The following is a 57,671-nucleotide window of genomic DNA, read 5'->3' as shown; positions in this document are numbered from 1 at the left end:
ATTAATCTCGGCAAAATGGGTGGCGTTGAGCGTCTTTTCCTACAGTACATCAACGATTTTTCTGACGGGCGTGACGATGTTATTTGCATCAGTAACGAGATCGATGATGACATTCGCCGTCACATCCCTCAACAAAAAATCATCTTCGCCAATCGATGGTTAAATAACCTGAAAATAAAAGTCCCACAATTTCTTCGGAAATATTTGCTACAAAAGCGCGTAGAGTCGAGCGATGCCGATGTAATCGTCGTCTGGGATTTGATTCCGGGATTAAGCGCAAAACCTGAGCGGGCAAGTCTGGTTTATTACGATCATGGCTGCTCATGGCGATATCCCAAAAATAAAAAAACGCTGGGCTTTATGGCCATGCTGGATGGTGTCATTTCTGCTTCTTATGCCTCTAATCGCGTGATGCAGCTTCGTTTTAATCTGCCCTGTCCCCATCACGTAGTGATTAACCGCATCATGGTGCCTCAGGGAATCCATTCTGGCATCCGGACGCTAAATAACCCGATCCGTCTCGGCACTGCTGCTCGTCAGGTTAGCCTGAAGGGTATTAGCGTCGCGCTGTTAGCTTTAAAGGAATTACGCCAGCGCGGCCGGAATGTCGTACTGGAAATTGCGGGAAAAGGGCCCGATCATGATGCTTTTGTTGCACTCGCTAAACGTTTAGATATCAGCGAATTCGTTACTTTCAGCGGTTTTCAGCATGACATTGGTGCATTTTTCAATCGTATTGATATTTATCTCAGCACACCTGTCACTGAACCCTTTGGTCTTTCCTGTATGGAAGCACTCTATTTCGGCGTCCCCGTGATATTCCCGATGATCGATGGACAACCTGAAGTGGTCAGGCATCAACAATGTGGCCTGGGGTTGATTCCTTCAGTAACGATTGATGAACATGAAAAATTAACAGGAATTCATGTGGATTTCCCTTATAAGATTTACGATCCTGTGCGGGATGTAATGCAAGACGCCAAACTGGTTTCTCATATTGATTGCGCCGATGCCGTTGACGTTTTATCTCAGCATGAAACCTATCAGCAATACAGTGACACAGCAAAAAACTGGACAGCAGAACATTTTGATTATGCGCTGTTTAAGACAGAATTTAACGATGCTTTAATGGACGTTATAAGAAAAAAATGAAAACTGACCATTTAATTATTAAAAAAGAGGCCTTATCTCGCACTATAAAAATACTTATTTTTATAGGGTGTATCTTTTCCTTTATTACTTCGCCGTTCGGTGGTTCTCTTGGCAGAAATGCGTTTTATCTGACGAGTTATCTCTCTTTTTTATTGGTCGTTTTCAATCTAAAAACTTATCTCGTTAACAAACGCAACCTAATATTACCTGGGGCATTTTTTGCTGTTGGGATTATCAGCATAATCTGGACAGTAATTTATAAACAGCCCGGTGATTTTATTAGTCTTTATAGACAGTACCAGTCGACAGGGCGACTACAGATTGCTGCCGCATTTATTTTACTTGTGACGCTCAATGAAAAAGCAGCCCTGCAAAAAAATACAATCATTGCTGCCATTCTTTGTGGGCTGGTTGTGAACGGCTATGCGATTTACCAGGGCATTGACATGCATATTCATCGTGTAGAGCTGAATTTCGACAGGGCGACGGTTGCCGCCTATATTATTACGGCGGTTAACCTGGTTTTCATTAAAGCGGTCTTACTCTTAAAATCAAAACACAGAGTCCTGCTTTTCCTTGCTGCCTTTACCTTTAGCTATGCTTCGATCGTGCTGACCGGAACGCGGGCCGCGATGCTTGCTTATCCAGTCCTGACCTTGATCATTGTGCTGATGAGTACTCACATCATCAGCCGCCGACATAAAATCATTCTGTTCACGCTGGTCCCTGTGATGATTGCGCTAAGTGCAGCCATCTTCCATAACGTTATTGCTTTGCGCATTCAACAATTTAATGAAGATATTGCGCATAAGCATGAGCAAAAAGGTGAAAACTCGATTATTTCGCGCTTAAGTATGCAAACTGTGGCATTTCGGACAGGCTCAGAAGCCATTTGGGGAGAGTCCGCTGAGCAAAGAGCGGAGGAAGCAAAAGCCATTGTGGCAAAAGAACCCGCACTTTATGGCGCGCTTACTTATCTCACGGTTCACATGCATAACGAAGTAATGGAAACCTTTTCGATTAAAGGCATTCTGGGCGTGCTGGCGCTGATTGGCCTGTATTTCTGTTTATTATATAATGCTCTGCTGCCTTATCGTAATCCAGCGTTGTTGGCCGTGACCATTTCGCTCATAACCTATGGTCTGAGCGACGTCATCTTTTTCAGTACTGAAGGCACATTGATCTATTGCCTGGCTGTCATCATGAGTATCTTACTCATAAAAACATCCGACGGATTACAGGAAACGGAATGAGTCAACACCGGGACTGGCTATTAAGCATCATCATCCCTCTATATAATAGTCAACAATATATTCATTCTTGCCTGACGTCGCTGTTCATTCAGGCAGGTGAGGATATCCAGGTCATCATTATCGATGATGGTTCGACAGATGACTCTGCGCTGCGTGTTAAAGAATTGCTGAGCACAAATCCACCCTGTTCAGTTGAATTTATCCAGCAAACTAATCAGGGCGTTTCTGCTGCCCGCAATGCAGGCCTTCAGGAAGCCAAAGGTAAATTCATTACCTTTCTGGATGCTGATGATTTGCTCAGCAGGAACTATCTCTCAATTATCCGGCCGCTATTGTTAGCCGATGTGGATGACCTGATTGATTTTAATTATGCCCGATTTGAGCACAGTATTCCGGAAGCCACAGATGACGAACTGCCCCAACGCATCGCGTACGATTTTTCAGGTCAGGGGTTGAATTGCCTGAATTCACTCTTTACCCGATCCATGTGGCACCTGTGGAATCGCATTTACAGACGCACTTTGCTGGAAGGTGAGCGCTTTGAAGTAGGGAGACGTTACGAGGACGTGATGTTCACTCCCTTTCAATACCTGAAAACACAAAAAATCGCTCATCTTGAGAACACCCTCTATTACTACCGTGATAACAACCACAGTATTACGCGGAATGTACGTAAGAGTGATATTCAGGATATGCTGTTCGCGATGAACAAAATGTGTACGATGGCGCAGTCAAATAATGAACTGCGCGATCTTGCGGCGGGCATGATCGTTAATTGCTTTAATGAAGTCAAAAGCATGTCGAAAAAAGTTTATGGCTTTTATCATTATGACAATCAGACTAAACACGCAATCAAGTCTGCGGCACGTCTTTGCAAGGGCAGTTGCAAAACAAAAAAATACATGCAAATGCGCTACCCGGAAGTCGACACGTTTTTTTCATGGCTTCGCTACAAAAGCCAATAGCGGGCCTTTAACGTTCCCCCGGTCATGACACCGGGGAATGTTTTTTCTTTAGGGCGTATTCAGTCAGCGTCATGCCCTGAGTGCGTACCTGAAGCCAGCTAAACAGCTGTTCCAAATCATCATACAGACGGTCTATATCAGCGTGGTTTTTGAAGGTCGGGCTCCCGTCTGGCATAAATTCAGACGAATGCAGCATGAACTCAACATAATCATTGCCCTGCGCCAGGGTTTGTTCAACCACCTGTTTCATTTGTGCCAGATTTCCACCCACGGGCCTCAACCAGTTTACCCTTGCTCCTCTTGATTTACCCCGAACATTATCCCAGGCTTTTTTTAGCGTATTTTTCAATGCGCCATGCCGGTACTGAATGCTCATCGGTAATTCTAATAAGGTCGAGTCGCCAGGTTTCGAAATATCGTTGATATCGACATAATAAGCCTGGTCAGGGAAACCACTGTAATCGGTACCGCCCGTTCCCTGAGGTGCCCCCAACGAATTGCGCCAGTCAACACGTGGTGTGACGGAGCAGTCCACCAGATAACCATGCTCAATTAGTGCGCGTGCGTATATTTCATTAAAGGCCCAGCGACCGGCCCGATGACTGCGCATTTTTGTCTCAAAGGCGGTCTCAAGCAAATCCGTCATACGGGCGACTTTATCCCGCAGGATGTTTTCAGGATATTCAATCAGGTAAGGTTTATAACGCCAGTCATCTTCAGTCAGCGCATAATCAGGAGGACTATACCAGGCGTGCAGATGCATACCGATTTCACCCTGCCCCCGTGAAAGAAGGTCACGCCCGAATTCAACATAAGCCGGATCGCTAACCATTTCATAGTTGGTAAGCCAGGTAGGTTTGAACGCGTATTTTTCGCACAGAGACTGAAAACGTGGCAAAAACCGAACATTGTGCGTAGTGACATTGCCACTGCGATTGCGCCAGATATTATCGCCTTCAGTATCCAGGGTGATTAAAAACGCGGGTTTGTCCATAACTTATCCAACAAGCGGTAGAGATCATCCTGCTATGTTACGCAGGGCAACCGACGCAAGCAAAACTATAATTGTCCACAGCGCGATCTTTATCCGTGGTCATCCGCTAAGTGATATCCTAGAATAATGCGTTTAATCAGGATGTCTTCATCGTAAAAATACGGTAGAAGTATGGCGATGTTTTCTTGATATTCAGTGAGATACCTCAGAACAGTCCGGTCCGTTTTTTGGTATCCCTTTTATGACGGGAAATGTCAGCGTTGAGATCATGCATAAATTGTCGGCGTTGATGAGGTGGTAAGTTGTCCAAGCGTATTTTGATGATAATTGATGGGTTACCCGGCGGCGGCGCTGAAAAAGTGGTGCTGACGCTGGCTCAGGGTATGATCAATGAAGGACATCGCGTATCGCTTTTTTCACTGCGGGACGTTTGCGATTATGCCCTTCCGGCAGGGCTTGATTATCAGGTCATTCGCGACACATGTCGTCGCCCCTGGCGGAAGCTCACAGAAACAGCTCGCCGTGCCACTCTGCTGGACAATGCCGTCCGACTCAGCGAGGCCCGGGAGGGCAAATTTGATTTAGTGCTCTCACATCTTCATAAAACTGACCGCATTGTAAGCGCTTCGCGTGCACTTAACGCCCTTAAGACCTGGTACTGCATCCACGGCGTCTTTTCAGCCTCTTATCTGGCGCGCAAATCCGGCTTTTCGTTGTGGCTTAAACGTCAGAAAATCCGTCACGTCTATCGTAATCGCCAGGTGATAGCCGTTTCTCAGTATGCGCTTGATGATCTAATTACACGCGTTGGCGTGAAACCTTCCCGGACCGGTGTGATTTTCAATCCTTTTGATTTTGATGAAATCAGACAACGCGCATCAGAACCGTGCCCACTCGCAGGCACTGAATTTCTTCTACATATCGGGCGCTTTCATGAAACTAAACGCCACGACCGTTTGCTGGATGCTTATGCGCAAAGTGGGATTCACTCACCTTTAGTTCTACTGGGTCAAGGCAACGAAGGGGCAAAAGAAAAGTTATATCGTCTGGCTCAACAATTGAGTATTTCAGACCGCGTACAATTTGCAGGCTTTCAGTCGAATCCTTATCCCTGGCTACGGCATGCGCGAATGCTGATTTTGAGTTCGGACAGTGAAGGATTTGGCAATGTGCTGATTGAAGCCATGAGCTGTGGAACGCCGGTGGTCAGCACGCGATGCCCCGGTGGACCTGCAAGTATTTTAACCGGCGATTTAGCACGCGGTCTTTCTGAAATGAATGCCGCCTCGCTGGCTGAAAAAATGCGTGACATCTACGCTAATCCGCCCGATTTGAACCAGGTGGACTTAAGCATCTATAGTCTTTCCACGATTTGTCACCAATATCTGCAGTTAGCGGAGACCTGAACCCTCGCGCTCGCCGTTACTTAATTTTTTTGCTCGTTAGCCGTTCTGTCATCGCCTTAACAGATGACAGGAACGGCATGTTCGAGAGGGGCTATGTCTTATTCAGGACGTCTGAAAAAAAACAGGCGACTCACAGAAGGTTGACTGCCTGTATTCTCCTTTTTGCGAGCTCCCCTCGAGTTCTCGCCAGGCGTGGATAACGTATTCCGGGGTGAAATCATTGCTTTCACCAGAAGGTGACTGCAAAATTTTGTATTCACCTGACCACGGATGCCAGCCAAGGGCATCCGTATCACCAAAAAACACGACCTGTTTTTTGTGCAAACCCGCTGCGATATGCATTTGACCGCCGTCACTACACAAAATCTGATCACAGCAATGAAAACCCGCCATCAGATCACGCACTGACCCTGTAGGATAGGCTGCTATTCGTGAAGAATTAACTAACTGCAGGAGCTTTTCAGCACGCGCGTTATCTCCCATATCCTCAGGCCCCAGCGCACCCTGAGGTGACCAAAACAGTAATACGCGAGCCTTTTCATCCTTTAAGAGGTGATGGATAAACGCAGCATAATTATCTATTGCCCAGCGGCGCTTTGCACAGCGACTGCTGATATGCACGCCATAAGTCTGGCCCTCAACGGGAAACAACGCATGTACACGCGATTCTGCCTCCTCCCGCTCTGACTTTGTCAGATAAACTCTTACGGGGGGAACGTCGGGTAAATGAGCGGTTAACGATGAGAGGTAAGAGTAGGTGTGTTCAACCTGATGATTTCCAGAAAAATCTGCGCTACTGAAACTTCGGGTAATCCCTTGATTAGGCTGGCCCGCGCCAATGATATTTGTTGCTCCCGCTAAACGTGCGAGACGCAGGCTGTACCTGCAGGGCACCGGATTGGCCAGCACTACCGCATCAAAACGAGTCTGACGCAACATCCAGAAAATTTTCAAACGATGCCAGTAGACACCCATTGCGCTCTCGTTTTTACTACGGTGTTTGGCTTTTTTATAGACATGTAGCGAATCAATGTGGGGATTATTCAGCACCACATCCTGCGCGACTTTGTTAACCAATAATGTCAGTTTTGCATCGGGAAAAACCTTTTTAATACCTTCCAGCAGCGGGGTGGTACACACCATATCCCCGATGTTATCGCGCCTGATGACGAGAATATTTTTCATACTGTGCCCAGGTTAAAACAGTCATAGCCGGGCTTTTGATCACCCGCACGCAAAAGTTGCATAAAAAATAATTTCTGCTACTCGTTTATTTGACCCTAAATGCACAAAAAGTTCTGAATGCTTTCGTAATAATGCGGGCAAAGTTCCGCCTAGATTTCACTAAAATGCATAATGCCGTGATACAGAATTCGCCTTTATTGTCCATTATCACGCCGATGTTTAATGCTGGTGCCGGTTTTGAAAGGTTTATCCAGTCTTTACTGGCGCAAACGCTCACATCACTTGAAATCATCATCGTTGATGATGGTTCCACCGATAACTCCGGTAAACAGGCTGACAACTACGCGCAACGCTATCCTCACATTCGGGTCATTCACCAACCAAACGGTGGCGTATCCCGTGCGCGCAATGCTGGCCTGGCAGTGGCCCGCGGCAAGTACGTCACCTTTCCGGACGCCGATGACACGATGAAACCCGACATGTACCAGACGCTGACAGACATGGCAGAAGCGGATAATCTGGATGTAGCGCAATGTAACGCTGAATGGTTTTTTCCGGCCGACAATGCGATTCAACCGCTAATACCGCTGGAGCGCCTTTCTGGCACGACAGTTCTCAGCGGCCCAGAGTGGCTTAACAAGGCGCTGAAAACACATCGCTATAAGCATGTTGTCTGGCTGGGCATTTATCGCCGTGAACTGATTGAAAAAACAAAGCTGGCGTTCGAACCCGGACTACACCACCAGGACATTCCGTGGACGACAGAACTCATGCTCAATGTGCAGCGCGTGCGCTACACCGACAGACAACTGTACCGTTATCATACGCATGACGCTTCAATCAGTAATCGCAAGCGCACCGGACAGGCCAATGTCGAATATCAGCGCCATTACCTGAAAATTGCCAGAATGCTGGAAGAGATTAATGCGCGCTACCGCGATAAAGTTAAAATATACCCGACGTTCCATTATCAGGTAACGCACGAAGCCCTGAGCGTTTGTCACAGTATTCGACGTGAGCCCGATGAGGCTGCGCGTCAGGCGATGATTGCAGATGTGTTCGCGACCGGGACGCACAAACGTATGTTGCGCAATGCACGTGGTATTAAGCAGTGGTATCACCTGCTGCTGTGGCTGGGACGGATTTATTACTGGCGCAGGAAATAAGCGCCGTCACTTGCTTTAACCCCTAAAGGGTTTGCCCTACAATCAGCTCACTGAATTTTGAGAGCATTTGAGTATGACAAGCCCGATTCCAGTCCAGTTTGCACCGAAAAAAATACTGATAATCAAACTGCGTCATCATGGCGACATGCTGCTGACCACGCCTGTCATCAATGCTTTGCATCGGCATTACCCACAGGCCGTGATTGATGTTCTGCTCTATAAAGAAACCCGTCCTATGCTGGAAGCACATCCTGCCATCCGCCATCTGCATGTCATTGACCGCGGCTGGAAAAAGGAAGGTGGCTGGCAAAAATTCCGCCATGAAATGGCGCTGGTCGCTGCCGTCCGCAACTGTCAGTATGACCTGGTCATTAACCTTGCCGATCAGTGGCGCAGCGCCATTATCACCGGTTTATCTGGTGCACCAGTACGTATTGGCTTTGCCTTCACAAAACGTGACAAGGCCATCTGGCGCTGGTGCCACACGCATTTAGTTACCACTGAAAATCATGAGCAATTACATACAGTGGAACAAAATCTGTCCGCACTTTCTCCATTGACTATTCCAGCGGAAGGCATCGGTGCCTCAATGCATTTCAGCCCCGACGATGCGCAAAAAGTGCAGGACAAGCTCCGTCAGCAGCAGGTTGCCGGGGGCTATATTGTTTTACAGCCCACTTCACGCTGGCAGTTTAAATGTTGGGAAGAGGACAAGGTCGCGGCCACCATCGATCAGTTAGCCCAAGCCGATCGCAAAGTGATACTGACGGCAGGCCCCGATGCAAATGAACGGGAGATGGTCGAACGTATTCTGGCACAATGCCATTCCCCTCACGTTATCTCGTTTGCGGGTCAACTCTCTTTACCTCAGTTGGCGGCGCTTATCGCGGGCGCGCAACTCTTTATCGGTGTCGACTCCGCGCCCATGCATATGGCGGCGGCGCTGGATACACCCTGCATCGCCCTTTTCGGACCGACCAAGCTGCAGCACTGGCGTCCGTGGGGAGATAACAATCGGGTGATCTGGGCGGGCGACTATGGATCTCTGCCCCATCCGGATTCTATTGATACCCGGACCGATCAGCGTTATTTATCGGCCATCCCGGTTGAGGATGTCGTGAATGCCGCAAGGAGCTATCTGAATGCGTAAGTTACGTCTGGCCATTGTCCGGCAAAAATATCGTCCTGATGGCGGCGCAGAACGGTTTATCTCACGCGCGCTGGAAGCGCTGGGAAGTGAGCAGTTGGATCTCAATATCATTACCCGCAGCTGGCAGGGCAAACCCAACCCAGACTGGCATCTGCACATCTGTAATCCAGGCAAACTGGGGCGGGTTTCACGCGAGCGAGGATTTGCACAGGCTGCGCGGGCCTGCTGGGAGCGGGAGAAGTTTGATATCGTACAAAGCCATGAGCGCATCGCAGGCTGTGATATTTTTCGGGCTGGCGATGGCGTTCACCGTGTCTGGCTTGAGCAACGTGCCCGCATTGTGTCACCACTACAGCGCCTGAGTGCCAGCCTGAGTCCTTACCATCGTTACGTTTTGCGGGCGGAAGCGGACATGTTCCAGTCTTCCTCGCTGAAAGCGGTGATCTGCAATTCTGAGATGGTAAAACAAGACATTTTGCGCTGTTTTACGCTGCAGGCAGACAAAATACACGTTATCTACAATGCGATTGATGCCACGCGCTTTCAGCCTGCGACCGAGGCCACGCGCCATGCCATGCGGACCCAACTGAATCTGCCCACCAACGCAACAGTGCTGATTTACGTGGGATCGGGTTTTGAACGCAAAGGCCTGAAAGCGGCCATTGAAGCGCTGGCCAACAGTCATCGTTATCTGATTGTGGTAGGCCAGGACAAACAGGTAAAACGTTATCAGCAGTTGGCTAATCAACTGAACTGCCTTGACCGCTTGCGTTTTGTCGGCGTGCAGCAGGACGTACAGCCTTTCTATCATGCTGCCGATGGTTTGCTGCTGCCGACCTTATATGATCCCTTCCCCAACGTCGTACTGGAGGCGATGGCCTGTGGTTTACCGGTCATTACCAGCACCGGCTGTGGCGGCGCTGAGTTTATTCGCGAAGGCCAGGAAGGATTTGTTCGCGATGCGCTGGATATTAAAGGCCTGAACCAGGCGATAAACGCCCTGTCGAGTCTGACCGTCGACGCGCGAATGGGAGAAGCGGCGCGGCGCAGGGTTGAGCCATACAGCCCACAGCACCTGGCGCATTCCCTTACCTCCCTCTATGAGCAGGTGCTGCGTACCCAATCATGATGTGAGATGAGTGATTATGCTGTTTCTGATAATATGCAGTAATCTGACTTTAAACTGCTTTTTTGACGCCAACGTGTCATAACGGTAACTATGACGACCATTTACACCGCATTGCTCTATTTCATTCAGCCACTCATCTGGCTGCGCCTGTGGCTGCGCGGTCGTAAAGCCCCGGCCTATCGCAAACGCTGGGCAGAGCGTTATGGCTACTGCGCCGGAAAAGTGAAGCCGGACGGCATTGTCCTGCATTCGGTTTCTGTGGGGGAAACGCTGGCGGCGGTGCCGTTGGTACGCGCGCTGCGTCATCGCTATCCTACCCTGCCCATTACCGTGACCACCATGACGCCAACCGGTTCGGAGCGCGCGCAGTCCGCTTTTGGCAAAGATGTACACCATGTCTATTTGCCTTACGACTTACCCGGCGCCATTAATCGTTTTCTTGATATGGTGAATCCACGTTTGGTCATCATTATGGAAACGGAGCTGTGGCCTAATATCATCCGTATTCTGCATCAGCGCCATATTCCGCTGGTGATCGCCAATGCTCGCCTGTCAGAACGCTCAGCCAAAGGCTATCGCAAGCTGGGCAAGTTTATGCGCAATCTCCTGCAGAGCATCACGCTGATCGCTGCGCAAAATGCCGAGGATGGTGAGCGTTTTATCCAGCTTGGGCTGAAACGCTCTCACCTGTCGATCACCGGCAGCCTGAAATTCGATATTTCTGTTACTCCCGAGCTGGCGGCACGCGCCGTCACGCTGCGTCGCCAATGGGCTCCGCGCCGTCCGGTCTGGATCGCGACCAGTACACATGAAGGTGAAGAAGCGATTCTGTTGGATACGCATCGCCGTTTACTGGAGACCTTTCCCGATCTGCTGCTGATTTTGGTACCACGCCATCCTGAGCGCTTCAACGATGCGCGCGAACTTACTCAAAAACGTCACTTCAGCTTTACCTTACGCAGTAGCGGAGAGATCCCCTCCAGTTCAACACAGGTTGTCATTGGTGACTCAATGGGCGAACTGATGCTGCTCTACGGTATAGCCGACCTGGCTTTCGTAGGAGGCAGCCTGGTTGAGCGTGGCGGTCATAATCCGCTGGAACCGGCAGCCCATGCTATCCCGGTACTGATGGGCCCGCATACCTGGAACTTCAAAGATATTTGCAGCAAACTGCAGGAGGCACAGGGATTGATCACTGTGACTGACGCGGCGTCGCTGGAAAAAGAAGTGACGAATTTGCTACAGGATGACGACTATCGTCGTTATTACGGTCGCCACGCCGTCGAGGTGCTGCACCAAAATCAGGGTGCGCTGCAGCGCCTGCTACAGTTACTTGAACCTCATTTACCGCCACGGGCTCATTGATGACCGCTACGCGCCAACGCCTTTCAGTGGTGATGATTGCCAAAAATGAAGCCGCCTTGCTGCCTGACTGTCTTGCCTCAGTCAGCTGGGCCGATGAAATTATCGTGCTGGATTCCGGAAGTACCGATGACACCCTCTCGCTGGCTCAACAGGCCGGCGCACAGGTTTTTCAGGCAACGGAATGGCAGGGTTATGGAAAACAACGCCAGCGGGCGCAAAGTTTTGCCAGTGGCGATATGATTTTGATGATCGATGCCGACGAGCGCGTGACGCCAGAATTGCGTCAGGCGATTGAACAGGTTCTGGAAGCGCCGCCGGGGCCAACCGTTTACAGCCTCAGTCGTAGCAACCTGTTCCTGGGCCGTTTTATGCGTCACAGCGGCTGGTATCCTGACAGAGTGATGCGTCTGTATCCGCGTACACTGGGTTATAACGATAATCAGGTCCATGAGTCACTCAAAACCGAAGGTGCGCCCGTTAAGGTACTGAAAGGGGATTTACAGCATCTGACCTGCCGTGACCTGATGGTTTTCCAGCGAAAACAACTGGCTTATGCTGAAGCCTGGGCGCAGGAAAGATTCAAGCGTGGAAAAACGTGCAGCCTGTTTTCTGTCTTCAGTCATACAGCGGGTGCCTTTGTAAAAACGCTGCTGCTGCGTGCCGGATTCCTTGATGGCAAACAGGGCTGGCTACTGGCAGTCGTTAATGCCCAGTACACATTCAATAAATATGCAGCGCTTTGGGCGCTAAATAAGACTTCGGCGGAAGGGCGCACATGACGACAAAAGCGATTTATCCTGGCACCTTCGATCCCATTACCCTGGGCCATATTGATATCGTCACTCGTGCAGCACAGATGTTTGATCGGCTTGTTGTGGCGATTGCCGCCAGCCCGAGTAAAAAACCGCTGTTTACGCTGGACGAAAGAGTGGCGCTGGCGCAACAGGCCACTGCACATCTTCCCAATGTCGACGTGGTCGGTTTTAGCGATCTGATGGCAAACTTCGCCCGGGCGCAGCAGGCAAATGTGCTGGTTCGTGGATTACGTGCCGTGTCCGATTTTGAATATGAAATGCAGCTCGCGCGTATGAACCGACACCTGTTGCCAACGCTGGAAAGCGTATTTTTAATGCCTTCAGAAGGCTTTTCTTTTATCTCATCGTCACTGGTCAAAGAAGTGGCGCGGCATGGTGGCGATGTCTCTGCCTTCCTGTCCGCACCTGTCCATCAGGCCTTACTCGCAAAGCTGCCTTAATGCTGGCAGTTGGGGCACCAGTAGGTGCTGCGCTGCCCGTGCTTCCCACTCACAATCGGCGTGCCGCATGCCCTGCAGGGTTCGCCAGCCCGGCCGTAAACCTGTAACTCCTGAGCAAAATAGCCTGGCTTGCCATCGCTTTGTAAAAAGTCACGCAATGTCGTTCCACCCTGCTCGATAGAGCGGAGCAGTAACGCTTTAATAGTGTTAGCCAAAAACGCCGCTTCATCGTGAGACAGGCTCATCGCTGCTCGATCAGGCAGGATCCCTGCTGTAAACAGTGACTCGCTCGCATAAATATTGCCCACGCCCACCACGACTTTATTGTCCATCAACCACTGCTTGATCACCGTTCGCTTACCGCGGGATTTTTCAAACAAATAGTCGCCACTGAATATTTCACTCAGTGGTTCTGGACCTAAATGGGCAAGTACGCTGCTTCCGTCCAGATCGCTGCTCCACAACCAGGCACCAAAACGTCGGGGATCGGTGTAGCGCAGGACCTTCCCGTTGCTCATCACCAGGTCAACATGATCGTGTTTGGCGGCAGGCAATTCTTCGGGCAGAACGCGCAGACTGCCAGACATACCAAGATGGATAATGATCCAGCCGTGTGGCAGCTCAAGCAAAAGGTATTTAGCGCGCCGCTGAACACTCAGTACTGGCTGATCGCTTAATGCGAGGATTTCATTGGATACCGGCCAACGCAAGCGTGCGTTGCGAACGACGGCGTGAAGAATTGTTTGACCAACCAGATGTGGCTCAATGCCGCGTCGGCTGGTTTCTACCTCTGGCAACTCTGGCATAACCTCTCCCCTGCGCATTACACAAACAAAAAACCCGGCCGGAGCCGGGTTTTTAGCAGAACACCAAAATTATTTAATTTTGGCTTCTTTGTAGATCACATGCTGACGTACAACCGGATCGAACTTTTTCAGTTCAAGTTTTTCTGGTTTAGTACGTTTGTTCTTCGTGGTGGTATAGAAGTGACCTGTACCAGCAGAGGAAACCAGCTTGATCTTCTCACGAATACCTTTAGCCATGATTCAGTTCCTTAGTACTCTTAGTACTTCTCACCACGGGCACGCATGTCGGCTAACACCGTATCAATGCCCTTTTTATCAATAATACGCATACCTTTTACAGATACACGCAGAGTAACGAAGCGCTTCTCGCTCTCAACCCAAAAACGGTGTGAGTGCAGGTTCGGAAGGAAACGGCGTTTCGTCGCGTTCATTGCGTGGGAACGGTTGTTACCGGTCACCGGACGCTTTCCAGTTACCTGGCAGACTCGTGACATGTCTATTCTCCAAAAATCAAATCAGCTCGAGCTTTAAAAATTAGGTTTTGGCCGCCTCGTCAGGCTTGCAGCCCGCCAGGCGAGTTCCATGGAACCCGCTAAGCTGGCCTAACCGCCAAACCCGAGATTCTCAAAGGTGGCGTAGTATACGCCGCTCGGCCCAAGTGCTCAAGTCCCGAACAGATAAAGATCCCGAATGATCGTGTAAAAAGCCGCCACCTGGACCAGATTTTCAGGCTCAGAGCCATCCGCGTTCGACAAATGAGACAGATTGACCGTGTCCAATCACCAGATGATCAAGCAACCGGATATTCAATAAGCGACAAGCTTCGCAGATTTTTAGTGTAATGTCGCGGTCAGCCTGGCTGGGTTCAGCAATTCCTGACGGATGGTTATGCGCTACGATGAGCGCAGCCGCGTTGATTTTCAGGGCTTCACGCACAATTTCACGAGGATGGACTTCGACGCTGTTGATGGATCCGGAAAACATTTCTCTGGCCATTAATACCCGATGTTGATTATCCAAAAACAGCACGACAAACACCTCACGCTCCTGCCTGGCCAATAATGTCTGCAGGTACTGACGCGTCGCTGCGGGACTGTCAATTGTGCTCTCACGCGCCAGCTGGCTGGCGAAAAACCGTTTGGCCAGTTCTGCCACTGCGCGCATCTGAATCAACTTGATTTCGCCAGCGCCTTTAATGCCCTTAAAGTCTGCAGCCGTCGCATTAACGATATTATAAAGCGACCCCAGCTCCTGCAGCATCTGCTGCGCCAGCATCATGACAGGAACGCCTTTTGAACCTGTTCGTAAGAAAATCGCTAACAGCTCTACGTCACTTAACGCATCCGCACCCCATTGCTGAAGTTTTTCTCGTGGTGGCAAATTTTTCATTGCTGCTCTCCCTATCGCCCCCTGTATCATCGCGTGCGAACCTATCCGCCACCAGCGCGTGATTGTGATTCTCCGGCATGTCTCGCAAACGCAGCCATTGAAAAGGTGCATGCCACGTTTTGTGATAAAATTCGGCCATTACACCGTCCCTGCGACGGCAATCGAAAATGAGGTCAACAGCATGATGGGATTAGCCGGTAAAAAAGTTCTTCTGGGCGTCAGTGGTGGAATTGCTGCCTATAAAACCCCCGAGCTGGTCCGTCGTCTGCGCGATCGCGGTGCCGATGTCCGCGTGATGATGACTGAGGGCGCAAAGGCTTTTATCACACCACTCAGCCTGCAGGCCGTCTCCGGTTATCCTGTTTTTGATGATCTGCTTGACCCGGCAGCCGAGGCCGCAATGGGACACATTGAGCTGGCCAAATGGGCTGACCTGATCGTGCTGGCCCCGGCCACGGCCGACCTGATTGCGCGCATTACGGCAGGGATGGCCAATGATTTAGTCACCACTGCCGTGCTGGCAACAGCAGCGCCTGTCGCGATTGTGCCGGCGATGAATCAGCAGATGTATCGCGCTGCCGTAACGCAGGAAAACATGGTCAGGCTTCAGGCGCGCGGCCTGTTAATTTGGGGGCCAGACAGCGGCAGCCAGGCCTGCGGGGATATTGGCCCCGGTCGCATGCTTGACCCTTTAGCTATCGTTGACCACGCCGTACAGTGGGCCGCGCCCGTCAACGACCTGCAACATCTCAATATTATGATTACCGCGGGCCCTACCCGGGAAGCGATCGACCCCGTGCGTTATATCAGCAACCACAGTTCGGGAAAAATGGGGTTTGCGATTGCGGCGGCGGCGGCAAAGCGCGGCGCCCGCGTTACGCTGGTAAGCGGTCCGGTTGCCCTGCCAACGCCCGCCGGCGTTAAACGTGTGGATGTGACATCGGCCCTGGAAATGCAGGCGGCGGTAATGGGGGAGATAAACGCACAACATATTTTCATTGCAAGCGCAGCCGTGGCAGACTACCGGGCAATTGAGATCGCGGATGAAAAAATAAAGAAACAGGATGACGATGAGAAAGTCAGCCTGCAGCTCATTAAAAATCCCGATATTGTCGCGGGGGTGGCGGCCTTAACGCAGAGCCGGCCATTTGTGGTTGGATTTGCGGCTGAAACCCAGAATGTGGAAGAATACGCCCGAAAAAAACGCGCGCGTAAAAACCTGGACCTGATTTGTGCTAACGATGTGTCAAAAGCAGGCCACGGGTTCAATAGCGACACCAATGCTCTTCACCTTTTTTGGCAGGAAGGAGAAAAAACCTTACCGCTCAGCGATAAGTCACTCCTTGGTCAACTTTTAATAGACGAGATTGTCAGCCGTTATGATGAAAAAAATAGACGTTAAAATTCTTGATGCGCGCGTCGGCAAAGCGTTTCCCTTGCCGACCTATGCGACACCGGGTTCCGCTGGGTTAGACCTTCGTGCCTGTATTGATGATGTGATGGAAATCGCACCCGGCACAACCACATTAATTCCTACCGGTCTGGCTATTCACATCGCCGATCCGAACCTTGCCGCCGTGATTCTTCCGCGCTCTGGCCTGGGCCACAAACATGGTATTGTCCTGGGTAATCTGGTTGGTCTGATTGATGCCGACTATCAGGGACAACTTATGGTATCGGTATGGAATCGCGGGCAGGAAAGCTTTACGCTTCAGCCGGGCGACCGCATGGCCCAGCTGGTTTTTGTCCCTGTCGTCCAGGCCGAATTCAATCTGGTAGACGAGTTTGACGCCAGCTTGCGCGGTGAAGGTGGCTTCGGTCACTCAGGCCGTCAGTAACCAGCACGACCGATTTTCACTTACGCCAATCTTATTATTTCTCATCGCCCCAAGGCTTTCTCTTGTGGCAGATGCGTAGGTGTTGCCTGTATATGGTGAAATTCAGGGGTTTTTAAGGGCATGGCAGAGAAAAAAGTCGTAAAGCGGAATCGCCGCGAGGAGATTTTGCAGGCGCTGGCGCAGATGCTTGAGTCAAGTGATGGCAGCCAACGCATTACTACTGCAAAACTGGCGGCTAACGTCGGTGTATCGGAGGCGGCGCTTTATCGTCACTTTCCCAGTAAAACGCGGATGTTTGACAGCCTGATCGAATTTATTGAAGACAGTCTGATTACCCGCATCAATCTGATCCTGAAAGATGAAAAAGAAACAATGGCGCGCCTGCGTCTTATTGTGCAACTGATTCTGGGATTTGGTGAGCGTAATCCGGGGCTGACGCGGATTTTGACAGGCCACGCGTTAATGTTTGAACAGGACCGTCTGCAGGGGCGCATTAATCAGCTGTTTGAGCGCATTGAAGTGCAGCTACGCCAGGTGATGCGCGAACGCAAAATGCGCGAAGGTGAAGGCTTTCAAACGGATGAAACCTTACTGGCCAGCCAGCTGCTGGCCCTGTGTGAAGGGCTGTTATCGCGGTACGTCCGTTCCGAGTTCCGGTTTAGCCCAACGGCCGACTTTGACACCCGCTGGCCGCTGATTGCGGCACAACTGGTGTAATACAAAGGCGGGCGCAATGCCCGCCAGTTATCAGACGCCGTACGCCTTTTGGTACGCCCGAACCTGCGCTAAATGATCGGCCATATGCGTTTTTTCAGCCAGGTAATCAATCAGGTCGTTAAGCGTAATTATCGCGGTAACTTTGCAGGAATAATCCCGTTCCACTTCCTGAATAGCGGAGAGTTCACCCCGGCCGCGTTCCTGACGGTCCAGTGAAATCAGCACGCCCGCCAGGCTGGCATCATGTGCATTGATAATATCCATGGATTCGCGAATCGCCGTGCCGGCCGTGATGACATCATCGACCAGCATCACTTTACCCTGCAGCGGGCTTCCCACCAGCAAACCGCCTTCTCCGTGATCTTTCGCTTCTTTACGATTGAAGCAGTAAGGTACGTCACGATCGTGATGATCGGCTAACGCAACGGCTGTGGTGGTGGCGATAGGGATGCCTTTGTAGGCCGGACCAAATAACAAATCAAAATCGATTCCGCTGTCGACTAACGCCTGCGCATAAAACCGCCCCAGCAGCGCTAAATCCCGGCCCGTGTTAAATAAACCGGCATTAAAAAAATAGGGGCTTTTACGACCCGACTTTAATGTGAACTCACCAAATTTGAGCACCTGCTTATTCAGTGCAAATTCAATAAACTGCCGCTGCCAGGCTTTCATGTCTTACTCCTCAGATAAAAAAAAGGCGACTCTGTGGTCGCCTGTTACCTTAACTTTCCAGCGCCGCTTTCTGGGCCTGAATCAATTCTTCAATACCGCCACGCGCTAACGCCAGTAATGCCAGCAGTTCTTCGTGGCTAAAGGGTTCACCTTCAGCGGTGCCCTGCACCTCAATCATGCGGCCATCTTCCATCATGACGACATTCATATCCGTTTCAGCGGCAGAGTCCTCAACATATTCAAGGTCACACAACGCTTCACCATTGACAATCCCCACTGACACGGCGGCAACCATGCCTTTCATCGGATTCGCTTTCAGCTTACCACTCGCGACCAGGGCATTAAGCGCATCTGCCAGGGCTACACAGGCGCCAGTAATGGAAGCCGTACGTGTACCGCCATCGGCCTGAATGACGTCACAATCGAGCGTAATCGTGTATTCACCGAGCATGGTGAGATCGACCGCAGCACGCAGTGAACGGGCGATCAGGCGCTGAATTTCAAGCGTGCGACCACCCTGTTTGCCTTTCGCGGCTTCACGCGCCATACGACTGTGAGTAGAACGCGGCAACATGCCATATTCGGCAGTGACCCAGCCCTGGCCCTGCCCTTTGAGAAAGCGCGGAACTCCTTCATCCACCGTTGCAGTGCAGAGCACTTTGGTTTCACCGAATTCCACCAGAACGGAGCCCTCTGCGTGTTTAGTGTAATTGCGGGTCAATGTGACTGGACGCACCTGATGTGCGCTACGGCCTGCTGGACGCATGGTTATCTCCGGCTTGCTAATGATTGGCTGCGTATTATACGGACTTCCTGGCCTGCTGTCTCTTGCAGTGGTCAGTGCAGCCTGGGATGAAATTCATGCCGGAGTATGGCTAAATGCCTTACCTTTTCCTGCATATCCGCTAACTGACTAAACTATGACCGCTCTTCTTCATTTCCTGCTGGCGCTGGTGGTAATTTTTGCCCTTGCGCTACTGGTCAGTCATGACCGAAAACGCATTCGCCTGCGCTTTATTATTCAACTGATTGTTGTAGAAGCCGCACTGGGCTGGTTCTTTCTTCACTCAGCCAGTGGACTGGCGCTGGTAGGCGCGGTGGGGCATTTCTTTGAAACGCTGCTGCGTTTTGCTGCACAGGGCACGGAATTTGTGTTTGGTGGCATGAGTCAGCAGGGGCTGGCCTTTATCTTCCTTGGCGTGCTCTGCCCTATTATTTTTATTTCCGCACTGATTGGTATTTTGCAACACTGGCGCATCCTGCCGTTACTGATTCGCGTTGTTGGCACGCTATTATCAAAAGTTAACGGCATGGGAAAACTGGAGTCCTTTAATGCGGTAAGCACGCTGGTGCTGGGCCAGTCAGAGAACTTCATTGCCTATAAAGGTATTTTGGCCGATATCCCACCACGCCGACTTTACACAATGGCGGCCACCGCGATGTCTACCGTTTCGCTGTCGATTGTTGGTGCGTATATGTCGATGATCGAGGCCAAATATGTCGTTGCGGCTCTCCTGCTTAACATGTTCAGCACGTTTATCATCCTGTCGATTATTAACCCCGGCAAAGGCAGCAATGAGCAGGCTATTCCGCTGGATAAATTACACGAAGATCAGAGTTTCTTTGAAATGCTGGGGGAATACATCCTCGCTGGTTTCAAAGTCGCGATGATTATTCTGGCCATGCTGATTGGTTTTATTGCCTTAATCGCGGCTATCAACGCCCTGTTTGCCACCCTGTTTGGGTACAGTTTCCAGCAGCTTCTTGGCTATGTTTTTTATCCTTTTGCCTGGCTGATTGGCATTCCCGCTACCGATGCATTACAGGCTGGCAGTATTATGGCCACGAAGCTGGTGGCGAATGAATTCGTCGCCATGATTGAACTGAAAAAGATAGCGGCAGGCATGACGCCACGCGGATTGGGCATCCTGTCTGTTTTCCTGGTTTCCTTCGCGAACTTTGCTTCTATTGGAATTGTTGCGGGCGCGATAAAAGGCCTGAACGAACAACAAGGCAATGTCGTCTCAAGGTTTGGCTGGAAACTGGTCTATGGTTCCACCCTGGTCAGCCTGCTTTCCGCTGCATTTGCCGGACTGTTTATCTGATGGACTCAACGGCGGCACAGGCCGCCGTTTGTCCCTAAAAACTAATGCAGGCTGGCGTATCCACGCGCATAACCGATTCCTGACCAAACTGTTTTTTATAGCGAGCACGCAGCGCTTCGACACGACTGTTGCTGTCACTGTCGAACTGATAGATAAGCACTAACGCCTTGCTTTTCTCACGTGCTAACTGACCGTTTTCTCCCAGCCATTGGCCCTGCGCATCATAAACAGACAAGCCAGACCTGAAGCGCGGTGTTACCTCTTTATCGACAAAATTCATCCAGTCCAGTGCGCTCACATTGCCGCCCTGCGGCTTACTGAGACCAAACCACAATGTGGTTTGCATCATGACCTCACCGCCGGCGCACACCGGAACGGGTCGGGTAGAAGGCGGATATGATGATGGAGACGGCGACTGACAGCCCACAAGCAGCAGGCTGAGTATGAGTGGAAGAGACGATACGCGCGACATAAAAAGAGGGCCTCAACGAGTAAACCAGTAATTAGCATAAGTGGCTGTTGAGAAAAGCGGAAACATTTTGTTATCGCACCCTGTACACGCTTACACCTGTTCTGGTCAGCCTTGCCTCGTTATACTGGCCTCAACCTTATTTAAAAAAAGAGTAACGCTTATGATCCGCAGTATGACCGCCTATGCCCGCCGTGAAATTAAGGGCGACTGGGGCAGCGCCGCCTGGGAGTTGCGTTCTGTCAATCAACGTTATCTTGAAACCTATATTCGTCTGCCTGAACAGTTTCGCGGACTGGAACCGATGATCAGGGAGCGCATTCGCCAGCGACTGACGCGTGGAAAAATCGAATGTAATCTGCGCTTCGAGGCCGATCCTGGCGCACAGGGCGAACTGATGCTCAATGAGTCGCTGGCCAAACAACTGGTTCAGGCGGCTAACTGGGTCAAACTGCAGACCGATGAGGGCGTTATCAATCCGCTGGATATTCTGCGCTGGCCGGGCGTCATGGCAGCACCTGAACAGGATTTGGATGCAATTAATACTCAGCTGATTCAGGCGCTGGATGGCGCGCTGGATGATTTCATCGCCGCACGTGAAAGCGAAGGCAGCGCTCTGAAAGCACTGATCGAGCAGCGGCTGGAAGCGGTAACGCATGAGGTCAGCAAAGTCCGCGCTCAACTGCCCGATGTGATTAAGTGGCAGCGGGAGCGCCTGATCGCCAAACTGGAAGATGCTGAGGTGCAGCTTGAAAATAATCGCCTTGAGCAGGAATTGGTGATGATGGCACAACGTGTCGATGTCGCAGAAGAGCTGGATCGTCTGGATGCGCACGTTAAAGAGACCTATAACATTCTGAAGAAAAAAGAGGCGGTAGGCCGTCGTCTTGACTTTATGATGCAGGAGTTCAACCGCGAGTCAAACACACTGGCTTCAAAATCCATTAATGCAGAAATTACGAATTCAGCGATTGAGCTAAAAGTGTTGATTGAACAGATGCGAGAGCAGATTCAGAATATTGAGTAATCAGGCTATCTGTCGTCATTTGGCAACCTTACCAGAAAAAGTCCGCGTAGATGCGGACTTCTTTTATTTTTTCAGTCATTAAACAGTTACATAACAATAATCGCTTGATTCGGTTAACGTTGTCAGTCTTTATTGAAATTAGCCCGTTTTATAAGGATGAAAAAATTTCCAGTCAGATGATGTCAGGCATTTTTTAACAAAACTACCGAGGCGTTGATTTTTCTATAGCTGGTTTAAATATTTCACTTTGAAAAAAATAGCAGGCTATATATCTACCCGTTTTCCCCCTCTCCGTCACAGCCTGCTCAGGCAAATAAAAGGCCCAGTCCGTTAAAAAAATAACCGTGCCACTATTTCAGGCGATGCGTGGACGTCTTTCTCAAATCGCGGCGCGATCACAATTGTGAATAAAATAACAACAGAAAGGAAACAAATACATCTGTTCGACTAAAGTTTTAATAAGGATTGCCGTTATTTAAGTAACCCCCACCTGAGATCGTCATTATGAAAAAATCAGCCGTTTTACTCGCATTACTCATGCTATCACCCCTTTCATTTGCCACAAGTGGACAAATTAACTTCAGGGGCGCTATTGTCGAAAGTCCTTGCGACACGCTGATTGCGCCCAACCAGATACAGCAAAGCTGCACACGAGGAGGAAAGACCGTTATTAATAAGGTCAGTCTGAACAATGCCCAGCAACCCATGCCTTATAAACTTGGCACGGTGCAGGTCAGGCAAACTGGTAACGTTAAAATGATGACGGTCAGCTACAATTAACGCTGCTTTATCGTTATTTTAATGGGTACGGCTTATCGGCTAAACCCGCCTCTGGATAAGGTCAAATAACATGATTAGGACAGGATGCCTCTCATAAGGTGAGATGACTGGCGCAGAAGCGATTGTCATCTCCGTTATTTTACCTTTTACCAATGACAGCCAAATTCCTGTTCAATTTTTCAACTTTCGCCATAATGGAATGTAAGTTTTTCGAAAAGAGTACATTTTTTTATTGCAGAACCGTCCTGATTTTTATTGCTCTCTTTGCATCGCCTGTTAAAAGCATAAAAATACAATCTGTTGTTTTATAGATAATTTAAATAAAAAAAGCGCTATCTTTCTTCTGATTATGACGCTGTCAATCCCTCATTTTATTCCTCGCTGTAACTGACGCTCCCTGTGCTTTAAGGCACTTTTTGATAAAGTGTGGGTCGTAGTCAGTACAGCTGTACCGCTTGAGAACTTAAGGAATGGGTCTTTTTGCGCTACATCCATTACTTCCTTAAGGTTCATAATGAAAAACACCAGGCAGTTTAGTCGTTCCCTTTTACATCCCCGCTATTGGTTTACGTGGTTTGGTCTTGGCATTCTTTGGCTGTTGGTTCAACTCCCCTATCCTGTGCTGATGCGACTTGGCGCAGGTGCCGGCCGGCTTTCCCGCCATTTTCTTCAGCGCAGAGAGCGCATTACGCGCCGTAATATTGAACTCTGCTTTCCGGATATCAGTGACGAAGATAAAGAAATCATGATTGCGGGAAATTTTGCCTCTCTCGGCATGGCACTGATGGAAACGGGTATCGCCTGGTTCTGGCCAGACCATGCCGTTAAACGTCTGTTCAACGTCTCGGGCCTGTCAAACCTCTACTCAGCCCAGAATGAGCGTCGTGGCGTAATGCTCATCGGCATCCATTTCATGTCGCTGGAGCTGGGTGGTCGCATCAGCGGGTTGTGTCAGCCGATGATGGCAATGTACCGTCCCCATAATAACCACGCGATGGAGTACGTACAGACCAGAGGCCGTATGCGTTCGAATAAAGCGATGATTGACCGTCGCGATCTGAGAGGGATGGTGCAGGCGCTGAAACAAGGTGAATCTGTCTGGTTTGCGCCAGACCAGGATTACGGTCCCAAAGGCAGTACGTTTGCCCCCTTGTTTGCTGTAGAAAAAGCCGCGACGACCAACGGTACCTATGTGTTGTCCCGGTTGGCTAAGCCCGCTATGGTTCCAATTATGCTGATTCGTAATCCTGGCAATGATGGCTATAAGCTGATTATTGAACCGATTCTGGAAAATTACCCGCATGCGGATGAAGCTGCAGCCGCGGCTTATATGAATAAAGTGATTGAGAACCAAATCATGCGAGCGCCTGAGCAATACCTTTGGCTACATCGCCGCTTCAAAACGCGTCCACCTGGCGAAGCCTCTCTTTACGTATAGACAGACATAAAGCAGGTTTCGGCCTGCTTTTTCGTGTGACAGACCTCTCTGTTAATTTGGAGGCTTCCTTCTGACGGCCTGTTTTCACTATTACCGCGATAATCCTGCCTCCCTGCCACGGGCTCTGTTCGCTTTCTTAGCCCGAACTCAGATCCAGACTGAGCCATAAATCGTACGCATTACAAATATTTTCGCAGTCAACATGCATTAGCATGTATATCGGGTCTGAATGCTTACCCTTCGGTTATTATTTGCCCTTGCTTAAGCATGCTGTATGGGAAAAATCCTGGAGAGTGACGGGCGAGCCCGTGTATGTACGGCTTATTTAACGTTTTTTTATTTTTTTCATGTATTGCTTCAGTTTCCAGACTTAACGAAAAAACAAAAAAAGAGAACGCTGTGATAAGACCTGTGCAAATAATGCTGTAAATGATGAATATTATTTCCTTAGTCAAATCACATATCAGATTTTCCTTATGATGTTAACTTTCATAAAACGCGCTATAAATCATCTGCACACAGTAAAGCTATTCAAAACATAACAGCATGACATTTCCGGCGAACATTATTTCCGCCAGAAATTTAAGCAATTAAAAATGAACGGATAATAATAATGACAACAGGGGAAATTCATCACCAGGGGAACGTTTATTATTAGCAGTATGCTTTAACACACAGCTCATTATAAAGATAAAAATTTACTTTATTAAATTATAGTAATGCCAGCGCGGTCCTGATGAATACTCATCGGCGCAGCGCCCTACTACTCTGCCCGGCGAGAAAAAAATGACAACACGAAAAATAAATCTGGAAAACGTCAAGTGGCCTTTTCTTTCATCGGTCAAAATGCTGAGTATGGGTGTGTTACAACTTTCAGTATTGGGAAAAGTCCTGCAGGCCGATACCTATAATCTGCTGGCGGTCGTCATTACAGGCTTGATGGTTATTGACACTCTGGCCGATCGTGGTTTTTCCAATACGTTGATTCGATATGCACCGCTGCCAGTAAAAACGCTGTCCGTGCTTTACTGGGGCAATATATTCATGGGCCTGGTCATTTTTTCTGCCCTTTTTACTTGCGGTCTTATGCTTGAACATATGTTTGGGCTACCCGAGGTGGCCAGGGTTGTTGAAATCGCATCGGTCATCTTTATTATTATTCCTCAGGGCCAGTCTTATCGCGCCCTGATGCAGCGTGAAAAGCAATTCTCTGATATCGCTTTTTGCGAGATCGCCTCTGTATTTGTCGGCCTGATCATTACACTATTGACCCTATGGCTGGCGCCTTCCGTTTTATGTGCTTTATGGGGCTATCTGGCAATGGCATCAGTGAGAATGCTGACGTATTGCTTTTATGGTCGTAAATGGTTTCGACCCGACTATGACTTCAACCTGAAAGCGTTCTTTCAGCTTCATATGAAGCACTGACAAACCGCTACTGGCTGGAAGCAGCCCGACGGTGAAAGCAGGAAAACGTGCTGTTAACCGGTACGTTTTCATTAATAAAACCTACCACTTTTCATTTCAGACACCTTCAGTGTGCGTTGTTGTCCTCTTTATCCTTATTCTCACCTTACTCCCCCCATTTAGCCCACGGACAGGTCCCCATGCTCTGCTTTGCGTGGTTTGCTTTCTCTGTCTGTCACCACATAATGTCGCCGACGGGCAAGGGTTCAACGTTGTAAACAGGCTGGCGTCATATCGGCGAAAAATTCGCATCACGACGTTTTTTAATTCGTCTCCGTGTAAAAACCGATACAGCCCTTTGATAATAAAGGCATTACTCTTGCCCGCATAATTTTTACTAATACTTTAACTCTTAATAACAGAAAAACTCAGTCGCGCCGTTTTTGTCAGTGGCGTAGCCTTGCCGCCGTCTTCCTGGAGCCTGCTATGTTACTTACTGTTCTTTATATTATTGGGATCACCGCCGAGGCGATGACAGGTGCGCTTGCCGCAGGTCGCCGTAAAATGGATCTGTTCGGCGTCATTATCATTGCTTCCGTTACCGCGATAGGCGGAGGCTCCGTGCGCGATATATTGCTGGGGCACTATCCGCTTGGCTGGGTCAAACATCCTGAGTACATCATGATCGTGGCCGCTGCTGCTGTAGTAACGACTTTTTTGGCACCGCTAATGACGCACCTGCGCAAGGTGTTTTTGGTATTGGATGCGCTGGGCCTGGTGGTATTTTCGATTATTGGCGCGCAGGTGGCACTGGACTCAGGCCACGCCATGATCATCGCCGCAATCAGCGCCGTGATCACAGGCGTCTTTGGCGGCGTTTTACGCGATATGTTTTGTAACCGCATCCCACTGGTATTCCAAAAAGAGCTGTATGCCGGCATCGCTTTTGCAGCAGGCTGGATGTATATCCTGCTCCTGAAAACGCCGCTGCCGCATGAAGCAGTGGTGATTATCACCTTACTCTTCGGCTTCTTTGCGCGTCTGCTGGCGCTGAGATTCCGTCTCGGGCTGCCCATCTTCAATTACCCTCATCCTGAGCACTGATGAAGAAGGAATGCCCTGCTGCTGCAAAAAGTGGATTAACGCTCTGAGCCCGGCATCCTGAAACTGCGACGTAATCTGCTCTGCCCGGCGTGCGCCAACGCCCGGCAGAGATTGCCAGGCCTGTTTATCACGGGCAAGAATGCTTTCCCAGTCGCCGTCGGCCAATGACAGTAGCGCCTTTTGTGGCAACGCCACACCTAACGCGCTAACCCAGCGGCGCAAAGGCTGTTGACGGGTCAAACTGAATTGATGCCAGATTTGCTGCGCTCTTTCGGGTGAAATACTCGCTGCTGTCGCGATCTGTTCGGGGGTTAAGGCCAGCCACGCAAACAGATGTGTAATCAAACCCGTTTCCAGTAACCGTTGCCAGGTGCTGCGTTGCACGCCCGCAATATTCAGCACCGATTTTTGACTCAACCAACTCAGGCGCGCCAGTAACTGACGATGGCACTGCGGTGCTAAAACATAACAACTCAGCGACGTGAAACGATCCGTCTGAGGCGGCTCAGGATAGTCACGTTGCGCAACGCGCCAGATAACGCGATCCAGACGTGGAATGCCTTGGCCGGCAAGGCTGACCGTCACCTGGTCGCCCGCAATAATGTCCCGCTCTCGCCAGCGTTTTAGTGAGCCGATGCTGACTCGCCTGACGATTTTGTCATCCAGTTGAACGGGTTGCAGGTTGAGTACGACCGCGATTTTTCCCGTTCGCCCGATTGAGAAATCAACGGAACGGACCTCAGTGCTGACCTCAGGAGGCGGGTATTTCCAGGCGACAGCCCACTCGCCTTCACCGGGCCGCCAGTGTTTGCCTGCAGGCCGGGCCGTCTGATGCACAACGATGCCATCGGTTACAAAAGGCAGTGGCGCGTGAAACCAGCGCTCGCGCCATTCAGCCGCGTCCTCTTCATCCTGAACAGGCTGACTCCATTGACGGGCAAGGCTAAACCCCCAATCCGATAAACGCGTCAGTCTTTCCCGCATGGCATCTGGTCCGTCAGGCCATCCCCAGATAAAAATGCCCAGTTGTGTCAAAAGCGGTGTGGCGTCATTACGCAACATTGCGCCTGCGACCAGAGCCCTGGCATTCTTCCCGCCGTCAACCGCCTGGTGATGACCGGTCATCTGCAAAAAGAGTTCGCCCTGTAAAACCACGCTCTCTTCATCGCTGTCAATCTCCAGCGGAATAGCAGGGATCAGCCTGGCTTTTTCGACCCACTCCTCACCGTGTAAACCGTCGCCACGACTGATGAATGACACCAGTTTCCCGTGCCGATAGACCAGCGAAACGGCCACGCCATCGACTTTGGGCTGCACCCAGAGATCCCGGCGTGGCTGCATCCAATAGCCTAAAGCACGCTTATCCCGAACCTTTTTAACACCAGTATGCGCAACGGGATGCCAGCGCGTGCCATCGTTGGGCAATACCGGTACATCCTCTTTCTCACCCGTCCTGAAGCAGCGTTGCCAGTGATTGAGCCGCGTCTGCAGGCTATCGTAGTCGGCATCGGCCACGGGTGAATGGCCTTGCTGATAATACGCCGCGTCCCACTGCCGGAGCTGTTGTTGTAAATGGTCAATCTCCTTTGCCGCTCGACCCGGCGTCCAGGTCGGGTACAGCGCCCCAAACGCGGAAAATGTGCTGGCTGTTATGAGCAGCCCGGCGGCTAAGCATCCTTTCATCCCTGACCTCCTGATGTTTAGGATATTCAACCGCCAAAACAGCCGGTTCAGCCAGCCCCGCTTCCCGGTTCTGGAACGCCTCCTGGAAAATGAATACCTATTTACAGCCTGCGAAACAGTGGTTGCGGCGCACCCCGCATAAACTTTTCGTGATGAGGGCGGTGCAAACGCTGCGTGGCGCGGGGAAGCCGTGTATACTGTGCAGGAAATCGACTCCGCAATTAATCAATTCAAGAACATCATGGCCCAAGGTACGCTCTATATTGTTTCTGCTCCTAGCGGCGCAGGAAAATCCAGCCTTATTCAGGCACTGTTAAAAACGCAGCCGCTGTACGATACGCAAGTGTCTGTTTCGCACACCACTCGCGGCATGCGCCCCGGTGAAGCGCACGGTGAGCATTACTTCTTTGTGCAAAAGCATGAGTTTGAAAAAATGATTGCGGAAGATGCTTTCCTTGAACACGCGAAAGTTTTCGATAACTACTACGGCACGTCGCGCAAGGCGATCGAACAGGTGCTGGCAACCGGCGTCGATGTTTTCCTTGATATAGACTGGCAGGGCGCACAGCAAATTCGCGCTAAAATGCCCGACGCGCGCAGTATATTTGTCCTGCCTCCTTCTAAAGAAGAGCTGGATCGTCGCCTGCGCGGCCGCGGTCAGGACAGCGAAGAGGTGATTGCCCGTCGTATGGCGCAAGCCGTGGCCGAAATGAGCCACTATGGCGAATACGATTATTTAATTGTGAATGATGATTTTGATCTGGCGTTATCCGATCTGAAGACCATTATTCGTGCAGAACGTCTGCGCATGGCCCGCCAGAAAGCGCGCCATGATGCTTTAATCAGCAAACTGTTGGCAGTCTGAACCCAGTTTCAGTATGATGCCGAGTCATTTCTTCATCTGTGGAGTAGCACACCTATGGCACGCGTAACCGTTCAGGACGCAGTAGAAAAAGTTGGTAATCGTTTTGACCTGGTGTTGGTCGCTGCACGTCGTGCACGTCAGATGCAGGTAGGCGGCAAAGATCCGCTGGTTCCGGAAGAGAACGATAAACCGACCGTTATCGCATTGCGCGAAATCGAAGAAGGTCTGGTCACCAATCAGATTTTAGATGTGCGTGATCGTCAGGAGCAGCAAGAGCAGGAAGCCGCTGAGTTACAGGCCGTTACCGCTATCGCTGAAGGTCGTCGTTAACCGCGAACTGCAGGTCAACCTTGTATCTGTTTGAAAGTCTCAATCAACTGATTGAACAATACTTGCCTGAGGACCAGATCAAGCGCCTCAAGCAAGCCTATCTCGTATCACGTGATGCCCACGAGGGACAGACACGCTCCAGCGGTGAGCCTTACATTACCCATCCTGTTGCGGTGGCGTGCATTCTGGCGGAAATGAAGCTCGACCATGAAACCCTCATGGCCGCGCTTTTGCACGACGTCATTGAAGATACGCCAGCGACCTATCAGGATATGGAACAACTGTTTGGCAAAAGCGTAGCTGAACTGGTTGAAGGCGTTTCGAAGCTGGATAAGCTGAAGTTCCGTGATAAAAAAGAGGCGCAGGCAGAAAACTTCCGCAAGATGATTATGGCGATGGTGCAGGACATCCGCGTTATTCTCATCAAGCTGGCTGACCGCACCCACAACATGCGTACGCTCGGGTCCTTACGCCCTGATAAACGTCGTCGCATCGCGCTGGAAACGCTGGAAATATACAGCCCACTGGCGCACCGCCTGGGTATTCATCACCTTAAAACGGAACTGGAAGAGCTGGGTTTTGAAGCGCTCTATCCGAACCGTTTTCGGGTAATTAAAGAGGTCGTGAAAGCGGCCCGCGGCAACCGTAAAGAGATGATTCAAAAAATCCTCTCCGAAATCGACGGCCGTTTGCAGGAAGCCGGTATTCCCTGCCGGGTAAGTGGTCGCGAAAAGCACCTTTACTCGATTTACCGCAAAATGACGCTGAAAGAGCAGCGTTTTCACTCGATCATGGATATCTATGCCTTTCGCGTCATCGTGAAAGATCTGGATACCTGTTATCGCGTACTGGGCCAGATGCACAGCTTATATAAGCCGCGTCCGGGCCGGGTCAAAGATTACATTGCTATCCCCAAGGCTAACGGCTATCAATCGCTGCATACCTCTATGATCGGGCCGCATGGCGTGCCGGTTGAGGTGCAAATCCGTACCGAAGATATGGATCAGATGGCCGAAATGGGGGTGGCGGCACACTGGGCCTATAAACAGGCCGGTGAAAGCGGCACAACCGCGCAGGTGCGTGCGCAACGCTGGCTGCAAAGCCTGCTGGAGCTGCAACAAAGTGCCGGTAGCTCATTTGAATTCATCGAAAGCGTCAAATCCGATCTCTTCCCGGATGAAATCTATGTCTTTACACCGGAAGGCCGCATCGTCGAGCTGCCTACCGGGGCAACGCCTGTCGATTTTGCCTACGCGGTCCATACCGATATCGGTCATGCCTGCGTTGGCGCGCGCGTTGATCGCCAGCCTTATCCGCTGTCACAGCCGCTTACCAGCGGCCAGACCATCGAGATCATCACAGCGCCTGGTGCGCGTCCTAACGCGGCCTGGCTCAACTTTGTCGTCAGTTCCAAAGCCCGCGCGAAGATTCGTCAGTTGCTGAAAAACCTGAAGCGCGAAGACTCGGTGAATCTGGGGCGTCGCCTGCTCAGCCATGCGTTGGGTGGCAGTCGTAAACTGGCGGAGGTGCCAGCCGAAAACATCAAGCAGGAGCTTGATCGGATGAAGCTGACCTCACTGGACGATCTGTTAGCCGAAATCGGCCTGGGTAATGCCATGAGCGTGGTCGTCGCCAAGAACCTGTTGCAGACCGACACCAGCGCGCTCAACAACAAAAAACAAGGCAAGCTGCCGATTAAAGGGGCAGACGGCGTCCTCATTACCTTTGCAAAATGCTGCCGCCCCATTCCAGGCGATCCTATCGTTGCCCACGTCAGCCCGGGCAAGGGCCTGGTCGTTCACCATGAATCCTGTCGCAATATTCGTGGCTACCAAAAAGAGCCCGAAAAATTCATGCCTGTGGAGTGGGATAAAGTTACAGAACAGGAGTTTGTCGCAGAGATAAAGGTGGATATGTTTAACCACCAGGGCGCACTGGCCAACCTGACGGCCGCCATCAATACGGCGGGCTCCAATATTCAGAGCCTGAATACGGAAGAACGCGATGGCCGTGTTTACAGTGCTTTTATTCGTCTGACCGCACGCGATCGCGTCCACCTGGCCAATATCATGCGTAAGATCCGTGTGATGCCGGATGTGATTAAAGTTCACCGCAACCGTAACTAGTGCATGAATCCTCAACGTTTTGCCCGAATTCAGGAAATGCTGGCCTTGCGCCAGCACGACCTTACCGTCTGCATGGAGCAGGTACATAAGCCGCACAATGTTTCTGCTGTCATTCGCACCGCGGATGCTGTCGGTATCCATGAAGTCCATGCCGTATGGCCAGGCCAACGCATGCGAACGCAAGCCTCAGCCTCGGCTGGCAGCAACAGTTGGGTAAACGTAGTAACGCACCGCTCAATCAGCGACGCGATTAGCCACCTCAAAACGCAAGACATGCAGATACTGGCGACGAACCTGTCGGCGGATGCTGTGGATTTTCGTGAGATTGACTACACCAAACCTACCTGCATTTTGATGGGTCAGGAAAAAACGGGCATTACCGATGAAGCCCTGGCGCTGGCCGACCACCATATCATTATCCCGATGGTGGGTATGGTCCAGTCGCTTAACGTTTCCGTTGCCTCTGCCCTGATTCTGTATGAAGCCCAGCGCCAGCGGCAGAATGCTGGCATGTACCGTCGTCAGTCCAGCCTCCTGGCAGAGAAAGAGCAACAGCGTCTGCTGTTTGAGGGCGGCTATCCCGTTCTGGCGCGCGTGGCAAAACATAAGCGGATGCCTTATCCCCATATTAACGCGCAGGGTGACATTGAAGCCGATGAGAGTTGGTGGGCCGCCATGCAGTCAACGGGCAGACGTCAGAAATGAAAGGCCGTCTGCTGGATGCCATCCCGCTCAGTACCCTGACCGGCGTCGGCGCCAGTCAGGCAGCAAAGCTGGCTAAAATCGGCCTGCACACCATTCAGGATTTACTGCTTCACCTTCCTCTGCGTTATGAAGATCGTACGCAGTTATATGCCATTAACGACCTGTTGCCTGGCATTTGGGCGACAGTGGAAGGCGAAGTCCTGCATACCGATATCACTTTTGGCCGTCGGCGCATGATGGTCTGTCAGATCGGGGATGGCAGTGGCGTTTTAACGCTGCGCTTTTTCAACTTCAATGCCGGCATGAAAAACAGCCTCGCACCGGGCCGACGCGTCACCGCTTACGGCGAAATCAAACGCGGTCAGCGCGGCGCAGAAATCATCCATCCGGAATATCGCGTACAGGGCGAGCACAGCCATGTCACGCTGGAAGAAACGCTGACACCCGTCTATTCCACGACCGAGGGCATTCGTCAGGCGACCCTGCGCAGCCTGACCGATCAGGCTTTAACCCTGCTGGATAGCTGTGCCATCACAGAACTTTTGCCGCAGGCGTTAAGCGGCGGGCTGTTAAGCCTGCCTGAAGCCCTTCGCACGCTGCACCGCCCGCCGCCGGACCTCAAACTCAGCGAGCTCGAGAGTGGGCAGCATCCCGCACAGCGCAGGCTGATTCTGGAAGAACTGCTGGCGCATAACCTCAGTATGCTGGCCGTCAGGGCCGGCGCACAGCGCCATTACGCCCTGCCGATGCCTGCCCGGCATACATTGAGTGACCGGTTACTGGCCGCCCTGCCGTTTTCCCCCACGGCAGCCCAAAAACGCGTTGTCGCAGAGATCGAAAAAGACTTAGCGAATGACTTCCCCATGCTGCGCCTGGTACAGGGAGACGTCGGTTCAGGTAAAACCCTGGTTGCCGCGCTCGCCGCGCTGAACGTTATCGCCCACGGTAAGCAGGTGGCCCTGATGGCACCTACAGAGTTACTGGCTGAACAACACGCCAATAATTTTCGCCAGTGGCTGGCACCGCTTGGCCTTGAGGTCGGCTGGCTGGCGGGCAAACAAAAGGGCAAAGCGCGACAGGCCCAGCAAGAGGCGATTGCCAGCGGGCAGGTTGCGATGGTGGTCGGCACGCATGCCCTGTTCCAGGAGCAGGTGAAGTTTAACGGGCTGGCGCTGGTCATCATTGATGAGCAACACCGCTTTGGCGTGCATCAGCGACTGGCATTATGGGAAAAAGGAGAAGAGCAGGGTTTTCATCCCCACCAGCTCATCATGACAGCGACGCCGATCCCGCGCACGCTGGCCATGACCGCCTACGCCGATCTTGATACCTCAACCATTGATGAGCTGCCGCCAGGCAGAACACCGGTGACCACCGTAGCGATCCCTGACAGTCGTCGTAATGAGATCATTGAGCGTGTGCAAAAGGCCTGTCACGAGGGCCGCCAGGCTTACTGGGTCTGTACGTTAATTGAAGAGTCAGACCTGCTGGAAGCTCAGGCTGCGGAAGCCACATGGGAAGAACTCAAAGTGGCGCTGCCTGATTTGCAGGTCGGGCTGGTTCATGGCCGTATGAAGCCAGCGGAGAAGCTGGCGGTCATGCAGGCTTTCAAAGCCAACGAAATCCAGCTGTTAGTTGCTACAACCGTCATCGAAGTCGGTGTGGACGTGCCGAACGCCAGCCTGATGATTATTGAAAATCCGGAACGACTTGGCCTGGCGCAACTGCACCAGCTACGTGGTCGCGTAGGACGCGGCGCGGTCGCCTCTCATTGTGTTCTGCTGTACAAAGCGCCGCTGAGCAAGACGGCCCAGAAGCGTTTGCAGGTGTTGCGTGACAGCAATGACGGTTTCGTGATTGCTCAGCATGATTTAGAGATTCGTGGTCCGGGGGAGCTACTGGGAACACGCCAGACCGGTAATGCGGAGTTTAAAGTTGCCGATCTGCTGCGCGATCAGGCCATGATCCCTGAAGTGCAGCGCGTCGCTCGTCATATTCACGAACATTATCCTGAGCAGGCGCAGGCGCTGATTGAGCGTTGGCTGCCCGAAACCGGCCGCTACAGCAACGCCTGACCTTTTTTTGCAACCGTGAGCAAACGTTTGCTTTTGATCCGGGGACGATTACAATCGCCTCACTTTTTTTGGGAACCATGACGATGTCGACCACACAGCAACCAGCCCCCACCACCGCCAGTAAAAGTGAACTGATCTATCGCCTGGAAGATCGTCCGCCGCTAACGCAAACCTTGTTTGCAGCCGGACAACACCTTCTGGCGATGTTTGTTGCGGTGATCACGCCCGCGCTGCTCATCTGCCAGGCACTCGGTTTACCGGCGCAGGATACACAGCACATTATCAGCATGTCCCTGTTCGCGTCCGGTGTGGCATCGGTACTGCAAATCAAAACCTGGGGACCGATCGGTTCAGGGTTACTCTCCATTCAGGGCACCAGCTTTAACTTTGTCACGCCGCTGATTATGGGGGGAATGGCCCTGAAAAATGGTGGCGCGGACGTGCCCACAATGATGGCGGCGCTGTTTGGTACATTGATGGTAGCCTCCTGTACGGAAATGGTGCTGTCGCGCGTGCTGCATCTGGCACGCCGCATCATCACGCCGTTAGTCTCAGGTATTGTAGTGATGATTATCGGCTTATCCCTGATTCAGGTCGGCCTTACCTCCATCGGCGGCGGGTTTGCTGCGATGAACGATCACAGCTTCGGCGCGCCGAAAAATCTGCTGTTAGCCGGTGCCGTGCTGGTGGTGATTATCCTGCTGAATCGCCAGAAAAACCCCTATCTGCGCGTTGCGTCGCTGGTGATTGCGATGGCGGTGGGCTACCTGCTGGCCTGGGCAATGGGCATGCTACCCACCATCAGCACGCCTGCCGGACAGCCGATCGTGGCGTTCCCCACTCCGCTCTATTACGGCCTGGGATTTGACTGGAATCTGCTGATCCCGCTGATGCTGGTCTTTATGGTGACCTCGCTGGAAACCATTGGGGACATCACCGCCACTTCGGATGTCTCTGAACAACCGGTCAGCGGCCCGTTATACATGAAGCGCCTGAAAGGCGGTGTGCTGGCAAACGGCCTGAACTCTTTTGTATCTGCCCTGTTTAATACCTTTCCTAACTCCTGCTTTGGCCAGAATAATGGCGTGATTCAGCTGACAGGCGTTGCCAGCCGCTACGTGGGATTTGTTGTCGCGCTGATGCTGATCCTGCTGGGACTGTTCCCGGCAGTGAGCGGACTGGTACAGCACATTCCTGAGCCCGTGCTGGGCGGCGCTACGATTGTGATGTTTGGCACAATCGCCGCATCCGGTGTCCGTATCGTTTCCCGGGAGCCGCTGAATCGCCGGGCTATCATGATTATCGCGCTGTCGCTGGCGGCAGGACTCGGTGTTTCCCAGCAGCCCCTGATTCTGCAATTTGCACCCGACTGGCTGAAAACGTTACTCTCTTCCGGTATCGCTGCGGGTGGGATTACCGCGATTGTGCTGAATCTTATCTTCCCACCCGAAAAGTAACGTTCAAGGCAGGCGGCAACCCGCCTGCTATTTCGGCTGATTTACATCCAGGCGGTTGAGCTATAACGATAATTCAGGCATAACAACCTTTCAGCGGACTGAACCCGGGAAGGATACGATGAAATTTATAGGAAAGTTTTTCCTCACCTTATTGTTACTGCTGCTGTTTGCGCTGATCGTCGTCTATGTTCTGCTGCAAACTCAGTGGGGCGCGGGCTGGTTTAGCCGTTGGGTGAGTGATAAAACAGAATGGCATCTGTCGCTGAGCAAAATTGAGCACAATTTTTCTTCACCTACGCACATTATTCTGGATGACTTCAGCTTTGGTCATGACGGCCAGCCTGCCGTACTGGTGGCCAAACGCGTCGACCTTGGCATCGCCCTGTTACAGTTCAGCGATCCGTTTCATTTTGCCAGCATAGAATTACGCGACGGCGAGGTAAACCTTGCTAACCTGGCGAACAAAAGCGCACTGCCCATGCAGGCAAACCGCCTGCAGTTAAACAACATGCGCATCGACAGCCCTGCCTCAGCGCTACCGCTGGCGGCACAGCAGGTGAATGGCGGCATTGTGCCCTGGCATCCGCAGGCCGGTGATTTGCTGGGTCGTGATGCGCAATTCCAGATGAGCGCGGCCAGGATGACGCTCAACAGCGTTGACGGTGAAAACGTGCTGATTCAGGGTAATGTGTCCCAGGGCCGCATGGTATTTAGCAACATTGGGGCGGATTTAGCTCGCGGTTCAATGACCGGTAACGGTGAGCGCGACGCGCAGGGTAACTGGAAGATTAATCAACTGCGTCTGAACGATATCCGTCTGCAAACGGCGCATACGCTTGTCGATTTCCTGAAACCGTTTGAAGAAGTACCCTCAGTTACGCTCAACCGGGTTGATATTACCGATGCCCGGCTCCAGGGCCCTGACTGGGCGGTGACCGATCTCGATCTGACGCTGAAAAATCTGAGCTGGAAGGGCCGGGACTGGCAGAGCCAGGACGGATCGCTGGCCATGAATGCCGGTAACTTTATTAACGGGCGCTTCGAACTTAACGATCCCATCATTAACATGGATTTCTCGCCTCAGGGGATTGCCCTGACGCAGTTCAGCTCGCGCTGGGCCAATGGCGTTATCCGGGCTGACGGCAACTGGTCACGTCAGGATAAACGGTTAACGCTGAATAATCTGGCGGTGGCCGGGCTGGAATATACCTTGCCTCAGAACTGGCGGGCGTTATGGCAGGATGCCCTGCCTGACTGGCTGGATGCCGTAACCGTGACGCGCTTTACCTCGAACCGCAATTTACTGATCGATATTAATCCGGCCTTCCCTTTCCAGCTCACTTCACTGGATGGCAGCGGCGAAAATCTGCAGCTGGCCCGTCAGCATCAATGGGGAATCTGGTCAGGTAAGCTGAGTCTGAACGCGGCGGAGTCGACCTTCAATCGTACCGATTTACGTCATCCTTCTGTCGCACTGGAGGCTGATGAACAACAAATTAAGGTGACAGAGCTCAGTGCGTTTAGTGGTAAAGGGTTGCTGGAAGGCACGGCGACCATAGGGCAGCAGGCGGATCGACCTGTCAGCCTGAACCTGACGGGACGCGGCGTGCCCGTTAATGTTCTGCAAAACTGGGGCTGGCCGGCGCTTCCCTTGCAGGGTGACAGCAATTTGCAGCTGCGCCTGAACGCCTCACTGAAAGCGAATCAGCCGCTGGCCCCGTCGGTTAACGCGACACTGTCCGTAACCACAGACAGCCAGCAGCTACAGCAGAGCATGCAGGCCGGACAGGTCCGCTAACGCACACAGGGCCGCAATAGCGGTCCTGTGATTTAATTGATACGCGCGCCGGAGCCGCCCTCTTCCAGTGGTCCGTCGGGATCCACCGGCAACACGATGTAAACCGCTTCAAATACCGCGCCACACTCATCATCGCCAAACAGCTGCACTTCAAGCTGAACACGGGCTTTGCGTCCGCGCGCCAGGCGATCAAGATCGCCACTCAGTGAGCCAAGATCGGCAATAGCACCGGGTTTACCGGTAATCGGACGACTGTAGCGTATGTGCGCGTCGGCCAGAATAATGGTGCCGCCCAGATGGCGCTCCCGCAGTAACAGCCAGATCAGCCCCCAGCCGGTGAGCGTAGCCAGTGAAAACAGGCTTCCGGCAAACAACGTATGGTGCGGATTTTGGTTGCCGGTTTCCGGCATGGTGGTAATAAACTTCTGCCCGGTATATTGCAGGATGCGCACGCCCATTTTTTCACTCAGAGGAATGTGCTCATACCAGGCCTGTTGTAACTGCCCGCACCAGTCCGCACGGTGCAGAATATCGTCCAGTGTGACGACCGGCTTGATCATCAGAAAGTGGCGCACCGGCGTCGTCTGCGGTGCGGTAATCTCGCCCTGATTCAGATAGCCAAGTTTAGCGAAGAACGCCACCGCATCTTCTCGTGCGCTACAGGTCACGCGCTTCACACCTTCCTGACGCGCAACGGACTCCAGCGTCATCGCCACCAGCGTGCCGAGGCCTTTGCCCTGTACGGTGGGATGAACGGCCAAAAAACGGATAGCCGCTTCGTTATCAGCATTGATATAGAGCCGTCCTACCGCAACCGGCTTGCCCTGTTCATCCACCACCATTTGATGATGCGCTAATGCATCCCAGGCATCGCGTTCAGAACCCTGAGGCTGATGCAGCGGCTTTCGTAACATTTCCCAGCGGAACTGATAATACATATCCAGCTCTTCCGCCGTTTGTGGCACACGAAGATGATACATAAAATGGTTCTCTCGTTCTGATGCGGGGTTGCCGAGGCTAAGCCGTGCGAAATGAGGCGTCATACCTGTAACCAGAACGTCACCGGACCGTCGTTGACCAGAGCAACCTGCATGTCGGCAGCAAAACGGCCATTGGCGGTCGTGACATCATGACGGCGACAACACGCGCTGAAATACTCATATAACCGCTCCGCTTCCTGCGGCGCGGCGCCACCGGAAAAAGAGGGCCGCATGCCCTTTTGCGTATCGGCAGCCAGGGTGAACTGTGATACCACCAGCACGCTTCCGCCAGCCTGTTTGACGTTCAGGTTCATTTTGCCCTGTTCATCGCTAAAAATACGGTAGCCCAGTACGCGCTCCGCCAGTCGTTCAGCGCGCTTTTCGTCATCACCTTTTTCAACGCCTAACAGAATCAATAATCCCTGTCCGATCTCACCCACGACCGCATGATCAATGCTGACGCTGGCACGCTGAACGCGTTGAATTAAAGCAATCATCCGTCCTCTCGTTCTTTTTCTCTTTCCTGCCGTTTGAACTGGCGATAGTCATCTAAGGTAACCGTAATTTCGGCACCGAGCAAAACGATGCACCAGGTCCAGTACACCCACAGGAAAAGAATGGGGATCACCGCCAGCACGCCATAGATTAACTGATACGTCGGGAACATCGTAACATACAGCGCAAACCCCTTTTTCCCCAGTTCAAACAGCAACCCGGCGACCAGCGCCCCCGTCAGCGCATCGCGAGAAGGCACCCGCTGCGTTGGGACAATACTGTACAGCAACCAAAATGACAGCCACGACAGAAGCAAGGGAAAGAAACGCAGCGTCTGATCGACCAGGCTGGTCACCCCCGTCACGTTTATCCATTTCAGCGACAGCAGGTAAGAGCTGATGGCTAAACTGGCACCAGCCAGCAACGGCCCAAGCGTCAATATCATCCAGTAGACGGCAAAGGAATAGACCAGCGGGCGCTTTTTATGACTGCGCCAGATAGCATTCAGAGCCGAATCGACAGAATGCATCAACAGCAGCGCCGTGACAATCAGCCCCACGGCGCCCACGGCGGTCATGCGGTGCACGTTAGCCACAAACTGCTCAAGGTAACGCTGCAACGTGTTCCCCGCAGCAGGCATAAAGTTGGCAAAAATAAAGTTTTTAAGCTGGACGCTGATATCAGAAAACACAGGAAACGCGGCAAACAGCGCAAAAACTACGGCGATCAGCGGCACCAGCGCCAGTAGCGACACAAAGGCCAGGTTGCCCGCCTGTGTCGTCATGGCATCATTATCAATGCGCTTCCAGAGCAGCTTAAGCCACAGCCAGAAGGCGTGAAACCTGGGGCGAAAACGATGTAACTTCATGGCTTAAGGCTGACCCGCGAACCAGTCGGGCACGGTTTTACTGTCGGTCACCAGCACGCTGGTAATGCCTAATGCGCGCGCACCTTCAATATTGGCGGCATTGTCGTCGAAGAAGACGGCCTGATCGGCACTGAATCCTTCCGCATCCAGTACGTGCTGATAAATGCGGGCTTCAGGTTTACGCATGCCCAGTTCCTGGGACAGATAAATCTTGTCAGCCGCCTGCTGCACATCAGGATACTGGGTCGGCCAGAAGGTGCAATGCAGTGCATTGGTATTCGACAATATCACCACCCGATGTCCCGCCTGGCGTAGCTGATTCATCAGCGCCAGCGTATCCGGACGCACTCCCACAAAGATAGCCTGCCAGCCCGCAGCAAACTGTTCATAGCTCAGCGCAATCTCCAGTTTTTCACATAAGGCTTCTGCAAAGGCTTCATCGCTGATTTCACCGCGCTCATGCTGCTCAAAAGCCGCATCCATTTGAAAATGACTTTGAAGCGATGCCAGCGGTACGCGGCTGAGGTCACTCCAGACGCCCAACACGCGGTTAAAGTCGATATCGATAATCACATTGCCCAAATCAAAGATATACAGCATGGTGCCTCCTTTGGTTCCCTGGATCATTCACTCTAGCGGTAAAAGTGCGGCCTGAACAGGCGGCCCGGACGAGAAAATTACACACTTTAAATTAAGGTACGACAGGACAAAGTGGGAAGGGGACAAAGAAGAAGTTACAGGCTGGTTTAGACTGGATTTAACTGAGCTGGTAAAAACCCCGGACAAAAAAAAGCCCCGTTAAAACGGGGCGTTATTACTACGCGATTAGGCGTCTTTACCGCCGCGTGAAGCACGCTTACGGTCGTTCTCAGTCAGGTGACGTTTACGGATACGCACTGACAGAGGCGTAACTTCGACCAGTTCGTCATCATCAATGAACTCGATCGCCTGTTCCAGCGTCATTTTCTGCGGTGGAACCAGTGTGGTGGCTTCGTCAGTACCGGAGGCACGCATGTTAGTCAGCTTCTTACCGGTCAGGCAGTTCACGGTCAGGTCGTTAGAACGGCTGTGAATACCGATGATCTGGCCTTCATAAACTTCCGCGCCATGGCCCAGGAACAGCTTACCGCGATCCTGCAGACCGAACAGGGCGAACGCTACCGCTTTACCCTGGCCGTTAGAGATCAGAACGCCGTTCTGACGCTGACCCACTTCGCCCAGACGAATATCGTCGTAGTGGCTGAAGGTGGAGTACAGCAGACCTGTACCTGATGTCATGGTCATAAATTCGTTACGGAAACCGATCAGACCACGGCTTGGGATGACGTAGTCAAGACGTACGCGGCCTTTGCCATCTGGATCCATATTTTTCAGGTCGCCTTTACGCTCGCCCATGGCCTGCATAACGGAACCCTGATGCGTTTCTTCGATATCCAGCGTCACGTTCTCGAATGGCTCTTGTTTACGGCCTTCGAATTCGCGGAAGATAACTTTCGGACGGGATACCGCCAGTTCGAAACCTTCACGACGCATGTTCTCGATCAGTACAGACAGATGCAGCTCACCACGGCCCGATACGCGGAACGCGTCAGCATCTTCGGTCTCTTCCACACGCAGTGCCACGTTGTGAACCAGTTCTTTGTTCAGACGCTCAAGGATCTGACGTGAGGTCACGTACTTACCTTCTTTACCGCAGAACGGTGAGGTGTTGACGTTGAAGAACATGGTTACCGTTGGCTCATCCACGCTCAGGGCTGGCAGCGCCTGCACATTCTGCGGATCGCAAATGGTGTCAGAAATGTTCAGTTCACCCAGACCGGTGATCGCAATGATGTCGCCCGCTTCTGCCAGGTCGCTGTCAATACGCTCCAGCCCCAGGTGAGTCAGCACTTTACCCACTTTACCGTTACGGGTTTTGCCTTCGCTGTCTACGATGGTGACTTGCTGGTTAGGCTTCACTTTACCGCGCTTGATGCGGCCGATACCGATCACGCCCAGATAGTTGTTGTAGTCCAGCTGAGAGATTTGCATCTGCAGCGGCGCTTCGACTTCAACCTGTGGAGGTGAAACGTGGTCAACGATTGCCTGATACAGCGGGGTCATATCGTCAGCCATGTCGGTGTGATCCAGACCGGCAATACCATTCAGCGCAGAGGCGAAAATGATAGGGAAATCGAGCTGCTCGTCCGTTGCATCCAGGTTAACGAACAGGTCAAACACCTGATCAACAACCCAGTCAGGACGTGCGCCAGGGCGGTCAACTTTGTTGATAACCACAATCGGCTTCAAACCATGCGCGAACGCTTTTTTGGTAACGAAGCGGGTTTGCGGCATAGGGCCATCCATCGCATCTACAACCAACAGTACCGAATCCACCATAGACATTACGCGTTCAACTTCACCACCGAAGTCGGCGTGTCCTGGGGTATCAACGATGTTGATACGGTAGTCGTTCCATTTAATGGCGGTATTTTTTGCGAGGATGGTAATCCCACGCTCTTTCTCCAAATCATTGGAGTCCATCACGCGCTCGGTGGCTTCAGTACGGGCATCAAAAGTACCAGACTGTTGCAGCAGTTTATCAACCAGGGTGGTCTTTCCATGGTCAACGTGCGCGATGATGGCGATGTTACGCAAATTTTCGATCACAGCTTTTTTGCCTCAGGCATTAGAAATAACGCGGTATTGTACACGGATTAAGCGGGAGACTGAACACGATCACACTTTTCACTGAAAGTTTATTGCATTGTCGCAAAATCGCACTAATAGCCGTGCAAAAATTGCACTGCAATGATGTTTTGCACCACAATGGTGCTCATTTTCAACGCCAATGCACATAAAAAGTGCAGTGCATCTATCATGGTGCACGTCTTTTATGACAAAAAGGTGCATGACAGCGCGATTTTGTGCAAAGAAATAAAGTTGGCACAGAATTCGCTTTGTATTATCCAGATGAAAACGACGTAAGACAACGGTTGCAGAGCTGGTCGGGATCAGACTGAGGTATGGCTGACACATGTCGCACATTTCCTCACCCGGTTCTCACCATGTAGACAATGACCATTTCCAGGAGAGTTGAGTATGTCCGCTGAACACGTTCTCTCGATGATGAACGAGCACGAAGTTAAGTTTGTTGACCTGCGTTTTACCGATACCAAAGGTAAAGAACAGCACGTTACTATTCCGGCTCACCAGGTTAACGCTGACTTCTTCGAAGAAGGCAAAATGTTCGATGGCTCTTCCATCGGCGGCTGGAAAGGCATTAACGAATCAGACATGGTACTGATGCCGGATGCAACCACGGCAGTTATGGATCCGTTCTTTGAAGATTCAACACTGATCATTCGCTGTGACATCCTTGAGCCTGGCACCATGCAAGGCTATGACCGCGATCCACGCTCTATCGCAAAGCGCGCTGAAGACTATCTGCGTTCTTCAGGCATCGCTGATACCGTTCTGTTTGGACCCGAGCCAGAATTCTTCCTGTTCGACGATATCCGTTTCGGTTCGTCAACCTCTGGTTCACACGTCGCTATCGATGATATCGAAGCGGCCTGGAACACCGGCAAAGAATACGAAGGCGGTAACAAAGGTCACCGTCCAGGTCTGAAAGGCGGCTACTTCCCGGTTCCACCGGTCGATTCATCACAGGACATCCGTTCTGCTATGTGTCTGACAATGGAGCAAATGGGTCTGGTTGTTGAAGCTCATCACCACGAAGTTGCGACAGCGGGCCAGAACGAAGTGGCAACCCGCTTCAATACCATGACCAAAAAAGCTGACGAAATTCAGATCTACAAATATGTTGTGCACAACGTGGCGCACGCTTACGGCAAAACGGCAACCTTTATGCCGAAGCCAATGTTTGGTGACAACGGTTCAGGTATGCACTGCCACATGTCTCTGTCTAAAGGCGGACAAAACCTGTTCTCTGGTGACAAATACGGCGGCCTGTCTGAAACCGCGCTGTTCTACATCGGCGGTATCATCAAGCACGCAAAAGCAATCAACGCCCTGGCCAACCCAACCACCAACTCTTACAAGCGTCTGGTTCCGGGTTATGAAGCACCGGTTATGCTGGCTTACTCTGCCCGTAACCGTTCTGCATCAATCCGTATCCCGGTTGTTGCCAGCCCGAAAGCACGTCGTATTGAAGCGCGCTTCCCGGACCCAGCGGCTAACCCGTACCTGGCGTTTACTGCACTGCTGATGGCTGGCCTGGATGGCATCATCAACAAAATCCATCCTGGTGATGCGATGGATAAAAACCTGTATGACCTGCCACCGGAAGAAGAAGCTGAGATTCCAAAAGTTGCAGGTTCACTGGAAGAAGCGCTGAATGCACTGAACGAAGACCGCGAGTTCCTGACCCGTGGCGGCGTCTTCACTGACGACGCGATCGATGCTTACATCGAGCTGCGTAAATCAGAGAACGACCGTGTGCGCATGACGCCACACCCGGTTGAGTTCGAACTGTACTACAGCGTCTAATTTCAGAGTCAGCAAAATGGGTGCCGCATTGAAAGATTGCAATTGCGGCACGCTTAACCTGAAACGTTTTTTTGTTGCCGTGGAAACTTTAGCCCATCTTCGGATGGGCTTTTTTCTCCGCGAATTCATCGTTCATTCGCTTTAATTCCGGCTTAAAGACTACAATGCACTAAATTAGTGCAGAGGAACGCTGTATGGCAACTGCCTCCCTGCCCGACGCCGGGCAGATTCTCAATACCTTAATCAACAGTATTTTGTTGGTGGATACCGATTTGGCGATCCATTATGCCAACCCGGCGGCACAGCAATTACTGGCGCAAAGCTCACGTAAATTGTTCGGCACGCCGTTACCTGAATTAACCGGCTACTTTTCGCTGAATGTCGAGGTCATGCGCGAGAGTCTTGAGGCGGGCCAGGGCTTTACTGACAGCGAAGTTACTCTGGTCGTGGATGGCCGGGCGCACATTATGTCGCTCACGGCACAGCGCCTGCCTGATGGGTTGATTCTGCTGGAAATGGCACCGATGGATAATCAGCGTCGCCTGAGTCAGGAACAGCTGCAGCATGCTCAGCAGGTGGCCGCACGCGATCTGGTCCGCGGGCTGGCCCATGAGATTAAAAACCCGCTAGGTGGATTGCGCGGCGCGGCGCAGCTTTTGTCACGCGCCCTGCCGGACCCTGCCCTGAATGAATATACCAAAGTCATTATTGAACAGGCAGACCGCCTGCGAAATCTGGTTGATCGCTTACTGGGGCCGCAACAGCCCGGTATGCATATTACCCAGAGTATTCATCAGGTAGCGGAACGTGTCGTTAACCTGGTTTCGATGGAGCTGCCAGAAAACGTATCGCTGGTTCGCGATTACGATCCCAGCCTGCCGGAATTACCGCACGATCCCGATCAGATTGAGCAGGTTTTGCTGAACGTCGTGCGCAATGCGCTGCAGGCGTTAGGCGAAGACGGCGGCACAATCGTGATTCGAACCCGTACAGCCTTCCAGTTAACACTGCATGGCACACGTTATCGTCTGGTTGCCCGCATTGATATCGAAGATGACGGCCCCGGTATTCCAGCCCAGCTACAGGATACGCTGTTCTATCCAATGGTAAGCGGACGGGAAGGCGGTACCGGCTTAGGCCTTTCTATTGCCCGTAGCCTGATTGATCAGCATTCGGGAAAAATTGAGTTCAACAGTTGGCCGGGTCATACCGAGTTTTCGGTTTACCTGCCTATTCGCCAGTGAGGTTTCTATGCAACGAGGGATAGTCTGGATCGTCGATGACGATAGCTCCATCCGCTGGGTGCTTGAACGCGCGCTCACTGGAGCCGGTTTAAGCTGTGCCACTTTTGACAGCGCGAACGACGTGCTCAATGCACTCGCAACAAAAACCCCGGACGTTTTATTGTCTGATATCCGTATGCCGGGTATGGACGGGCTGGCTCTGCTAAAACAAATCAAACAGCGCCATCCCATGCTTCCGGTTATCATCATGACAGCGCATTCCGACCTGGATGCCGCGGTAAGCGCCTATCAGCAAGGCGCGTTCGATTACCTGCCCAAACCGTTCGATATCGACGAAGCGGTCGCGCTGGTTGAACGTGCCATCAGTCACTATCAGGAGCAACAGCAGCCACGTAATCAACCGGTAAGCGGCCCCACCACCGATATTATCGGTGAAGCGCCCGCCATGCAGGACGTGTTCCGTATTATTGGCCGTCTCTCCCGTTCGTCGATTAGCGTGCTGATCAACGGGGAATCGGGTACAGGTAAAGAGTTGGTAGCGCACGCACTGCACCGCCACAGTCCTCGCAGTAAAGCGCCGTTTATTGCCCTCAACATGGCGGCGATCCCTAAGGATTTAATTGAGTCGGAACTGTTTGGCCATGAAAAAGGGGCCTTTACCGGTGCGAATCAGATTCGTCAGGGACGTTTTGAACAGGCCGACGGCGGGACGCTGTTTTTAGATGAAATTGGTGATATGCCGCTGGATGTTCAGACGCGCCTGCTGCGCGTACTGGCAGACGGGCAGTTTTACCGCGTCGGTGGCTATGCACCGGTCAAAGTGGACGTGCGCATCATTGCCGCTACGCACCAGAACCTTGAACTGCGGGTACAGGAAGGCAAGTTCCGTGAAGACTTGTTTCACCGCCTGAATGTCATCCGCGTGCATTTGCCGCCGCTGCGTGAGCGTCGTGAAGATATTCCCCGTCTGGCCCGTTATTTCCTGCAGGTGGCCGCACGCGAGCTTGGTGTGGAAGCCAAGATCCTGCATGCGGAGACCGAGACCGCACTGACCCGTTTGCACTGGTCGGGTAACGTGCGTCAGCTGGAGAATACCTGCCGTTGGTTAACGGTGATGGCCGCCGGTCAGGAAGTGCTGATTCAGGATTTACCACCGGAGTTATTCGAATCCAGTACGCCGGAAAGCCCCACGCAGTCGCTTCCCGACAGCTGGGCAACCCTGCTGGCACAATGGGCCGATCGTGCCTTGCGTTCCGGTCATCAAAACCTGCTGTCAGAAGCACAGCCGGAAATGGAACGCACGCTTCTGACGACTGCACTGCGCCACACGCAGGGTCACAAACAGGAAGCCGCGCGTTTGCTGGGTTGGGGAAGGAATACGCTGACGCGTAAGCTGAAAGAGCTGGGCATGGAATAAGCCATTCCGCCGGAACAGCCAGTGCTGTTCCGGCGGTTAAATCACACGCGAATAAAGCTGTGGTTGCGTCTTTTGTCGCAGATAAGCATCAAAACACATACAAATATAGCGAATCAGCAGTCGTCCTGTTCCTGTCACCTTCAGGCCTGTCGCGTTTTGCACCACCAGCCCATCCGCAATCAGCGGTTTTAACCGCGCCAGCTCTTCGGCAAAATAGCTGTCGAAGGTGATATTCCACTGCGTTTCTGTCGCGCTGAAATCGAGCGCAAAGTTGCAGATAAGCGTTTTGATCACATCGCGGCGCAGGCAATCGTCCTGACTGAGCGTGAATCCCCGCCATAAGGCATGGCCCTGTTTTTCAACCTGGCTGTACCAGTCATTCAGGCTTTTCTGGTTTTGCGCGTAGCGATCGCCGATCATGCTAATGGCGGAGACGCCCAGACCGAGTAAATCGCAGTCGCCCTGGGTGGTATAACCCTGAAAATTGCGGTGCAGGTTCCCCTCGCGCTGAGCCACCGCCAGCTCGTCCTGCGGTTTAGCAAAGTGGTCCATACCGATGAACTGGTAGCCATGCCGGGTCAGCGTTGTAATGCTCTGCTGCAGGATGGCCAGCTTCTGTTGCGCCGAGGGCAGTTCATTTTCTTTAATTTTTCGCTGTGCGGCAAAGAGTGACGGAAGATGCGCATAGTTAAAAACGCTCAGCCGATCGGGATCCAGCGCGATAACCCGCTGCAGTGTAAAAGCAAAGCTTTCCGGCGTTTGCAGCGGCAGACCGTAAATCAGGTCGATGCTGGTTGAACGAAACCCCTGCTCACGTGCCCGTGCCATCAGGGCAAAAATCACGTCCTCATCCTGCACCCGATTAACTCGTTCCTGCACCGCCTTGTTAAAGTCCTGTACGCCCATGCTCAGGCGATTAAAACCGCACGTCCGGAGATGATCGATCATCTCCAGTTCAATTTCACGCGGATCGACCTCGATCGACATCTCCGCGTCATCCTCGAAGGTGAAATGCTGTTTCAGCAGCGCCACCAGCCGGCTAACCTGCTGCTTATTCAAAAATGTCGGCGTGCCGCCGCCCCAGTGCAGTTGAGTGACGCGACGATCACGAAACAGTGGCGCGCGGGCGACAATCTCCTGTTCCAGCGCGTTCAGATAGCGGTCGGCTTTATGTAAGTGACGCGTGACAACCTTATTGCAGCCACAGAAATAGCACAGGCGATGACAGAACGGGATATGAACATAGAGCGACAGCGCGCGTTGCGGATAACGTTCAGTGGCACGTTGAAAATCAGCGTCTGTAAAGGTCTCGCTGAAAGCTAACGCGGTGGGATAAGAGGTATAGCGCGGACCCGCCGCATTGTATTTTTCAATTAATGCCTGGTCCCAGTCGATTTGTGTCGCTGACATGCTGACTCCTTCCGTTTACCTCGCTGTGGGAAAGGCCGCGATGCAGAAGGAAAGAGAGGATTGCGGGAGGAAACCCGCCGTAAACGCTGCTTCAGACGCGACAGTCGTTGTAGTTTAAACAATAACCACAGGAGATAACATGTCATCAAAAGCACGAAAATTGATCCAGGCCAAAACATTGTCGTTTACCTGTTAAACCAGGCATGCGCATTTACGCATGCCGATCAAAGACGGCTTAATGCCCTTTAAGCAGGCGGTACATATCTTCTTCCGCCTCCGGATCGTCTTCCTCGTCCATCGCGATACCGAGCTGTTCCATCAGTTCATCAATGCGATCCAGCGTGACATCAAGCCAGCCCTGATCCTCAGATGACAGCGTTTCGCCTTTCTCAAGGCGGTCCAGTAGCGCATCAAGACGCTCGCTATTCTCTAACTGCGCCAGCTCTTCTTCCGGTGTCAGCACCACTTTCTGCTTCGCCGGTTTTGCCGTCACTTTTTTGGTTTTTGCGGGTGCAGCGTTGTCGGCAACGATTAACGACACCGGCTTTTTACTGCCGATACGCGGATCTTTTGCCGGGGCCGCTTGCTTACCGTTGCTGCTCTGCGCTTGCGGGTTAGCACGGCTGCCTGACGCATGGCCACGATGCTTTTTATCGCGTTTACGATCGCGCGCTTCGTTATTGATCTCTTCACGCGATTTACGTTTTGCTTTGGCGACAGGCTTGCCCTTCGCCGCGCTTGCAGGTTGCTTCATAATCTTGGGTTCCGGTGTTTTTTATTCAGTATAGAATTGCGGCGAAATCTAGCAGAAACCAGACAAAGAAAAAAGGCGACAGCTCAAGCTGTCGCCTTATTTCATACCTTCGGCAGAAGGAATCATGTTTCAAATCCGTTTCGGCTCACAACATCCCGGTTAATCCTGCGCCTGCTCAACTCCGGAGCTCATCCTTTTCCTTTTCTGGTCCGCAATCCCTGACCATTTCCTTTCCTGTCGCTCTTCGTTATCCCAACGTTCCTGAGCGCATCATCCTGATGAATGCTGTCCTGCACTGCTGAATAATGTAGACCAATTGGTAAAAGGCTCAAGTAATACTTGTATGGTGTTTGAGCGAAAAACCTGTACTTTAGTATAATTCACTGAATTTTAATCATTTATTTTTTTAATTTTTTAATTAAAAAGCGACATAACCTGCAAGATTTATGGCAAATGTCTTACAGCGAGCCCTGAACAATGGTATTGAGCACTTTCCCGCCATAATGCGTATAATCAGCGCCATTGCCCTAATGCGTTTCTGGAGTACTACCTTGTCTGAACTGAATTACCATGTCACCCGCTTCATCCTTAGCGCGCCTGATATCCGCCACTTACCTTCTGATACCGGCATTGAAGTGGCGTTCGCTGGCCGTTCAAATGCGGGGAAATCCAGCGCTTTAAACACGTTAACCAACCAAAAAAGCCTGGCGCGTACCAGTAAAACGCCCGGTCGTACGCAGTTGATTAACCTGTTTGAGGTGGCCGAAGGTAAGCGCCTCGTCGATCTACCCGGTTATGGCTATGCCGAAGTGCCGGAAGAGATGAAACTCAAGTGGCAGCGGGCACTGGGAGAATATCTGCAAAAACGCCAGGCATTAAAAGGCCTGGTGGTACTGATGGATATTCGTCACCCTCTTAAAGATTTGGATCAGCAAATGATTCAGTGGGCCGTTGACAGCGGTATTCCTGTTTTGCTGCTGCTGACGAAAGCCGACAAGCTCGCATCTGGCGCACGTAAGGCCCAGCTTAATATGGTGAAGGAAGCCTCGCTGGCTTTCATGGGAGATGTGCAGGTGGAGGTGTTCTCATCGCTGAAAAAGATTGGCGTTGATAAAGTGCGCCACAAGCTGAATAGCTGGTTTAGTGAACTGGAACCCGCAGTGGACGATCAGGACAGTGACGCGTAAGGCCGGGCAAAAAGCCCAATAAAAAACGCCCCAGTCACAGAATGACTGGGGCGGCTAAATTCAGCCAAATCCGATTACGTGAAGTAAAAGGTCTGAAAGATAGAACATCTTACCTCTGTACCCTACGCCTCGAACTTTACCTGATTTTTTGTGAGCAACAAAGGTTTTTTTGTTACTCCCATTCATTTTCCGCCACTTTTTTTACTATGCTCGTCACAAAAATGAAGATGACATGTAGTTAAATTATCAAAAAAATGGTGGAGGCAGAGTCAGTCATTCCTTCATGATGCTGAGAAAACCTGAATGGTTGAACGGGCCACGTTTCTCACCGGGCGCTAACGCATCACGTCAGCGCCGGTTGCTTACCTAGTGTGCCTGCTCCCAGTTATCCCCTACCCCAACTTCAACCAGTAAGGGCACATCCAGCGCCATACTGCCTTCCATTAGCGTACGAATCTGCTTACTGGCCGCTTCAACGGCCTCCTCTTTGATTTCGAACACCAGTTCATCGTGCACCTGCATAATCATCTTCACTGCGTCGCTTCGCTGTTCCTGTAACCAGTTATCAACCGCGATCATCGCGCGTTTAATGATATCGGCCGCCGTTCCTTGCATGGGGGCGTTGATTGCGGCGCGTTCTGCCGCTTTACGTCGTATCGCATTGCTGGACTTGATGTCAGGCAACCACAGGCGACGCCCGTCCAGCGTTTCGACATAACCGTTACTCGCGGCGAGCTGACGCGTATTTTCCATGTAGCGCAGGACGCCTGGATAGCGCTCGAAGTACAGATCCATATATTTCTTCGCCTCACCTGCACCGATATTCAGCTGGCGGGATAAGCCAAATGCACTCATACCGTAGATGAGACCAAAGTTGATGGCCTTCGCGCTGCGACGTTGTTCACCCGTCACCTTACTGAGCGGTACGCCAAACACTTCCGCTGCGGTAGCCCGGTGGATATCTTCTCCCTGCGAGAACGCGTCCAGCAGGCCTTTATCCTGCGACAGATGGGCCATGATACGCAGTTCAATCTGCGAGTAGTCCGCCGCGACGATGCGGTTGCCTTTGCCTGCTACGAAGGCTTGGCGAATGCGCCGTCCTTCGTCATTCCGCACCGGGATGTTTTGCAGATTAGGATCGGTAGATGATAAACGTCCGGTCGCGGTGACGGCCTGATGGTAAGACGTATGCACGCGGCCGGTTACAGGATTGATCATCAACGGCAGCTTATCGGTGTACGTGGACTTGAGTTTTGACAGCCCACGGTGCTCCAGAATGACTTTCGGTAATGGATAGTCCAGCGCCAGCTCTGCCAGCACTTCTTCGCTGGTCGACGGCGCACCACCCGGCGTTTTCTTGGTGGGCTTGATGCCCTGCTTTTCAAACAGGATGACCTGCAGCTGCTTCGTGGAAGAGAGATTAAACGGCTCGCCCGCCAGTTCATGCGCTTCACGTTCCAGTTCAGCCAGGCGCGATGTCAGCTCTTTTGAGTGCTGCGCTAAGATGGCCTGATCGATCAACACACCATTACGCTCAATGCGCGAAATGACCCTGAGCAACGGCATCTCGATCTGTTCGAACACCTTTTTCGGGCCGGCTTCTTTCTCAAGCTCAGGCCACATCTTCAGGTGCAACTGCAACGTGACGTCAGCATCTTCTGCCGCATAATGCGCAGCCTGCTCAAGGGCAATCTGATTAAACGTAAGCTGATTTTTACCCTTACCGGCGATCTCTTCGAAGGTGACCGTTTTATGATTCAACCAGCGTGCCGACAGGCTGTCCATATCATGCTTGCCCACCACACTGTTCAGGATGTACGACTCAAGCATGGTGTCATATTTAATGCCTGCTAACTCAATATCGTAGTTCTTAAGGACACCGCGATCGTACTTGAGGTTTTGCCCCACTTTGCTCACATCAGGATCTTCCAGCAGCGGTTTGAGCTGTGCGAGCACCGCATCGCGATCAAGCTGTTCGGGCGCATCAAGATAATCATGCGCGACAGGAAGATAAGCCGCTTCGCCTGGCGCGATGGCGAAACTGAGACCCACAATGTTGGCTGTTAACGTGTCCAGCGCATCGGTTTCAAGGTCAAACGCGAAAACGTCGCTTTTTTTCAGTTTCTCAACCCAGTTGTCCAGCGTTTGCTGATCCAGGATGGTGACATAACCCTCGGCAGACAAGACGCTTGAGGCTTCCGCCTTTACAGGCTCATCGACAAGAACCTGTTGGGCCTGTCGGTTGCTTTTCTTACCCTGTAGCCATTTTCCCTCTTGCAGGTCGGTCAACCAGCGCCTGAACTCGTAACGGCTAAACAGCGCCTGCAAGGCCTGAATATCCGGTTCACCGACGGTAAGCGCCTCACAAGGCTGATCCAGCGCCACATCCGTTTTAATGGTCGCAAGTTGATAGGAGAGAAACGCCACCTCGCGGTTTTGTTCCAGCTTTGTGGCCATAGTTTTGGCGCCACGGAATGAAAGATCGGCAACTTTATCGAGATTATCGTAGATCGACTGCATCCCTCCCAGTCCCTGTAGCAGGGCCTGAGCCGTTTTTTCACCCACGCCTGGTACGCCTGGAATGTTATCTGAGCTGTCGCCCATCATCGCCAGAAAATCGATGATCAAGGCGGGTGGCACACCATACTTTTGCACAACTTCTTCCGGCCCAAGAATGGTGTTAGTCATCGTATTGATTAACGTTATCGCTGGGGTCACCAGCTGCGCCATATCTTTGTCGCCCGTACTGATAAGGACAGAGTAACCCTTTTTTTCCGCTTCTAACGCCAGCGTACCAATCACATCATCCGCTTCGACACCGCTGACGGCCAGCAGAGGCAATCCCATCGCACGCACCATTTCGTGTAACGGCTCAATCTGTGACCGCAGATCGTCGGGCATGGGCGGGCGATGAGATTTGTAATGTTCAAACAGCTCATCCCTGAAGGTTTTGCCTTTAGCATCAAACACCACAGCAACATGTGTAGGGCTGTATTGAACCAACAGGCTTTTAAGCATGTTCAGCACGCCATACATAGCACCGGTAGGCTCTCCTGCACTGTTCGTCAGCGGCGGGAAAGCGTGGTACGCGCGATAAAGATAGGATGAGCCATCAACCAAAATCAGGGGGTTTTCTGCTATTTGCGCCATATGTCTGTGTATTCTTCGTTGCCATGGATTGGTCTATAAGGATGCCACACCTTGGCGAAAAGGGTTAATCAAGACAAACGGGAAGTTGTTTTTTTGGTGCTGTAGCCTTTTGGATCGTAACGATCTTCCTGTGGATAACTTTGTGCGTAAAAATCATATCAATCATTTATTTATATCATAGCGATCCTAGCCAGCAATGATACTTGTTTAAAATTAGTAACTTAAAACAAAACCGTGATGTGATCGTGATTTTTGACGGCATGTCTGCTTGTGTGGATAGAAAAACTGTGCTTCTCCACTCCAGCAGAGATAAGGTGAGTGATGGCAAAAGAAAACGCCAGCGAATGCTGGCGTTTTGCGGAAGATGATAGCAAAAAACGCTTATTTCTTTTCGACCAGGAATTTAACAACGTTGGCATAATCCGCCACGAAGTTTTCCATTGAGCTCGTATCCAGTCCACCATTATTAACCATGTATTTGCCGTTAATAAAGATAGCGGGAACACCGCGCAGATCCACATCAGCGGCCGCTTTTTGCTGCTGGGCAACCAGCGCTTTTACTGCAAAGCTGTTCCAGGCCGAATCATATTGCTCAGAGGTAATGCCTGCGGCTTTGATGAAAACGTCTTTCAGACTGGCGGGATCGGTAATGGTCTGGGTTTTCTGAATACCGTCGAAAATAGGTGCCGTGACTTTATCTTCAACTCCCAGCGCCATGGCCACAGCCCATGCGTGCGTGACAACCGGCCCCAGCTCGCCGCCCAGGAAATCAACATGGTATTTAACCATTTTGGTATCCGCTGGCAGGTTCTTTTTCACCGCATCACTGACATGATAGATTTCTTCAAACTGGTAGCAGTGAGGACAGAAAAAAGAGAAAAACTCCATGACCTGCGGTTCACCGGCAACCGGCTTAGGCAGGCTGACATATTGTTTACCTTCAGAGAATTGTGCAGCAGATGCGCTGAAGGCCAGCACCAAACCCATCAGTGCAAAAAATATTTTCTTCATTGGGGAAAACTCTCCTGACTTGTCATTAAAATTGCGGGGTCAGCTGCAACGGGGGTTCCCGCAACACCTTTTCCTGCTCGATAAACTGCAAAATTTGCCTGCGCCAAAAATCCTCATCGGTCATCCAGGGAAACGCGCGCGGAAAGGCGGGGTCCTGCCAGCGGCGAACAACCCAGGCCAGATAATAAATCATGCGCATCGCACGTAAAGGTTCAATCAGTGACAATTCGTTAATATCGAAATCACTGAATTCACTATAGGCTTCCAGCAGAATATCCCACTGGATCCGCTGCTCCTGCTTATCACCGCTGATCAACATCCACAGATCCTGAACGGCCGGGCCATTGCGGGCATCGTCGAGATCGACAAACAGGGGGCCGTCCCGCCACAGGATATTGCCTGGGTGGCAATCACCATGTAATCGTAACGGCTGCCAGTTGTCGTGCCAGCATTGACGGAGTGCCATACCCAGCTTATCGACGGCCTCTGACAGTGCACTGCGCAGCGACGCGGGCACAAGTTCAGCGTTTGCCAGCACATCCCGGGGCTGATCCAGATATTCATCAAGCCCCATTGAGGGGCGGTGCCGGAACAGATTTTTTCGGCCAGTTTGATGCATGCGGCCCAGGAAGCGCCCAACCCATTCCATCTGATCGTCGTTATCGGTTTCATATTGTCGGCCCCCGAGGCTGGGGAAAACCGCAAAGTAAAAACCCGCATGCTGTTGCAACGTATTACCCTTAAGAACCAGGGGCGCAGCTATGGGCACTTCATCGCCGAGTAAATCGTGAGAGAACTGATGCTCCTCAGTAATCTGCTCAGCTGACCAACGCTGTGGTCGGTAAAACTTGGCCACATAGCGCTGCCTGTTATCATCGCTAAACTGATAAACGCGGTTTTCGTAGCTGTTCAGGGCCGTAAGACCGGAATCTACCCGAATACCTGTTTCCCAAAGCGCATCAAGCAGGACATCTGGATTGAGCGTTTGAAAATTAAAGGCGGCATCACTCATGGTTATCCCTGTGCTTATCTTTACTGTGAGCGGCTAAGGATAACACTACTCATCATTTTTAATGACTCCACGTGCACGCAGCAGCGCCGTTTTAAAATCAACTTCATAATCTTTTTTCAGTCCTGGAATCTGATCATGGCTGGCAGAATCACGCATTTTTAGATGATAAATCAATATGTCATCGCTTAATTCACTTAATGGGCCAACGAAACCGGACGCCTGAGCCAGTTTTTGTAAAAATGCCAGCAGGTTAAGATCAGGTTCTTTTTCCCAGGCAGGTTGCAGGAGTTCGAGCAGTTCACTCAGCCGATGCGTTTTCATGATGATTCCTTTATGCAGGTGGTCCGCTGCCGCAATGTGAGTATCGTCCAGATTTGAGTCAGGAGACGAAAATGACAGCAATTACCGGGGTAATCCTTGCAGGTGGACAAGGTCGCCGTATGGGAGGACAGGATAAAGGGTTAATAATGCTGCAAGGTAAACCACTTTATCAGCATGTTCTTCAGCGGTTAAAGCCGCAGGTAGACATTGTGTTAATAAGCGCCAACCGTAACATTGATCGTTATCAGATAAGTGGTTGTCAGGTCGTGGCTGACACCATGCAGGACTATCCCGGACCACTGGCAGGTATGCTGAGCGGTTTGCGAAACAGTCCTACTGAGTGGGTTGCGTTTTGCGCGTGCGATACACCTGATATTCCCGGCGATTTTGTTGCGCGTCTTTGGCAGCAGCGTAACAGCGCACCTGTTGTCTGGGTGCAGTCATCCGAACGTGATCATCCGACTCTGGCGCTGATGAATCGGGCGCTGATCGGCGATCTTGAAGCGGGCTTGTTACGTGGTGAACGCAGGCTTATGCAATTTATGCGTGAACAGGGTGGACATCCCGTACTGTTCAGTGATGCGGAATCAGCTTTCCGCAATATTAATACGCCTGACGATCTGGTTAATCGGGAGAAATCATCATGCCCGTCCCGTTATTAGCAATTGTCGCCTGGAGCGGAACCGGTAAAACCACGCTGCTTGAGCAGGTTATACCGCTGTTGAAAGCGCAGGGAATACGAGCAGGACTGATCAAACATACGCATCATCAGATGGATGTTGATACGCCAGGTAAGGACAGCTATCGGCTGCGAAAAGCCGGTGCCGATCAGGTTATTGTCGCCAGCGATCGGCGCTGGGCGATGATGTGTGAAACGCCAGAGCAGCCCGTTAGTCTAAGGGCGTTAGCCTCACGAATGGATAGTACGCAACTGGATTTGGTGCTAGTGGAAGGCTTCAAAGATGAGCCCGTGCCCAAAATCGTGCTTTGGCGATCGGGTGTTAAAGGGGAGTTGGTCGATCTGCTGGATGAGCATGTCGTGGCGGTTGTCACTGACGACCTTTCGCGTAAGCCGGATGTGCCTACCGTGGATATGAACCAGCCCGGAGAGATTGCTGCATTTATCATGACATGGCTGGAAAAGGCCAGTTAAGGGAACGAGATACAGGGCGCGTTATCTCTGACAGGTATCGGCTGAGACGTCGTATGGGGTTGTACGAGGGCGGCGTCGGAAGATGAATGGTATGACGGTTCCGCATACATGCAGAGGCAAGGTAAACGGTCAGGGCAGGACCAGGGAGGAGACCGGCAGGCAGCAACAGAGATCTGGCCTGAAGCCCGCAGAGGCCCGGCAGCCCCCGCCCTCACCGGACGCCGGACGTAAAAAATCCCCGTACTTCCGTACGGGGATTTTCTACTTTATTGATGCCTGGCAGTTCCCTACTCTCGCATGGGGAGACCCCACACTACCATCGGCGCTACGGCGTTTCACTTCTGAGTTCGGCATGGGGTCAGGTGGG

Annotated in this window: 53 protein-coding genes and 1 rRNA gene (1 of these 54 running past the window's edge); 32 read left to right on the top strand and 22 right to left on the bottom strand. The window is 51.8% G+C overall.

The features are described 5' to 3' along the window. The 3 genes in view from C7434_RS20860 to C7434_RS20850 are tightly spaced (each overlapping or abutting the next) and all read left to right on the top strand, a layout consistent with a single transcriptional unit that may run on beyond the window. Positions 1-1,152 carry the 3' portion of a glycosyltransferase gene (locus C7434_RS20860; protein WP_054632874.1) on the top strand. It extends 18 nt beyond the left edge of the window, so only the last 1,152 of its 1,170 coding nucleotides appear in the window; its start codon lies beyond the left edge, outside the window; it ends in the stop codon at positions 1,150-1,152. Beyond that, entirely contained in the window at positions 1,149-2,405 is a 1,257-nt protein-coding gene (locus C7434_RS20855) for an O-antigen ligase family protein (protein ID WP_133745877.1), read from the top strand. Before C7434_RS20860 ends, C7434_RS20855 begins: the two co-directional genes overlap by 4 nt. Next, positions 2,402-3,370 carry a glycosyltransferase gene (locus tag C7434_RS20850; RefSeq protein ID WP_033738069.1) on the top strand — a complete coding sequence of 323 codons (969 nt, stop codon included), beginning with the start codon at positions 2,402-2,404 and terminating at the stop codon, positions 3,368-3,370. Before C7434_RS20855 ends, C7434_RS20850 begins: the two co-directional genes overlap by 4 nt. Before the next feature lie 22 nt (positions 3,371-3,392). Here C7434_RS20850 and C7434_RS20845 read toward each other — a convergent pair whose 3' ends face one another. Next, positions 3,393-4,364, bottom strand: coding sequence for a polysaccharide deacetylase family protein (locus C7434_RS20845; protein ID WP_054632871.1), 972 nt, complete (start codon positions 4,362-4,364; stop codon positions 3,393-3,395). 320 nt (positions 4,365-4,684) lie between these two features. Between C7434_RS20845 and C7434_RS20840 the strand changes: the two genes are divergently transcribed. Then, entirely contained in the window at positions 4,685-5,770 is a 1,086-nt protein-coding gene (locus C7434_RS20840) for a glycosyltransferase (protein WP_133745886.1), read from the top strand. Between the two features lie 102 nt (positions 5,771-5,872). On the opposite strand, the gene C7434_RS20835 is transcribed toward C7434_RS20840, so the two are convergent. Then, positions 5,873-6,955 carry a glycosyltransferase family 9 protein gene (locus tag C7434_RS20835; RefSeq protein WP_133745876.1) on the bottom strand — a complete coding sequence of 361 codons (1,083 nt, stop codon included), beginning with the start codon at positions 6,953-6,955 and terminating at the stop codon, positions 5,873-5,875. Between the two features lie 164 nt (positions 6,956-7,119). Here C7434_RS20835 and C7434_RS20830 point away from each other — a divergent pair, with 164 nt between their 5' ends. The 6 genes from C7434_RS20830 (at position 7,120) to coaD (ending at position 13,020) form a co-directional block, all read left to right on the top strand. Then, a complete protein-coding gene (locus C7434_RS20830; protein WP_133745875.1) occupies positions 7,120-8,121 on the top strand; it encodes a glycosyltransferase in 1,002 nt (333 codons plus the stop codon). Between the two features lie 73 nt (positions 8,122-8,194). After that, complete coding sequence (gene rfaQ / locus C7434_RS20825) at positions 8,195-9,271, top strand: putative lipopolysaccharide heptosyltransferase III (RefSeq protein WP_033738063.1); 1,077 nt, start codon at positions 8,195-8,197, stop codon at positions 9,269-9,271. Next, the gene (locus tag C7434_RS20820) at positions 9,264-10,400 is read left to right on the top strand and encodes a glycosyltransferase family 4 protein (protein WP_006121256.1); all 1,137 of its coding nucleotides are present in this window, start codon (positions 9,264-9,266) and stop codon (positions 10,398-10,400) included. Before rfaQ ends, C7434_RS20820 begins: the two co-directional genes overlap by 8 nt. Positions 10,401-10,490: 90 nt before the next feature. Further along, on the top strand, positions 10,491-11,765 hold the full coding sequence (gene waaA / locus C7434_RS20815; protein WP_033738061.1) for a lipid IV(A) 3-deoxy-D-manno-octulosonic acid transferase: 1,275 nt from the start codon (positions 10,491-10,493) through the stop codon (positions 11,763-11,765). Then, positions 11,765-12,544 (top strand): glycosyltransferase family 2 protein, encoded by a 780-nt coding sequence (locus tag C7434_RS20810; RefSeq protein ID WP_033738060.1) that lies wholly within the window; start codon positions 11,765-11,767, stop codon positions 12,542-12,544. The genes waaA and C7434_RS20810 overlap by 1 nt, the downstream gene beginning before the upstream one ends. After that, positions 12,541-13,020 (top strand): pantetheine-phosphate adenylyltransferase, encoded by a 480-nt coding sequence (gene coaD, locus C7434_RS20805; protein ID WP_006121252.1) that lies wholly within the window; start codon positions 12,541-12,543, stop codon positions 13,018-13,020. The genes C7434_RS20810 and coaD overlap by 4 nt, the downstream gene beginning before the upstream one ends. Here the strand turns inward: coaD and mutM are convergent. The 4 genes from mutM to radC all read right to left on the bottom strand — a co-directional run bounded on the left by mutM (position 13,017) and on the right by radC (position 15,215). Continuing rightward, positions 13,017-13,826 (bottom strand): bifunctional DNA-formamidopyrimidine glycosylase/DNA-(apurinic or apyrimidinic site) lyase, encoded by an 810-nt coding sequence (mutM, locus tag C7434_RS20800; RefSeq protein ID WP_133745874.1) that lies wholly within the window; start codon positions 13,824-13,826, stop codon positions 13,017-13,019. The two genes, coaD and mutM, sit on opposite strands and share 4 nt — an antisense overlap. Before the next feature lie 69 nt (positions 13,827-13,895). Next, positions 13,896-14,063, bottom strand: a complete 168-nt coding sequence (rpmG, locus tag C7434_RS20795) for a 50S ribosomal protein L33 (protein ID WP_001051798.1) — start codon at positions 14,061-14,063, stop codon at positions 13,896-13,898. A 20-nt stretch (positions 14,064-14,083) separates the two neighbouring features. Then, on the bottom strand, positions 14,084-14,320 hold the full coding sequence (gene rpmB, locus C7434_RS20790; RefSeq protein WP_006121249.1) for a 50S ribosomal protein L28: 237 nt from the start codon (positions 14,318-14,320) through the stop codon (positions 14,084-14,086). A gap of 238 nt (positions 14,321-14,558) precedes the next feature. Continuing rightward, positions 14,559-15,215, bottom strand: coding sequence for a DNA repair protein RadC (gene radC, locus C7434_RS20785; RefSeq protein WP_033738055.1), 657 nt, complete (start codon positions 15,213-15,215; stop codon positions 14,559-14,561). Between the two features lie 181 nt (positions 15,216-15,396). Here radC and coaBC point away from each other — a divergent pair, with 181 nt between their 5' ends. From coaBC to slmA, 3 genes are all read left to right on the top strand, one after another. Beyond that, positions 15,397-16,617 (top strand): bifunctional phosphopantothenoylcysteine decarboxylase/phosphopantothenate--cysteine ligase CoaBC, encoded by a 1,221-nt coding sequence (coaBC, locus tag C7434_RS20780; protein ID WP_033738125.1) that lies wholly within the window; start codon positions 15,397-15,399, stop codon positions 16,615-16,617. Next, positions 16,595-17,053, top strand: a complete 459-nt coding sequence (dut, locus tag C7434_RS20775) for a dUTP diphosphatase (protein ID WP_033738053.1) — start codon at positions 16,595-16,597, stop codon at positions 17,051-17,053. The genes coaBC and dut overlap by 23 nt, the downstream gene beginning before the upstream one ends. 120 nt (positions 17,054-17,173) lie before the next feature. Then, on the top strand, positions 17,174-17,770 hold the full coding sequence (gene slmA / locus C7434_RS20770; RefSeq protein WP_006121245.1) for a nucleoid occlusion factor SlmA: 597 nt from the start codon (positions 17,174-17,176) through the stop codon (positions 17,768-17,770). Between the two features lie 30 nt (positions 17,771-17,800). Here slmA and pyrE read toward each other — a convergent pair whose 3' ends face one another. Continuing rightward, complete coding sequence (gene pyrE, locus C7434_RS20765; RefSeq protein WP_006121244.1) at positions 17,801-18,442, bottom strand: orotate phosphoribosyltransferase; 642 nt, start codon at positions 18,440-18,442, stop codon at positions 17,801-17,803. 49 nt (positions 18,443-18,491) lie between these two features. Beyond that, on the bottom strand, positions 18,492-19,208 hold the full coding sequence (gene rph / locus C7434_RS20760) for a ribonuclease PH (protein ID WP_033738052.1): 717 nt from the start codon (positions 19,206-19,208) through the stop codon (positions 18,492-18,494). Between the two features lie 154 nt (positions 19,209-19,362). On the opposite strand from rph, the gene C7434_RS20755 reads away from it, so the two are divergent. Then, entirely contained in the window at positions 19,363-20,547 is a 1,185-nt protein-coding gene (locus tag C7434_RS20755) for a nucleoside transporter C-terminal domain-containing protein (RefSeq protein ID WP_033738051.1), read from the top strand. A 34-nt stretch (positions 20,548-20,581) separates the two neighbouring features. On the opposite strand, the gene C7434_RS20750 is transcribed toward C7434_RS20755, so the two are convergent. Continuing rightward, positions 20,582-21,019, bottom strand: coding sequence for a DUF3574 domain-containing protein (locus tag C7434_RS20750; RefSeq protein WP_033738049.1), 438 nt, complete (start codon positions 21,017-21,019; stop codon positions 20,582-20,584). A gap of 160 nt (positions 21,020-21,179) precedes the next feature. Here C7434_RS20750 and C7434_RS20745 point away from each other — a divergent pair, with 160 nt between their 5' ends. From C7434_RS20745 to C7434_RS20725, 5 genes are all read left to right on the top strand, one after another. Then, entirely contained in the window at positions 21,180-22,043 is an 864-nt protein-coding gene (locus C7434_RS20745; protein ID WP_033738048.1) for a YicC/YloC family endoribonuclease, read from the top strand. 504 nt (positions 22,044-22,547) lie between these two features. Next, positions 22,548-22,823 (top strand): hypothetical protein, encoded by a 276-nt coding sequence (locus C7434_RS20740; RefSeq protein WP_033738047.1) that lies wholly within the window; start codon positions 22,548-22,550, stop codon positions 22,821-22,823. A 514-nt stretch (positions 22,824-23,337) separates the two neighbouring features. Then, positions 23,338-24,261 (top strand): kdo(2)-lipid IV(A) palmitoleoyltransferase, encoded by a 924-nt coding sequence (lpxP, locus tag C7434_RS20735; protein ID WP_033738046.1) that lies wholly within the window; start codon positions 23,338-23,340, stop codon positions 24,259-24,261. 786 nt (positions 24,262-25,047) lie between these two features. After that, entirely contained in the window at positions 25,048-25,689 is a 642-nt protein-coding gene (locus C7434_RS20730) for an oligosaccharide flippase family protein (RefSeq protein ID WP_033738045.1), read from the top strand. 465 nt (positions 25,690-26,154) lie between these two features. Next, positions 26,155-26,772, top strand: a complete 618-nt coding sequence (locus C7434_RS20725) for a trimeric intracellular cation channel family protein (protein ID WP_006121350.1) — start codon at positions 26,155-26,157, stop codon at positions 26,770-26,772. On the opposite strand, the gene ligB is transcribed toward C7434_RS20725, so the two are convergent. Continuing rightward, complete coding sequence (ligB, locus tag C7434_RS20720; protein ID WP_133745873.1) at positions 26,686-28,455, bottom strand: NAD-dependent DNA ligase LigB; 1,770 nt, start codon at positions 28,453-28,455, stop codon at positions 26,686-26,688. The two genes, C7434_RS20725 and ligB, sit on opposite strands and share 87 nt — an antisense overlap. A gap of 241 nt (positions 28,456-28,696) precedes the next feature. On the opposite strand from ligB, the gene gmk reads away from it, so the two are divergent. The 7 genes from gmk to C7434_RS20685 all read left to right on the top strand — a co-directional run bounded on the left by gmk (position 28,697) and on the right by C7434_RS20685 (position 37,811). Beyond that, positions 28,697-29,320 (top strand): guanylate kinase, encoded by a 624-nt coding sequence (gene gmk / locus C7434_RS20715; protein WP_006121348.1) that lies wholly within the window; start codon positions 28,697-28,699, stop codon positions 29,318-29,320. Between the two features lie 54 nt (positions 29,321-29,374). After that, complete coding sequence (rpoZ, locus tag C7434_RS20710; RefSeq protein WP_003851346.1) at positions 29,375-29,650, top strand: DNA-directed RNA polymerase subunit omega; 276 nt, start codon at positions 29,375-29,377, stop codon at positions 29,648-29,650. A 20-nt stretch (positions 29,651-29,670) separates the two neighbouring features. After that, the gene (spoT, locus tag C7434_RS20705) at positions 29,671-31,776 is read left to right on the top strand and encodes a bifunctional GTP diphosphokinase/guanosine-3',5'-bis pyrophosphate 3'-pyrophosphohydrolase (RefSeq protein ID WP_006121343.1); all 2,106 of its coding nucleotides are present in this window, start codon (positions 29,671-29,673) and stop codon (positions 31,774-31,776) included. 3 nt (positions 31,777-31,779) lie between these two features. Continuing rightward, on the top strand, positions 31,780-32,481 hold the full coding sequence (trmH, locus tag C7434_RS20700) for a tRNA (guanosine(18)-2'-O)-methyltransferase TrmH (protein ID WP_006121342.1): 702 nt from the start codon (positions 31,780-31,782) through the stop codon (positions 32,479-32,481). Beyond that, positions 32,478-34,556: an ATP-dependent DNA helicase RecG gene (recG, locus tag C7434_RS20695; protein WP_033738042.1), complete on the top strand. Its 2,079-nt coding sequence runs from the start codon at positions 32,478-32,480 to the stop codon at positions 34,554-34,556. Before trmH ends, recG begins: the two co-directional genes overlap by 4 nt. A 77-nt stretch (positions 34,557-34,633) precedes the next feature. Next, positions 34,634-36,013, top strand: a complete 1,380-nt coding sequence (locus tag C7434_RS20690; RefSeq protein ID WP_133745872.1) for a uracil-xanthine permease family protein — start codon at positions 34,634-34,636, stop codon at positions 36,011-36,013. A gap of 118 nt (positions 36,014-36,131) precedes the next feature. Then, positions 36,132-37,811: an AsmA family protein gene (locus C7434_RS20685; RefSeq protein ID WP_033738039.1), complete on the top strand. Its 1,680-nt coding sequence runs from the start codon at positions 36,132-36,134 to the stop codon at positions 37,809-37,811. Between the two features lie 32 nt (positions 37,812-37,843). On the opposite strand, the gene fabY is transcribed toward C7434_RS20685, so the two are convergent. The 5 genes from fabY to typA all read right to left on the bottom strand — a co-directional run bounded on the left by fabY (position 37,844) and on the right by typA (position 42,803). Then, positions 37,844-38,791 carry a fatty acid biosynthesis protein FabY gene (gene fabY, locus C7434_RS20680; protein ID WP_033738037.1) on the bottom strand — a complete coding sequence of 316 codons (948 nt, stop codon included), beginning with the start codon at positions 38,789-38,791 and terminating at the stop codon, positions 37,844-37,846. A gap of 59 nt (positions 38,792-38,850) precedes the next feature. Then, positions 38,851-39,288 carry a D-aminoacyl-tRNA deacylase gene (gene dtd, locus C7434_RS20675; RefSeq protein WP_006121336.1) on the bottom strand — a complete coding sequence of 146 codons (438 nt, stop codon included), beginning with the start codon at positions 39,286-39,288 and terminating at the stop codon, positions 38,851-38,853. Then, on the bottom strand, positions 39,285-40,154 hold the full coding sequence (locus C7434_RS20670; protein ID WP_033738033.1) for a virulence factor BrkB family protein: 870 nt from the start codon (positions 40,152-40,154) through the stop codon (positions 39,285-39,287). Before C7434_RS20670 ends, dtd begins: the two co-directional genes overlap by 4 nt. A gap of 3 nt (positions 40,155-40,157) precedes the next feature. Then, positions 40,158-40,754 carry a glucose-1-phosphatase gene (yihX, locus tag C7434_RS20665; RefSeq protein ID WP_006121333.1) on the bottom strand — a complete coding sequence of 199 codons (597 nt, stop codon included), beginning with the start codon at positions 40,752-40,754 and terminating at the stop codon, positions 40,158-40,160. A gap of 225 nt (positions 40,755-40,979) precedes the next feature. Next, positions 40,980-42,803 (bottom strand): ribosome-dependent GTPase TypA, encoded by a 1,824-nt coding sequence (gene typA / locus C7434_RS20660; RefSeq protein ID WP_033738031.1) that lies wholly within the window; start codon positions 42,801-42,803, stop codon positions 40,980-40,982. Positions 42,804-43,235: 432 nt separating this feature from the next. Here typA and glnA point away from each other — a divergent pair, with 432 nt between their 5' ends. From glnA to glnG, 3 genes are all read left to right on the top strand, one after another. Further along, on the top strand, positions 43,236-44,645 hold the full coding sequence (gene glnA / locus C7434_RS20655) for a glutamate--ammonia ligase (RefSeq protein WP_006121331.1): 1,410 nt from the start codon (positions 43,236-43,238) through the stop codon (positions 44,643-44,645). A gap of 194 nt (positions 44,646-44,839) precedes the next feature. Beyond that, positions 44,840-45,889 carry a nitrogen regulation protein NR(II) gene (glnL, locus tag C7434_RS20650; RefSeq protein WP_033738029.1) on the top strand — a complete coding sequence of 350 codons (1,050 nt, stop codon included), beginning with the start codon at positions 44,840-44,842 and terminating at the stop codon, positions 45,887-45,889. 7 nt (positions 45,890-45,896) lie between these two features. After that, complete coding sequence (gene glnG / locus C7434_RS20645) at positions 45,897-47,306, top strand: nitrogen regulation protein NR(I) (RefSeq protein ID WP_006121329.1); 1,410 nt, start codon at positions 45,897-45,899, stop codon at positions 47,304-47,306. 36 nt (positions 47,307-47,342) lie between these two features. Here the strand turns inward: glnG and hemN are convergent, their stop codons facing one another. Together hemN and yihI are read right to left on the bottom strand one after the other, a co-directional pair. Continuing rightward, the gene (gene hemN / locus C7434_RS20640; protein ID WP_033738028.1) at positions 47,343-48,716 is read right to left on the bottom strand and encodes an oxygen-independent coproporphyrinogen III oxidase; all 1,374 of its coding nucleotides are present in this window, start codon (positions 48,714-48,716) and stop codon (positions 47,343-47,345) included. A gap of 235 nt (positions 48,717-48,951) precedes the next feature. Then, a complete protein-coding gene (gene yihI / locus C7434_RS20630; protein ID WP_033738025.1) occupies positions 48,952-49,470 on the bottom strand; it encodes a Der GTPase-activating protein YihI in 519 nt (172 codons plus the stop codon). A gap of 551 nt (positions 49,471-50,021) precedes the next feature. Here yihI and yihA point away from each other — a divergent pair. Next, complete coding sequence (gene yihA / locus C7434_RS20620) at positions 50,022-50,657, top strand: ribosome biogenesis GTP-binding protein YihA/YsxC (protein WP_006121326.1); 636 nt, start codon at positions 50,022-50,024, stop codon at positions 50,655-50,657. Between the two features lie 366 nt (positions 50,658-51,023). On the opposite strand, the gene polA is transcribed toward yihA, so the two are convergent. The 4 genes from polA to C7434_RS20595 form a co-directional block, all read right to left on the bottom strand. After that, the gene (gene polA / locus C7434_RS20610; protein ID WP_033738024.1) at positions 51,024-53,807 is read right to left on the bottom strand and encodes a DNA polymerase I; all 2,784 of its coding nucleotides are present in this window, start codon (positions 53,805-53,807) and stop codon (positions 51,024-51,026) included. A gap of 381 nt (positions 53,808-54,188) precedes the next feature. Then, complete coding sequence (gene dsbA, locus C7434_RS20605) at positions 54,189-54,818, bottom strand: thiol:disulfide interchange protein DsbA (protein WP_006121321.1); 630 nt, start codon at positions 54,816-54,818, stop codon at positions 54,189-54,191. 25 nt (positions 54,819-54,843) lie between these two features. Then, the gene (locus C7434_RS20600; protein ID WP_058709080.1) at positions 54,844-55,830 is read right to left on the bottom strand and encodes a serine/threonine protein kinase; all 987 of its coding nucleotides are present in this window, start codon (positions 55,828-55,830) and stop codon (positions 54,844-54,846) included. Positions 55,831-55,875: 45 nt separating this feature from the next. Beyond that, complete coding sequence (locus tag C7434_RS20595) at positions 55,876-56,151, bottom strand: YihD family protein (RefSeq protein WP_006121318.1); 276 nt, start codon at positions 56,149-56,151, stop codon at positions 55,876-55,878. A 71-nt stretch (positions 56,152-56,222) separates the two neighbouring features. On the opposite strand from C7434_RS20595, the gene mobA reads away from it, so the two are divergent. Both mobA and mobB read left to right on the top strand, forming a co-directional pair. Beyond that, positions 56,223-56,813: a molybdenum cofactor guanylyltransferase MobA gene (mobA, locus tag C7434_RS20590; protein WP_033738021.1), complete on the top strand. Its 591-nt coding sequence runs from the start codon at positions 56,223-56,225 to the stop codon at positions 56,811-56,813. Further along, a complete protein-coding gene (gene mobB, locus C7434_RS20585; protein WP_033738020.1) occupies positions 56,795-57,304 on the top strand; it encodes a molybdopterin-guanine dinucleotide biosynthesis protein MobB in 510 nt (169 codons plus the stop codon). The genes mobA and mobB overlap by 19 nt, the downstream gene beginning before the upstream one ends. 274 nt (positions 57,305-57,578) lie before the next feature. Here the strand turns inward: mobB and rrf are convergent. Continuing rightward, positions 57,579-57,671: ribosomal RNA gene (rrf, locus tag C7434_RS20580) — 5S ribosomal RNA — on the bottom strand; the annotation flags it as partial.

This window comes from Pantoea sp. PNA 14-12 (genome assembly GCF_004364735.1).
Lineage (GTDB): Bacteria > Pseudomonadota > Gammaproteobacteria > Enterobacterales > Enterobacteriaceae > Pantoea > Pantoea stewartii.
The sequence above is the reverse complement of the archived record's forward strand: the minus strand, read 5'-3'. Positions and strand labels throughout refer to the sequence as shown.

What these genes read in the sequence shown, in the direction of transcription:
- C7434_RS20840 (WP_133745886.1), top strand. Translation starts at nt 4,685, where the DNA reads ATGATAATTGATGGGTTACCCGGCGGCGGCGCTGAAAAAGTGGTGCTG.
- C7434_RS20725 (WP_006121350.1), top strand. Translation starts at nt 26,155, where the DNA reads ATGTTACTTACTGTTCTTTATATTATTGGGATCACCGCCGAGGCGATG.
- C7434_RS20810 (WP_033738060.1), top strand. Translation starts at nt 11,765, where the DNA reads ATGACCGCTACGCGCCAACGCCTTTCAGTGGTGATGATTGCCAAAAAT.
- C7434_RS20755 (WP_033738051.1), top strand. Translation starts at nt 19,363, where the DNA reads ATGACCGCTCTTCTTCATTTCCTGCTGGCGCTGGTGGTAATTTTTGCC.
- polA (WP_033738024.1), bottom strand. Translation starts at nt 53,807, where the DNA reads ATGGCGCAAATAGCAGAAAACCCCCTGATTTTGGTTGATGGCTCATCC.
- recG (WP_033738042.1), top strand. Translation starts at nt 32,478, where the DNA reads ATGAAAGGCCGTCTGCTGGATGCCATCCCGCTCAGTACCCTGACCGGC.
- yihI (WP_033738025.1), bottom strand. Translation starts at nt 49,470, where the DNA reads ATGAAGCAACCTGCAAGCGCGGCGAAGGGCAAGCCTGTCGCCAAAGCA.
- rfaQ (WP_033738063.1), top strand. Translation starts at nt 8,195, where the DNA reads ATGACAAGCCCGATTCCAGTCCAGTTTGCACCGAAAAAAATACTGATA.
- glnA (WP_006121331.1), top strand. Translation starts at nt 43,236, where the DNA reads ATGTCCGCTGAACACGTTCTCTCGATGATGAACGAGCACGAAGTTAAG.
- slmA (WP_006121245.1), top strand. Translation starts at nt 17,174, where the DNA reads ATGGCAGAGAAAAAAGTCGTAAAGCGGAATCGCCGCGAGGAGATTTTG.
- mobA (WP_033738021.1), top strand. Translation starts at nt 56,223, where the DNA reads ATGACAGCAATTACCGGGGTAATCCTTGCAGGTGGACAAGGTCGCCGT.
- ligB (WP_133745873.1), bottom strand. Translation starts at nt 28,455, where the DNA reads ATGAAAGGATGCTTAGCCGCCGGGCTGCTCATAACAGCCAGCACATTT.
- glnL (WP_033738029.1), top strand. Translation starts at nt 44,840, where the DNA reads ATGGCAACTGCCTCCCTGCCCGACGCCGGGCAGATTCTCAATACCTTA.
- C7434_RS20845 (WP_054632871.1), bottom strand. Translation starts at nt 4,364, where the DNA reads ATGGACAAACCCGCGTTTTTAATCACCCTGGATACTGAAGGCGATAAT.
- C7434_RS20595 (WP_006121318.1), bottom strand. Translation starts at nt 56,151, where the DNA reads ATGAAAACGCATCGGCTGAGTGAACTGCTCGAACTCCTGCAACCTGCC.
- hemN (WP_033738028.1), bottom strand. Translation starts at nt 48,716, where the DNA reads ATGTCAGCGACACAAATCGACTGGGACCAGGCATTAATTGAAAAATAC.
- C7434_RS20740 (WP_033738047.1), top strand. Translation starts at nt 22,548, where the DNA reads ATGAAAAAATCAGCCGTTTTACTCGCATTACTCATGCTATCACCCCTT.
- radC (WP_033738055.1), bottom strand. Translation starts at nt 15,215, where the DNA reads ATGAAAAATTTGCCACCACGAGAAAAACTTCAGCAATGGGGTGCGGAT.
- glnG (WP_006121329.1), top strand. Translation starts at nt 45,897, where the DNA reads ATGCAACGAGGGATAGTCTGGATCGTCGATGACGATAGCTCCATCCGC.
- C7434_RS20835 (WP_133745876.1), bottom strand. Translation starts at nt 6,955, where the DNA reads ATGAAAAATATTCTCGTCATCAGGCGCGATAACATCGGGGATATGGTG.
- C7434_RS20670 (WP_033738033.1), bottom strand. Translation starts at nt 40,154, where the DNA reads ATGAAGTTACATCGTTTTCGCCCCAGGTTTCACGCCTTCTGGCTGTGG.
- rph (WP_033738052.1), bottom strand. Translation starts at nt 19,208, where the DNA reads ATGCGTCCAGCAGGCCGTAGCGCACATCAGGTGCGTCCAGTCACATTG.
- dsbA (WP_006121321.1), bottom strand. Translation starts at nt 54,818, where the DNA reads ATGAAGAAAATATTTTTTGCACTGATGGGTTTGGTGCTGGCCTTCAGC.
- C7434_RS20600 (WP_058709080.1), bottom strand. Translation starts at nt 55,830, where the DNA reads ATGAGTGATGCCGCCTTTAATTTTCAAACGCTCAATCCAGATGTCCTG.
- C7434_RS20820 (WP_006121256.1), top strand. Translation starts at nt 9,264, where the DNA reads ATGCGTAAGTTACGTCTGGCCATTGTCCGGCAAAAATATCGTCCTGAT.
- rpmG (WP_001051798.1), bottom strand. Translation starts at nt 14,063, where the DNA reads ATGGCTAAAGGTATTCGTGAGAAGATCAAGCTGGTTTCCTCTGCTGGT.
- C7434_RS20690 (WP_133745872.1), top strand. Translation starts at nt 34,634, where the DNA reads ATGACGATGTCGACCACACAGCAACCAGCCCCCACCACCGCCAGTAAA.
- mobB (WP_033738020.1), top strand. Translation starts at nt 56,795, where the DNA reads ATGCCCGTCCCGTTATTAGCAATTGTCGCCTGGAGCGGAACCGGTAAA.
- mutM (WP_133745874.1), bottom strand. Translation starts at nt 13,826, where the DNA reads ATGCCAGAGTTGCCAGAGGTAGAAACCAGCCGACGCGGCATTGAGCCA.
- lpxP (WP_033738046.1), top strand. Translation starts at nt 23,338, where the DNA reads ATGAAAAACACCAGGCAGTTTAGTCGTTCCCTTTTACATCCCCGCTAT.
- fabY (WP_033738037.1), bottom strand. Translation starts at nt 38,791, where the DNA reads ATGTATCATCTTCGTGTGCCACAAACGGCGGAAGAGCTGGATATGTAT.
- C7434_RS20830 (WP_133745875.1), top strand. Translation starts at nt 7,120, where the DNA reads ATGCATAATGCCGTGATACAGAATTCGCCTTTATTGTCCATTATCACG.
- yihX (WP_006121333.1), bottom strand. Translation starts at nt 40,754, where the DNA reads ATGCTGTATATCTTTGATTTGGGCAATGTGATTATCGATATCGACTTT.
- pyrE (WP_006121244.1), bottom strand. Translation starts at nt 18,442, where the DNA reads ATGAAAGCCTGGCAGCGGCAGTTTATTGAATTTGCACTGAATAAGCAG.
- trmH (WP_006121342.1), top strand. Translation starts at nt 31,780, where the DNA reads ATGAATCCTCAACGTTTTGCCCGAATTCAGGAAATGCTGGCCTTGCGC.
- C7434_RS20855 (WP_133745877.1), top strand. Translation starts at nt 1,149, where the DNA reads ATGAAAACTGACCATTTAATTATTAAAAAAGAGGCCTTATCTCGCACT.
- C7434_RS20745 (WP_033738048.1), top strand. Translation starts at nt 21,180, where the DNA reads ATGATCCGCAGTATGACCGCCTATGCCCGCCGTGAAATTAAGGGCGAC.
- dtd (WP_006121336.1), bottom strand. Translation starts at nt 39,288, where the DNA reads ATGATTGCTTTAATTCAACGCGTTCAGCGTGCCAGCGTCAGCATTGAT.
- dut (WP_033738053.1), top strand. Translation starts at nt 16,595, where the DNA reads ATGATGAAAAAAATAGACGTTAAAATTCTTGATGCGCGCGTCGGCAAA.
- gmk (WP_006121348.1), top strand. Translation starts at nt 28,697, where the DNA reads ATGGCCCAAGGTACGCTCTATATTGTTTCTGCTCCTAGCGGCGCAGGA.
- coaBC (WP_033738125.1), top strand. Translation starts at nt 15,397, where the DNA reads ATGATGGGATTAGCCGGTAAAAAAGTTCTTCTGGGCGTCAGTGGTGGA.
- C7434_RS20850 (WP_033738069.1), top strand. Translation starts at nt 2,402, where the DNA reads ATGAGTCAACACCGGGACTGGCTATTAAGCATCATCATCCCTCTATAT.
- C7434_RS20750 (WP_033738049.1), bottom strand. Translation starts at nt 21,019, where the DNA reads ATGTCGCGCGTATCGTCTCTTCCACTCATACTCAGCCTGCTGCTTGTG.
- coaD (WP_006121252.1), top strand. Translation starts at nt 12,541, where the DNA reads ATGACGACAAAAGCGATTTATCCTGGCACCTTCGATCCCATTACCCTG.
- rpoZ (WP_003851346.1), top strand. Translation starts at nt 29,375, where the DNA reads ATGGCACGCGTAACCGTTCAGGACGCAGTAGAAAAAGTTGGTAATCGT.
- rpmB (WP_006121249.1), bottom strand. Translation starts at nt 14,320, where the DNA reads ATGTCACGAGTCTGCCAGGTAACTGGAAAGCGTCCGGTGACCGGTAAC.
- C7434_RS20685 (WP_033738039.1), top strand. Translation starts at nt 36,132, where the DNA reads ATGAAATTTATAGGAAAGTTTTTCCTCACCTTATTGTTACTGCTGCTG.
- waaA (WP_033738061.1), top strand. Translation starts at nt 10,491, where the DNA reads ATGACGACCATTTACACCGCATTGCTCTATTTCATTCAGCCACTCATC.
- C7434_RS20730 (WP_033738045.1), top strand. Translation starts at nt 25,048, where the DNA reads ATGACAACACGAAAAATAAATCTGGAAAACGTCAAGTGGCCTTTTCTT.